Below are 55,725 nucleotides of genomic sequence, written 5' to 3' on the forward strand. Positions count from 1 at the left end.
GTTCCAAGGCATGGTGGTGACCCGGCAAGGCTGGCTTGCCGGAAAGTGTCAACCATGTCTCCGCACACCCGTCAGCTATGTCTCCGGTCCGTACAAACGATTGGAAAAGGGACTCGCCTGGGAAGGCGAAACAGAAAACACCCGCAAAACTCGATAACTGGCTTGGCACTTCGCCGGGGGCATCGGTGCGGCCCTGGGCTGAAGCCCAGGCTACGGGTGCTCCTGGCCGCACGCCCGTGATCGGCTTCAGCCCGGGGAGAGGTGGTTGAGCCGGCGCATCACTCGTCCTCGTCTTCCACCAGCAGTTCCCTGGGCACTTCGCTGCGCAGCATCAGCTGGCATTGCTGGCTGTCGGGGTCGAAGAGGATGACCGCCTGCTTCTTTTCCAGGGCCTTGCGCACGCGGGCGACGCGGGTGTCGAGCGGGGTCTCGTCGCCGTTGTCGGTGCCGTCGCGGGTGACGAAGTCCTCGATCAGCCGGGTCAGGGTCTCGGGTTCCAGCAGGTGGTGGGGGATGAGCATGGGCGGGCCTCGTGGAGCGGGGGCGCGATCGTAGCACCTGCGGGCGTTCAGCTCTCGTCTTCCACGCGCTGGCGCGCCAGGTGGCGGTCCAGGGTGGTGTAGAGCTGGTGGGCGTCGAGGGGCTTGCCGAGGAAGTCGTCCATGCCAGCGGCGGCGCCGGCTTCGCGGTGTTCGTCGAAGATGTGCGCGGTGAGGGCGACGATGGGCACCGGGGCCAGGTGGCGGTTGCGCTCCAGCACGCGGATGCGGCGGGTGGCCTCGAAGCCGTCCATCTCCGGCATTTCGCAGTCCATCAGGATCAGCGAGATGCCCTGCGGGTCGCGCTCGTACTCGGCCACGGCGGCCACGCCGTTGGCCACGGTGCGCACCCGGTAGCCCTGGCGCTTGAGGAAGCCCTGGACCACCAGCTGGTTCACCGGGTTGTCCTCGGCCACCATCACGCAGGGCGCGCGGTCCGCCTCGGGGTGCTGCGGTGCCGGTGCGGGCGCCGGCGTGGCCGGTTGTTCGCGGTACAGGTCGAGCAGGGCCTGGCGCAGCGGCAGCACCGCCAGCGGCTGGGCCATGGCCAGCAGGTGCAGGCCCTCACTGGGGGGCAGGTTCTGGCACTGTTCGGGCGGGCACAGCAGCAGCACGCGCTGTCCCTTGGCGAGGCTGGGTCGCAGGCTGTCGAGCCAATGGGTGACGCTGCCTGGCCAGGGCGCCATGAGCACCAGCAGCGGCGGCACGGCGAAGTCTTCCAGGTAGTCCCGCAGGCGCTCCGGGTCCTGGCAGCGCTCGGTGCGCATGCCCCAGCGGCCCAGCAGGCGGCCGAGGGTGTCGAGGCCGAGGCCGTCGAGGGAGGTGAGCAGGGCGGTGCGGCCGTTCAGCAGGGCCGGCAGCTCGTCGGTTTCCTCCACGGCCTGCAGGGGCAGGTCGAAGGAGAACCGGGTGCCCTGGCCGGGGGTGCTCTGCACTTCGATGCGGCCGCCCATCATCTCCACCAGTTCCTTGCTGATGGCCAGGCCCAGGCCGCTGCCGCCGTAGCGGCGGGTGGTGCTGGAGTCGCCCTGGGCGAAGGAGTCGAACAGCTGGGAAAGGGATTCGGTGCGGATGCCGATGCCGCTGTCGCTGATGGCGAACACCAGGCGCGGTTCGCCCAGGCTGTTGTTGCGGCGGCTGACGTTGAGGGCGACGTGGCCTTCGGCGGTGAACTTGAGGGCGTTGCTCAGCAGGTTCATGAGGATCTGCTTGAGCCGCGTGGGGTCGCCCTGGACCCGCCGGGGTACGCCGTTCTCCAGGCTGACGTAGAGGCGCAGGCGCTTGTCCAGGGCCTGGGCGGTGAACAGGCTGAGGGCGTCGGAGACCAGTTGCTCCAGGTCGAACTCGATGTGCTCCAGGGTCAGCTTGCCGGACTCGATGCGGGCGTAGTCGAGGATGTCGTTGATCACGGCCATGAGCGCGGTCCCCGAGCTGGAGATGGTGTCGACGTAGAAGCGCTGGGTACGGTCCAGCGAGGTTTCCTTCAGCAGGTGCAACATGCCCAGCACGCCGTTGAGCGGGGTGCGGATCTCGTGGCTCATCTTGGCCAGGAAGCGGCTCTTGGCGCGGCTCTCGACGTGGGCCTGCTCGGCGGCCTGGCGCGAGCGGTAGCCTTCTTCCTTGAGGGTGTTGATGCGGTCGGCGAGGCCGATGGAGAGGGTGATCAGTTCGATGGTGACGCCGATCTTCACCGCCGTGGCGCCGAAGATGCCCAGCACCTCCACGCCCAGGGAGCCGGTGGTGGCCTGGATGAAGGCGAACAGCATGATCCCCCAGGCCAGGGTGTAGTAGGAGCCGTAGCGCACACCGCGCCGCCAGACGTAGACGCCGGTGGCCAGCAGCAGCAGGGACACCGCCGAGACGGTGAGGCTGGCGAGGATGTTCCAGGCCGCCAGGCCCACCAGCGGGGCGGAGGCGAAGGCCAGCAGGGTGAACAGCATGGCGCCGCGCAGGCAGTTGTCCAGGCGCGGGAAGTAGGCGCGGGCGTGGAGGAAGTGGCGGCTGAACTGCACGGCCGTGAGGCAGTGCAGGTACATGAGGATGTAGATGCTCACCGACTGCAGCGCGACGTGTTCGGGCAGCAGCTTGAACAGCATGCCGTCGAAGCAGGCGGCGAGCAGGCCGACGTTGAGGTTGTAGGCCAGGTACCAGAGGTAGGCGGACTCGCGCAGCGAGAGGTAGAGGAACAGGTTGTAGAAGAACATGGCGAACAGCACGCCGTAGAAGGCGCCGTTGAACCCCATGAAGTTCTCCTGGGCGGCGGCGCTGGCGCCGTAGGTGCTGAAGAACAGCGGCAGGAACAGCGTGCTGGTGCTCTCCACCCGCAGCAGCACGGTGCTGACCCCCGGCTGCACCTCCAGGGGGAACCAGAAGTTGCGCACCTGCACCGGGCGCTGGGCGAAGGCGAAGCTGTCGCCGGTTTCCTGCTCGCTGACACGGCCGTCGGGGCCGTAGACGTAGAGGCGGATGTGGTCCAGCAGCGGGTAGTTGACTTCCAGGTAGCCGGCCACCGGGTGGGGGCGGCTGTTGACCAGGCGGACCTTGAACCACCACACCGAGGCGTTCTTGCCCAGGTTGGCGTGCTCGCCGTGGACGGGGGTGAAGGCCTCGTCGGGCAGCTGGCGCACCCGCTCGGCGCCGAGGCTGCCGTCGGGGTCTTCGACATAGGCGGCGAAGGGGCTCAGGGACAGGCGTAGTTCATCACGGTCGAGGGGGGCGCCCTGCAGCGCCCAGACCGGTCCGATGACGCACAGGAGCAGAAGCGCCAGACAGAGGCGAGGCATCCGTTGACCTCGTAGTTGTTATCGCCCGTGGCCTGGCACTTTGCCCGTATGCGCGATGGCCTTCAAGCGTCGTTTTCGCCCTTGCCGAGGAGGCTGCCGACCGTCGGTACGCGGGTGTCGTTCTCCATCTGCGCGCTGTGCTCCAGCTGGTGGCTGAACGGCTCCAGGGAGTGCTGCGCGGTGTTGGCGTCGCTGGCGAACACCGGCGGGCTCATGAGGTAGGCGCCGAGCAGGCGGGCCATGGCCTCCAGGCTGTCGATGTGGGTGCGCTCGTAGCCGTGGGTGGCGTCGCAGCCGAAGGCCAGGAGGGCGGCGCGGGTGTCGTGGCCGGCGGCGATCGCCGACTGCGCGTCGCTGTGGTAGTAGCGGAACAGGTCGCGACGAACTGCCACGGCGTTCTGCTCGGCCAGCTTCAGCAGGTGCCGGGAGAGGTGGTAGTCGTAGGGGCCGGAGGAGTCCTGCATGGCGACGCTGACGGCGTGTTCGCTGGAGTGCTGGCCGGGCGCGACGGGGGCGATGTCGATGCCGACGAATTCGCTGACGTCCCAGGGCAGGGCACCGGCGGACCCGGAGCCGATCTCCTCGGTGATGGTGAACAGCGGGTGGCAGTCGATGGGCGGCACCAGCCGCGCCTCGCGGATGCCCTTGAGGGCGGTGAGCAGGGCGGCGACGCCGGCCTTGTCGTCCAGGTGGCGGGCGCTGATGTGGCCGCTCTCGGTGAACTCCGGCAGTGGGTCGAAGGCGACGAAATCACCGATGGACACCCCCAGGGACTCGCAGTCGGCGCGGGTCGAGCTGTAGGCGTCCAGACGCAGCTCCACGTGGTCCCAACTGATGGGCATGCTGTCCACCTCGGTGTTGAAGGCGTGGCCGGAGGCCAGCAGCGGCAGCACGCTGCCGCGGATCACCCCGGTTTCGGTGAACACGCTGACCCGGCTGCCCTCGGCGAAGCGGCTGGACCAGCAGCCCACCGGGGCGAGGGCCAGGCGGCCGTTGTCCTTCACCTGGCGGACGATGGCGCCGATGGTGTCCAGGTGCGCGGCCACGGCGCGGTCGGGGCTGTTCTGGCGGCCGGCGAGGGTGGCGCGGATGGTGCCCCGGCGGGTCAGTTCGAAGGGGATGCCCAGCTCATCCAGGCGTTCGGCGACGTAGCGCACGATGGTGTCGGTGAAACCGGTGGGGCTGGGGATGGCGAGCATCTCCAGCAGCACCTTCTGCAGGTAGGCGAGGTCGGGATCGGGAAGGGTCTGGCTCATGGTGGCTCCTCTGTGGGGCATGCGGGCCGGGGCGCCGGTGGGGGCCTGCGCCCGGCACGATCAGGGGGTGCCCGGTTGGCGGCTGAGCGGGAACAGCAGGTCGACGAAGCGTTCGGCGGTGGGTTGCGGCTGGTGGTTGGCCAGGCCGACCCGTTCGTTGGCTTCGATGAAGACGTAGTCGGGCTGGTCGGCGGCGGGCACCAGCAGGTCCAGCCCCACCACGGGGATGTCCAGCGCGCGGGCGGCGCGCAGGGCGGCATCGGCCAGGGTCGGGTGGAGCACGCCGGTGACGTCCTCCAGGGTGCCGCCGGTGTGCAGGTTGGCGGTGCGGCGCACGGCCAGGCGCTGGCCGGCGGGCAGCACGTCGTCGTAGCCGTGCCCGGCGTCGCGCAGGGTGCGCTCGGTCTCCGCGTCCAGCGGGATGCGGCTCTCGCCGCCGGTGGCGGCCTGGCGTCGGCGGCTCTGGGCTTGGATCAGGGTGCGGATGCTGCGCTGGCCGTCGCCGACCACTTCGGCCGGGCGGCGCAGGGCGGCGGCCACCACCTCGAAGCCGATCACCACGATGCGCAGGTCCATCCCTTCGTGGCAGCTTTCCAACAGCACGCGGCTGTCGTAGCGACGGGCTTCGGCGATGGCGGCTTCGACGTCCTCGATGCGGCGCAGGCCGACGGCGACGCCCTGGCCCTGTTCGCCATCCACCGGCTTGACCACCAGGGTGCCGTGCTCGGCGAGGAACGCGGCGTTCTCCTCGCGGCTGCCGGCCAGGCGCTGGGCGGGGAGGTTGAGGCCGGCGCGGGCGAGGGCGCGGTGGGTGAGGGTCTTGTCCTGGCAGAGGGTCATGCTCACGGCGCTGGTCAGGTCCGACAGCGACTCGCGGCAACGCACGCTGCGGCCACCCTGGCTGAGGGTGAAGAGGCCGGCGGCGGCATCGTCCACGCGCACCTCGATGCCGCGCCGGTGGGCCTCGTCGACGATGATGCGGGCGTAGGGGTTGAGGGTCTGCTCCGGGCCGGGGCCGAGGAACAGCGGCTGGTTGATGCCGTTCTTGCGCTTGATGGCGAAGGTGGGCAGGTCACGGAAGCCGAGCTTGGCGTAGAGCGCCTTGGCCTGGCGGTTGTCGTGCAGCACCGAGAGATCCAGGTAGGCCAGGCCCCGGCTCATGAAGTGCTCCACCAGGTGCCGCACCAGCGCCTCGCCCACGCCGGGGCGGGCGCATTGCGGGTCCACGGCCAGGCACCAGAGGCTGGAGCCGCCTTCCGGGTCGTGGAAGGCCTTGCGGTGGTTGAGGCCCATCACGCTGCCCACCACCTGGCCGCTGGCGGAGTCCTCCGCCAGCCAGTAGACCGGACCGCCCAGGTGGCGCGGGGTGATGGCGGCCGGGTCCACGGGGAGCATGCCGCGGCTGCGGTAGAGCTGGTTGATGGCCTGCCAGTCCTCGTCGCTGTGGGCCCGGCGGATGCGGAAGCCACGGAAGGCGCGGCGCGCCGGGCGGTAGTCGGTGAACCACAGGCGCAGGGTGTCGGAGGGGTCGAGGAACAGCTGCTGCGGTGCCTGGGCCAGCACCTGCTGGGGCGCGGCGACGTAGAGGGCGATGTCGCGCTCGCCGGGGCTTTCCGCCAGCAGCTCCCGGGCCAGGCTGGCCGGGTCGGCATAGGTGTGGCCGAGCAGCAGGCGGCCCCAGCCGCAGTGCAGCATCTGCACCGGGTCTTCCGGGGGCGTCTGGTGTTCTTCCGCCAGGCGTGCCTGCAGGCGCTCGTAGGAGGGGGCCTGGCCGCGCATCAGGCGCTGGCTGTGCAGGTAGGGCTGGCCGGTGTGGGCTTTCATGTCGTTCAGATTCCCTGTTCGTTGAGCCAGAGGTTGAGGGCCGCCAGTTGCCACAGGCGCGAGCCGCGCAGCGGGGTGAGGTCCTCCTCGGGGTGGGCCAGCAGCCGTTCCAGGCTGGCGCGGTTGAACAGCCCGCGGTCGTTGCCGCCTTCCAGCAGCAGCTCGCGAACCCAGTCGCGGGTGCGGCCCTGCAGGTGCTTGAGGCCGGGCACCGGGAAGTAGCCCTTGGGCCGGTCGATCACGGCGTGGGGGATGACCTGGCGGGCCACCTCCTTGAGCACCTGCTTGCCGCCGTCGCCCAGCTTGAAGCGCGACGGGATGCGTGCCGACAGCTCGGCCACGCGGTAGTCGAGGAACGGCACGCGGGCTTCCAGGCCCCAGGCCATGGTCATGTTGTCGACCCGCTTCACCGGGTCGTCCACCAGCATCACGGTGCTGTCCAGGCGCAAGGCCTTGTCCACCGGGTCGTCGGCGCCGGGGCGGGCGAAGTGTTCGCGGACGAACTCGCCGGCCAGGTCGCCGGTCTGCCAGGCCGGCATCACCGTGTCGCGGTACTCGGCGTGGCTACGGTCGAAGAAGGCGTTGCGGTAGGTGGCGAACGGATCGCGGCTGTCCACCAGCGGCGGGTACCAGTGGTAGCCGCCGAACAGTTCATCCGCACCCTGGCCGCTCTGCACCACCTTGCAGTGCCGGGACACCTCGCGGGAAAGCAGGTAGAAGGCGATGCAGTCATGGCTGACCATCGGCTCGCTCATGGCGCGGAAGGCCGCCGGCAACTGCTCGATGATCTCGTGCTCGCCGATGCGCAACTGGTGGTGGCGGGTGCCGTAGTGGCGGGCGATGAGGTCGGAGTACTCGAACTCGTCGCCGCGCTCGCCCCCGGCGTCCTGGAAGCCGATGGAGAAGGTCAGCAGGTCCTTCACGCCGGCTTCGGCCAGCAGGCCCACCAGCAGGCTGGAATCCACCCCGCCCGAGAGCAGCACGCCGACGTCGCGGGCGGCGCGTTGGCGGATGGACACGGCCTCGCGCAGGCTCGCCAGCAGGCGGTCGCGCCAGTCCGCCAGTTCCAGCCCGGCCTCGTCGGCATCGTGGCCGTAGGCGAGGCTCCACCAGGTGGCCTGGTCGCGGTTGCCCTGGGCGTCGACCATCAGCCAGGTGGCGGGCGGCAGCTTCTCGATGCCCTTGACCAGGGTGCGCGGCGCCGGTACCACGGCGTGGAAGCTGAGGTAGTGGTTCAGCGCCTCGGGGTCGAGGCTGCCGTCGATGTCGCCGCCCTTGAGCAGGGCCGGGAGGCTGGAGGCGAAGCGCAGGCGCTCGCCGGTGCAGGATAGGTACAGCGGCTTGATGCCGAGGCGGTCGCGGGCGAGGAACAGGCGCTGGCTGCCGGGCTCCCAGATCGCCAGGGCGAACATGCCGTTGAGGCGCGGCAGCATGTCCTTGCCCCAGGCATGCCAGGCCTTGGCCAGCACCTCGGTGTCGCCGCTGGAGCGGAAGTGGTAGCCCTGCGCCTGCAGCTCTTCGCGCAGCTCGGGAAAGTTGTAGATCGCGCCGTTGAAGCTGATGGCCAGCCCCAGATCGGGCTCGACCATGGGTTGGGCGGAGCCGTCGGACAGGTCCATGATCTTCAGCCGACGGTGGCCGAGGGCGACCGGTCCCTGGCTGTGGAAGCCCCAGGCATCCGGCCCGCGCGGGGCCATGTGGTGGGTGATGCGTTCGACCGCAGCCAGGTCGGCGGGTCGGTTATCGAAACGTAGTTCTCCAGAAATGCCGCACATAGTTCCTTACCGGTGTGTCCGTTGGGGAGGGTGCACCGCGAGGGTGCATAGAGGTCCGACAGGGGTATGTGCGATCGGTTCAGATCGATTGGTTATAAACGGGCAGGCACGAACCCTCGCGCCGATGGCCGGGGCGGCGCATCGGGGCGAAGGCGGAACGGGACGGGCGGGAACGCGGGGGCGTCATTGCCCCCTGATCAACCGGCGCAGCAGGAAGCGGTTGGGGTGGCAGGCTTCGGCGACGTCGCGGGGGAGGGGCAGGGGTTCGTCGTCGAGCCAGGCGGCGAGCAGTTCGCCGGCCAGGGGGGCGGTGATCAGGCCGCGGGAGCCGTGGCCGCTGTTGAGGTAGAGCCCGTCGAGCCAGGGGGCGGGGGTGTCCGGCACCTGGCGGGCGTCGCGGGCGAGGACGGCGTAGGCCTCGGCGAAGGCGTCGGCGTCGCACAGGGGGCCCACCAGGGGCAGGTAGTCCGGGGTGGTGCAGCGGAAGGCGGCGCGGCCCTGGAGCTGCTCCGGGTCCAGTTGGTCGACGTGCAGGCGGGTGCCGAGGTCGGTGGAGATTTCCCGCAGCAGGTCGAGGTTGCCGGCGTGTTCGGCGGCGGTGGGGGCCAGGTCCTGGCTGTGGAAGTCGAAGCTGGCGCCGAGGGTGTGCTCGCCGTGGCGCACCGGGGCGACATAGCCCTCGGCGCAGACCACCGTGGCCAGCGCGGCGCTGGCGGGGGTGGCGGGCAGGCGGGTGATCTGCCCGCGGATGCGCTTGAGCGGCATGCCGGTGGTCTGCGGGAAGCGCAGCACTTCGGCAGCACCGGCCAGCACCACCACGGGCGCCTCGGCCAGCACGGCGTCTCCGGCGCGGGCCTGCCAGGTGCCGTCCTGGCGCACCAGCTCCAGGGCTTCCCGGTGCAGGGCGTGTTCGATGCCCGGTTGGGCGGCGAGCCAGCGGCACAGCGCTGGCGGGTGGACCCAGCCGGCCTCGGGGTAGAACAGGCCGCCAGCGGGGAGGGCGATGCCGGCCAGGGCTTGTGCCTCGGCCTGGTCCAGCGCGCGCAGCAGCCCGCTGGGGAAGGCCCGGGCGAGGGCAGCCTGGCGTTCGCGCTCCTTGTCTTCGAAGGCCAGCTGCAGCACGCCGCAGGCTTGCCAGTCCTCATTGGCCTGCAGGTGTTCGAGCAGGCGCCGGGTGTGCCCGAAACCGCTGACGATGAGCCGCGACAGGGCTGTGCCGTGGGCCGACAGCTTGAGGTAGAGCACGCCTTGGGGGTTGCCGGAGGCTTCCTCGGCCAGGCCGGCGTGGCGCTCCAGCAGGGTGACCTGCCAGCCGCGCGCGGCCAGGCTGGTCGCACTGGCGCAGCCGGCCAGCCCGCCGCCGATCACCAGCGCGCGGCGCGGTCCCTGGTGGGCCGGCGGGCGGGCGTACCAGGGGCGTTCGGCGGCGACCGGCGCGGCGTTGTAGCGGCCCCGGGTCATGTGCCACTTCTTTCCGAAGCCTGGGGTGCGCTTGATGTCGAAGCCCACCGCCTGGAGGCCGCGACGGACGAAGCCGGCGCTGGTGAAGGTGGCCAGTGTGGCGCCGGGTGCGCTGAGGCGGGCGAGCTGGGTGAACAGCTCGGGCGACCACATCTGCGGGTTCTTGGCCGGTGCGAAGCCGTCGAGGAACCAGGCGTCGATGCGCGCGTCCAGTTGCGGCAGGCATTCCAGGGCGTCGCCCACCAGCAGGGTCAGCACCACGCGGCCGCCGTCCAGCAGCAGGCGCTGGAAGCCGGGGTTGATGGCGCGGTACTGCTGCAGCAGTTCATCGCCGAGGGGGGCAAGGGACGGCCACAGCGCCAGGGCGCGTGCCAGGTCGGCATGGGCGAGGGGGAATTTCTCCACGCTGACGAAGTGCAGGCGGGCGCTGGCCGGGGCCTGCTCGCGGAACAGCTGCCAGGCGCAGAGGAAGTTCAGGCCGGTGCCGAAGCCGGTCTCGCCGATGACCAGGCGACCGCCCTCGGGCAGCGCGGCGAAGCGCTCCGGCAGCTGGTTGCCGTCGAGGAATACATGGCGGGTCTCGGCCATGCCGGATTCGGGGGAGAAGTAGACGTCGCCGAACTCGCGGGACAGTGGCTGACCCTGCTCGTCCCAGTCGAGCAGGGCGTGATGGAAGTCGGACATGGGGCGCCCCGGTTGTAACGAAGCGCGCATGGTAGCCGATCGCATCGGCGCGGTGCGCTGCGGCAGGTCGACGCCTGCCTCGACATCACTCCGGGGCGAACAGCTGCTGCACCACGGAGAAGTCCTGGCGGCCCTTGCCCTGCTTGAGCAGCAGGCGGTAGAGCTGCAGCGCCAGGGCGCCCATGGGGGTGCTGCTGGCGCTGCGGCCGGCGGCCTCCTGGGCCAGGCCGAGGTCCTTGGCCATCAGTTCGGCCATGAAGCCGCCCTGGTAGCCGTTGCTGGCGGGGGCGTTGGGCATCACACCCGGCCAGGGGTTGTAGCGCTCCAGCACCCAGTTGCCGCCGGAGCTCTGGCGCATGATCTCGGCCAGCACGGCGGGGTCGAGCTGGTTGGCGACGCCGAGGGCCATGGCTTCGGCGGTGGCGATCATCTGCACGGCGAGCACCTGGTTGTTGCACACCTTGGCCACCTGGCCGGCGCCGGCCGGGCCGGCGTGGAACAGGTTGCGCCCCATCAGCGCCAGCAGCGGGCGGGCCCGCTCCAGGGCCTCGGCCTCGCCGCCGATCATGAAGGTGAGGGTGCCGGCGGCGGCGCCGGCGGTGCCGCCGGAGACCGGCGCATCGAGCAGGGCGATTCCGCGTTCATGGGCGGCGGCATGCACGCGCCGGGCGGCCTCGGGGGCGATGGTGGAGCACTCCAGCACCAGGGTGCCGGCGGGCAGCCTGGCCAGCAGGCCGTCGTCGCCCAGGTAGAGGCCTTCGACGTGGTGGCTGGCGGGCAGCATGCTGACCACCACCTCGGCGCCCTGGACGGCATCCCGGGCATCCACGGCGGCCTTGGCCCCTTCGGTCACCAGTTGATCCATGGCGGCGCGGACCAGGTCGAAGACCTGCAGCGCATGGCCGCCCTTGATGAGGTTGCGGGCCATGGGCAGGCCCATGTTGCCGAGACCGATGAAGGCGATTGTTGTCATTGTCGTGCTCCTTGGGTCGCGTGGGAGGGGGTTAGAGGTCCGCCAGGGGGTGATCGCCCTCCCAGGTGGGCTCGAAGTGGGCTTCGATCACGTTGCGCGGCACGCTGTCCACGCTCGGCCAGTGCCAGCGCGGGGCGTTGTCCTTGTCGATCAGGCGGGCGCGCACGCCTTCGGGGAATTCCGGGTGGCGGCAGCAGTTCAGGCTCATGGCGTATTCCATGCGGAACACCTCGGCCAGGGAGCGGTGGCGGGCGCGGCGGATCTGCTCCCAGACCAGGTGCCCGGTGAGCGGGCAGCCGGCGACCAGGGTGCGGGCGGCGCGGGCCAGCAGGGCATCTTCGTCATGCTGCAGGGCGGCGATGGCGTGCCAGGCGGCGGGCAGTTCGGCCACGTCCAGCAGGTCATCGAGGCGGGCCCGGCGCGGCAGCCACTGGGCTTCGGGCAGCTGCGGGCGGGCGCCGGCTTCCAGGGCCCGCAGCAGGCTGGTGAGCTGGGCGCCGCTGTGTTCGCGCCAGTTGAGCTGGGCGAGGCCGTCCAGCAGGGCGTCCTGCTGGTCGTCCAGCAGGAAGCGGTCGGCCAGGCCCAGGTCCAGCGCGTCACGGGCGTTGATGCCGCTGGCGGTGAGGCCGAGGAACAGGCCCAGGCGCCCGGGCAGGCGGGCGAGGAACCAGCTGCCGCCGACGTCGGGGTAGAGGCCGATGTTCACCTCCGGCATGCCCAGCCGGCTGGAGGGGGTGACGATGCGGATCGCCGCGCCCTGCATCAGGCCCATGCCGCCGCCCAGCACGTGGCCGTGGGCCCAGCAGATGAGCGGCTTGGGGTAGGTGTGCAGGCGGTGGTCGAGGCGGTATTCGTCGGCGAAGAAGCGCGCCGCCAGCGGTGGCACTTCGCCGGGGTGCTCGCGGCAGGCTTCCGCCAGCCGGCGCACGTCGCCGCCGGCGCAGAAGGCCTTGGGCCCGCTGCCGCGCAGCAGCACGCAGACCAGGTCCGGGTCGTTGGCCCAGGCGTCGAGGCGGGATTCCAGCGCTTCGATCATCGGCAGGCTGAGGGCGTTGAGGCTGGCCTCGGCGTCCAGGGTGGCGATGCCGATGCGCGCGCCGTCGCGGCCGTGGCGCTCTTCGAATTTCACGTTCATGGCATCGCTCTCACTGGTTGCGCCACTTGGGTTCGCGCTTTTCGAGGAAGGCGTTGACGCCTTCGCGGGTGTCCTCGGCGTCGAACAGGTCGACGAAGCGCTCGCGCTCCTCGGGCAGCCAGGTGTTCGGGGCGCGTTCGCGGGCGCCCTGGATCAGCGGCTTGATGGTGCGCACCGCCACCGGGCTCTGGCGGGCGACCTTGGCCGCCAGCAGCAGGGCGGTGCCACGGGCTTCGCCGCTGTCCACCACCTGCTCCACCAGGCCGATGCGCTGGGCGGTGTCGGCGTCGATGCGCTCGCCGCAGAGGATCATGCGCTTGGCCCAGCCTTCGCCCACCAGCCAGGACAGTGCCTGGGTGCCGCCGGCGCAGGGCAGCAGGCCGACGGTGGCCTCGGGCAGGGCCATCTGCGCATGGCGCTCGGCGATGCGGATGTCGCAGGCCAGGGCGCACTCTAGGCCGCCGCCCATGGCGTAGCCGTTGATGGCGGCGATGGACACGCCACGGAAGTCGCGCAGGGCTTCGAAGGCTTCGCCGAAGCGCCGGGCCATTTCCCGGGCGCGGGCCTTGTCGCCGTCGGCGAACATGTTTAGGTCGGCGCCGGCGCTGAAGAACTTGGGCCCCTGACCGGTCACCACCAGGGCGTAGATGGCGTCGTCGCGGTTGAGGTGCTCCACCAGTTGCTTGAGGCCGATGAGGGATTCGCGGTCCCAGGTGTTGGCCGGCGGGTTGTTGATGGTGAGTAGGGCGGTGTGGCCGTGCTTCTCCACGGTGAGCTTGTGGGTGAGGTCGAAGACGCCGGTCTTGTAGGGTTCGACTGCGGTGCTCATGTGCATCTCCTTAACGCATTCGTCATAGCAGGCGGTCGAGTGTGCCGCCCTGTTCCAGTAAACGGCGCGCCGTGATGACGCGCATGATCTCGTTGGTGCCTTCGAGGATCTGGTGCACGCGGGTGTCGCGCACCCAGCGCTCCAGAGGGTAGTCGTTCAGATAGCCGTAGCCGCCATGAAGTTGCAGGGCCTGGTTGCACACCTCGAAGCACTGGTCGGTGGCGAAGCGCTTGGCCATGGCGCAGTAGAGGCTGGCCTCGGGGTGGCGCTGGTCCAGGCGGTGGGCGGCCAGGCGCACCATCTGCCGGCTGGCGGTGAGGTCGGTGAGCATATCGGCGAGCTTGAACTGCAGGGCCTGGAAGCTGGCCAGGGGCTTGCCGAACTGCCGGCGCTCCTCGACGTAGCGCAGGCTCTGTTCCAGCGCGGCCTGGGCGGCGCCGAGGGAGCAGCTGGCGATGTTCAGGCGGCCGCCGTCGAGGCCCTTCATGGCGTAGACGAACCCTTCGCCCTCGGGGCCGATGCGGTGGCTGGCGGGGATGCGCACGCCGTCGAAGGCGATGGTGCGGGTGGGCTGGGCGCGCCAGCCCATCTTGTCTTCGTTGCGGCCGTAGCGGATGCCTTCGGCGTCGGCCGGCACCAGGAAGCAGGAGATGCCCTTGGCGCCGTCTTCGCCGGTGCGCGCCATGACGATCAGCACCTGGGTGCTGCCGGCGCCGGAGATGAAGCACTTGCTGCCGTCCAGCACATAGTGCTCGCCGTCGCGCCGGGCGCGGGTGCGCAGGTGGGCGGCGTCGGAGCCGGTGTCGGGCTCGGTGAGGCAGTAGGAGGCCAGCAGCCGGCCGTCCAGCAGGCCCGGCAGCCACTGGGCCTTGAGCGCGGCGTCGCCGAAGGAGGCGAGCATCCAGGTGGCCATGTTGTGGATGGTGAGGTAGGCGGTGGTGGCCACGCAGCCGGCGGCCAGTTGCTCGAAGATCAGCGCGGCGGAGAGCCGCGAGAGCCCGAGGCCGCCGTCGTCCTCGGCGATGTACAGCCCCAGGTAGCCCTGTTCGGCGGCCCGGCGGATGACCTCCACCGGGAAGTGGTGCTCGCGGTCCCAGTCGGCGGCGTGGGGGGCCAGCTCCCGCGCGGCGAAGGCGCGGGCGCTGTCGGTCAGCAGGCGTTGTTCATCGCTGAGGTCGAAATCCATGGCGTCTCACTGCAGGGTCGGGGGTTTGCCGGCGGCCCGCCGTTCGGCCTGCCAGTCGGCTTCGCTGGGAAGCGCGGCGCTGGCGTCGAGGCGGTCGACGATCTCGAAGTAGTCCTGCTTGAGCGGGTCCTTGAACACCTCGTCGCGGTGCTTGACCCGGACGGCGTAGACCGTCTGCAGGTTCTGGTGGTCGAAGGCGCGCCACTGCTGCTCGCCCTTGAGCAGGCTGTAGCGGTGGCCTTCGAGGGCCTTGATCAGGGCTTCGCTGTCGAGGCTGTTGCTGCGGCGCGCGGCATCGGCCCATTGCTGGACGATGCTGTAGGCCGAGGCGGCGGAGCTGGAGGGGTACATGCCGTAGCGGGTCTTGAACGCTTCGACGAAGGCCTGGCCGCGTTCGGACTTCTCCAGGGCGGGGACGCGCCATGTCCAGGGTTCGGTGCCGATCACGCCCTGCATGAGGTCGGGGCCAGCCTGCTCGACGATGCTCTGGGTGAGGTTGGGCGCGACGATCTGCATGCGCTCGGTCAGGCCCAGGTCGCGGGCGATGCGCATGGCGCGCACCAGGTCTTCGCCGAACAGCACCAGGGCCAGCACCTGGGCGTCGCTGGCGGCGGCCTGGGCGAGGGCGTCGCGGTAGTCACTGAGGCGGGCGCCGGGGAAGGGCACGCGCACGCCGGGGTGGCCGGCGCTGTCCTGGCTGTTGGTGGCCTTGCGCAGCGAGGCTTCGGTGGTCTGCCCCCAGGTGTAGTCGGCGGTGACGTAGAAGTAGCGTTTGCCGGGCAGGGTCTTGCTCAGGTACTGGCCCAGCACGCCGGCGCTCATCCAGGCGTTGTTGCACTCGCGGAACAGGTAGCGGTGGCCGTTCTTGCCGGTGGTGTCGTTGGAGTAGGTGAGGGTGCCGAAGTACAGCAGGCCGCGCTCGCGGGCCCGTTCGCCGGAGGCGATGGCCACCGCGCTGGAGGCGCCGCCGAAGAGCATGGCGGCGCCTTCGTCGGCGAGCTTGTCGACGTTCTTCACGGCCTTTTCCGGGCGTGAGGCGGTGTCCTTGGCGGACAGCCGCAGGGTGCGGCCGAGCACGCCGCCCGCTGCGTTGATCTCGTCGATGGCCAGCAACGCGCCTCGCATCTGGGCCAGTCCCTCTTCCTTGTACGAGCCGGTGCGCGGGTAGTTGAGGCCGAGGGTGATGGGCTCGGCAGCCTGCGCACAGGCGGTGATCCCGGCCCAGAGGGCCAGGGTGGCAGTCAAACGGCGCATGGGGGTTCCTCCTTGTTGTTGTGGAGGAACCTTTTACGCCGGTCCCGGGTGGGTTGAGATTCTCTTTTCGTCTAACAGAGACCCGTCCGAGTCACTTTAGCTGGATGGTCATGTTCGGGCCGCTCACCGGGCTGTCGTCGAACCACCGGGTGGTGACGGTCTTGGTCTCGGTGTAGAAGCGCACCGCCTGCTTGCCGTAGGCGTGCAGGTCGCCGTAGAAGGAACCCTTCCAGCCGGTGAAGGAGAAGAACGGCAGCGGCACCGGGATGGGTACGTTGATGCCCACCTGGCCCACTTCCACGGCGTGCTGGAAGTGCCGCGCGGCGCCGCCGGAGCGGGTGAACAGGCTGGTGCCGTTGCCGTAGGGGCTGGCGTTGACCAGGGCGATGGCCTCGTCGAGGGTGTCCACCTCCACGCAGGCCAGCACCGGGCCGAAGATTTCCTCGCGGTACAGGCCCATGCGCGGGGTGACGCCGCGGAACAAGGTGGGGCCGAGCCAGTTGCCGTCGGGGTAGCCGGGCACTTCGCAGTGGGAGCCGTCGAGCAGGCATTCGGCGCCTTCGGCCTTGCCCTCGGCGATCAGCCGCAGCACGCGCTGGCGGGCCTGCTGGCTGATCAGCGGGCCGTAGGCGGCCTGGGGGTCGCTCCAGTGGCCGGGGCGCAGCTGGGCCATCTGCTCGGCCAGTTCGCCGATCCATTCCCGCGCCTGGCCGACGAAGACGGCGACGCTGATGGCCATGCAGCGCTGGCCGGCGGCGCCGCAGCTGGCGCCGATGAGGTTGCTCAGGGTCTGTTCCTTGTTGGCATCGGGGAGGATCACCATGTGGTTCTTGGCCCCGGCGAAGGCCTGCACGCGCTTCATGTGCGCGGTGCCGGTGCGGTACACGTGCTGGCCGACCGGCACCGAGCCGACGAAGGAGATGGCGCGCACCTCGGGGTGGGTGAGCAGGGCATCCACCTGTTCGCGGCCGCCGTGCAGCACCTGCAGCACGCCCTTGGGCGCGCCGGCTTCGAGGAACAGCTCGGCGAGGCGGTTGGGGGTCAGCGGGTCCTGCTCGGAGGGCTTGAGGATGAAGGTGTTGCCGCAGGCGATGGCCAGAGGAAACATCCACAGCGGGATCATCGCCGGGAAGTTGAAGGGGGTGATGCCGACGCACACGCCCAAAGGCTGGATCCAGCTGGCGGTGTCGATCTCGCGGGCAACGTTCTCCACCGTCTCGCCCATCATCAGGCTGGCCACGTTGGCGGCGTGCTCGGCCACCTCGATGCCGCGCCAGACGTCGCCCTTGGCGTCGGCGAAGGTCTTGCCGGTCTCGCTGGCCAGCAGCTCGGCCAGTTCGTCGTGGTGCTCCTTGAGCAGGTGCTGGTAGCGCAGCATCAGGCGGGCACGTTCCGGGACGGGGACTTCGCGCCAGGTGAGGAAGGCGTCGCGGGCGCTGGCCACGGCGGCTTCGATCTCCTCGGCGGTGGCGCGGGGCGCCAGTGCCAGCACGGCCTGGGTGGCGGGATCGGTGACTTCGATCAGCTCGCGGGCGCGGCTCTCGCGCCATTGGCCATCGATCAGCTGGGGAATCGTCCTGCTCATGCTTGCCTCCGCCCGTCCTCGGGCCCTTTGTTGTTCTGTGTGCCGTTTATAGCGGGGCGCCGGGCGCTTGTGGATTGACGATCTTGGCGCTGGGATGGACGATCTTGGCATTGCTGGCCACCACAAGAACAACCATGAGCCGCTCCGTGGAAACCTCCAACTGGCCGCTGCCGGCCGATGGCATCCGCCTGATCACGCCGCCCCGCCTGCGTCGCTTGCTGGCCCGCCACCCCTTGGCCGCCGGCTGCTACCCGCTGGCGCTGGGCTATTACCCGGACGCCGCGGGGCACCGCATGCTGCGCCTGGCCCCGGACGACCACCTGCTGATCTACTGCCGTGCCGGGCAAGGCTGGCTGGAGACCGGGGATGGACGATTCGACGTGGCAGGCGGGGACCTGCTGGTGCTGCCCAAGGGCCGCATGCACGCCTATGGCGCCGACCTGCAGCGCCCGTGGAGCATCTACTGGGTGCACTTCGAGGGGGAGCTGGCTGCGGATTTCCTGCGCTTTCTCGGCGAACCGGGCCTGCGTCGCATCGGTGCCCAGCCGCGCCTGCTGGCGGACTTCGACGGGCTGCTGGGGCTGCGCAAGCAGGGCCTGAACCCCAGGCACCATGTGCATGCGGCCCACCAGTTGCAGGCGCTGCTGACGTCGCTGGCGGTGCTGCCGGCGCGGGGTTTTCTCAAGTCCGGGCGGGTGCTGGACGTGGACGCGGTGCAGGCGGTGATGCGTGCGCACCTGCACGAGCAGCTGAACCTCGACCAGTTGGCGGCGCAGTTCAAGCTCTCGCGCTTCCACTTCGCCAAGACCTACCGTGCCCTGACCGGCCACGCGCCGATCCAGGATTTCATCCAGCTGAAGATGGCCCACGCCTGCCGCCTGCTGGACGAGGGCACCCTGGGGGTGCGGCAGATCGCCGAGCAGCTGGGCTACGAGGACGCCTATTACTTCTCCCGCCTGTTCCGCAAGGTGGTGGGCATGGCGCCCAGCCATTACCGGGCGCTGCACCTGGGGTGACGGGCCCTGGGTGTGGCCCGGTGCCTGAAACCGGGCAGGCGGCGCGGCATAATGCGCGCCCCGGCCCCGGACCCTTCCCATGCGCAAACCGCTTTCCCTCTATCACCCCTGGCTCTACGCGTTGCGCGTCTGGCAGCGGCGCCTGGCGCGTGGGCTCTACTGGCGCCTGTCGTCCCGGCGGTTGGGGCGGGTAGCGGATGCGCGCCTGCCGTACCGCTACATCCGCCACACGTCCAAGCTGATCCGCCGGCTGGGCGACAGCGACCTGGCGCTGCAGCACAACAAGGTGATCAACCTGCGCCTGGCGGTGGCGTGCATGGACGGGGTGGTGATCGGCCCGGGGGAGTATTTCTCCTTCTGCCAGTTGCTCGGCCGGCCCACGGCACGGCGCGGGTTCGTCGAGGGCATGGAGCTGTCGTTCGGCGAGGCGCGTTCCGGCATTGGCGGCGGGGTGTGCCAGTTGAGCAACCTGATCCACTGGATGGCGCTGCACTCGCCGCTGCGGGTGGTGGAGCGGGCCAACCACAGTTTCGACCCCTTCCCGGACGAGGGGCGGGTGCTGCCGTTCGGCTCCGGGGCGGCGATCTTCTACAACTACATCGACCTGGTGCTGCACAACCCCACCGACCAGGCCTTCCAGCTGTCGCTGAAGGTGGCCGAGCACCAACTGGAGGGGTTGCTGCTGTGCGCGGCGCCCCGGCCGTTCCGCTACCACGTCTACCAGCGCGGGCACCGCTTCATCCGCGAGGGGAGCGAGGTGCTGCGCCTCAACGAGATCTGGCGGGATGTGCGCGAGAAGGGCCAGGAGGGACGGCTGGTGGCCAGCGAGTGCCTCTATCGCAACCGCGTACGGGTGAAGTACGCGGTGGACGAGGCACTGCTGGAGCCCGGCTAGGGGCGGGCGCCCAGGGTTTCGGCGCGGCGCAGCCAGGCTTGGCGCTGCTCCTCGGTGGAGGTACGCACCGGGGCGAACTCCGCCAGGTGGCGGGTGCGGATGCCGCAGAAGCCGAGGATGGTGCGCTTCATCTGCCGGTGCCCGGGGGCGCCGTAGACCCAGCGGAAGTACCAGGGTGGCGTGTCGAGGGTCACCAGCAGGTCGGCGGTGCGGCCCTGCAGCAGCTTGTCCCAGCTGCGCGGGCCCCGGTAGCGGAAGGCGAAGCCGGGCAGCAGCACGCGGTCGAGGAAGCCCTTGAGCAGGGCCGGCACGCCGCCCCACCAGACCGGGTAGACGAACACCAGGTGCTGGGCCCAGTGGATCTGCCGCTGGGCTTCGAGCAGGTCCGGCTCCAGGGGCTGGTTCTGGTCGTAGCCCTGGCGCAGCACCGGGTCGAAGGCCATCTCGCTGAGCTTTAGCACCCGCACCACATGGCCTTCGCCACGGGCGCCCTGGGCATAGGCGTCGCCCAGGGCGCCGCACAGGCTGTTGTCCTTGGGCGAGCCGAGGATCATCAGGATGCGCTTGCCGTCGCCTTCCAGCGGGGTGGCACCGTGCTTGGCGGAGTCAACCATGCTGGCCGGCCTCCAGCATGGTTTCCGGGCGTACCCAGGCGTCGAAGTCGGCTTCGCTCACCAGCCCGAGGGCCAGCGCCGCTTCACGCAGGGTGGTGCCTTCGGCGTAGGCCTTCTTGGCGATCTGCGCGGCCTTGTCGTAGCCGATGTGGGGGTTGAGGGCGGTCACCAGCATCAGACCGCGCTCCAGGTGCTCGGCCATGCGCGCGGCGTCGGGCTCCATGCCGGCCACGCAGTGGCGCTGGAAGTTGCGTGAGCCATCGGCCAGCAGGCGGATGGACTGCAGGATGTTGTGGGCGATCACCGGCTTGAACACGTTGAGCTGCAGGTGCCCGTGGCTGGCGGCGAGGCTGATGGTGGTGTCGTTGCCGATCACCTGGCAGGCGAGCATGGAGAGCGCCTCGCACTGGGTCGGGTTGACCTTGCCGGGCATGATCGAGCTGCCCGGCTCGTTGGCCGGCAGCCTGACTTCCGCCAGGCCGCCCCGGGGGCCGGAACCCAGCAGGCGCAGGTCGTTGGCGATCTTCATCAGGGCCACGGCGAGGGTCTTGAGTGCGCCGGAGAGGGCCACCAGCGGCTCGTGCCCGGCGAGGGCAGCGAACTTGTTGGGCGCGGAGACGAAGGGCAGCCCGGCCAGTGCCGCCAGTTCCGCCGCCATGGCTTCGGCGAAACCGTGGGGGGCATTGAGCCCGGTGCCGACGGCGGTGCCGCCCTGGGCCAGTTGGTAGACCGCTGGCAGGGCATTGCGGATGGCGCGCTCGGCGTAGTCCAGCTGGGCGACGAAGGCGGATAGCTCCTGGCCGAAGGTGATGGGCGTGGCGTCCATCAGGTGGGTGCGCCCGGTCTTCACCAGGCGGGCATGACGCGCGGCCTGCTCGGCCAGGCCGCCGGTCAGCTCGGCCAGCGCCGGCAGCAGGTCGCGGTGGATGGCCTGGGCCACGGCGATGTGCATGGCGGTGGGGAAGCTGTCGTTGGAACTCTGGGCGTGGTTGACGTGGTCGTTGGGGTGCACCGGGCTCTTGCCGCCCCGTGGGCCGCCGGCCAGTTCGTTGGCGCGGCCGGCGATCACTTCGTTGACGTTCATGTTGCTCTGGGTGCCGCTGCCGGTCTGCCACACCACCAGGGGGAACTGGTCGTCGTGCTGGTGGGCGAGGACTTCGTCGGCGGCCTGTTCGATCAGGCGGGCGATGTCCGGGCTGATGCCGCCATTGCGGCCGTTGACCCGGGCGGCGGCCTTCTTCACCAGGGCCAGGGCATGCACCACGGGGAGGGGCATGCGTTCCTCGCCGATGGCGAAGTTTTCCAGCGAGCGCTGGGTCTGGGCGCCCCAGTAGGCGTCTTCGGCGACGCTGACGGGGCCCAGGCTGTCGGTTTCGGTTCGGCTCATTGCGCGGCTCCAGGTTCGGTTTTTCCGCAGTTTAGGCCGCGCCGGAGCCCTTGGGTTCAACGCCTGGGGGATGGATTACCAGCGCGCGCGGGTATGGCCTACCCAGCCCAGGGCGTTGTCCACGGGGACGCGCTCGCCCGTGGGGCTGAGCAGCACCCCGTCGAAGCGCCCGAACCACTGGCGTGTGTCGGCGTAGAGCGGGCCCAGGCGCGGGTTGGCCTGGTGCAGCTGGCGCGGGGTGAAGGTGAGGCGCACGCGCTCGCAGTCGCTGCTCAGCTGCCAGGGGGACAGGCCGTTCTCCGGGCCTTGCCGGAGGTGCACCGGACCGTTGAGGCGCGACAGTTCGCCACCGAACCACAGGGCGTTCTCCGTCTCGCCACTGGCGTCCGTCCAGCCCGCACCGAAGTTGCCGGCGATACCGCCGACGGTGGCGAAGGCGGCGCGGGTCCAGTGGCTGTTCAGCGGCCAGACGCCCCGGCCGAAGTCGAGGGCGGCGAAGCTCTGCCCCGGCATGCACGGGTACTGCCGGCGACCCAGGCGCAGGCTGCCGGTGACCGGCAGGCCGAGTTGGCGGGTGCTGGCGTGGAAGCCGCCGTTGGCGAAGGGGGCGACCAGGTTGACCGAGTCCAGGTGCGCCGGGCGCTGCACGTCGAGGGTCGCCTGCAGCGGCTGGCCGCCGATGTCCGGCACGGCGACGCTGATGCGGGCGCGGCCGGGGAGTTCGTCCACCTGCAGGTGCAGGCGCGGGTGCTCGAAGCCGTGGCTGGCCACCGGCACATCGGGCAGGTGGCAGCCGTGGGCGAGGGCGCGCAGCTGGGAGTGGGTCACGGCGCGGCCGGTTTCCAGGTCGAGGAAGTAGGCGGCGCAGTAGCCGATGTAGTCGAGGTCGGCGAGGGTGACGGAGAGCATCCAGCCGGGGGTGGTGATGCACCAGTGGTTCCAGCGCTTGCGCCGGCCGAAGTGCCCGGGGATGGCGCAATCCAGCTGTGGTCGCTCGGACCAGCCGATGGCCGATGGCTCCAGGCGGCCACGGGCGTCGCACAGGGGCTGTCGTTCGGCGGGGGCCGGGATGGGGCGGGTCATTCAGGGTCCCTGTGGGCAGCTGTCTTCCGTGGGGCGGGGAACATTACGCGCACACGGCGGCCCAAGCTGGGGTGCCGTTCACGGTGTTGTCATCGGTGGGGCGCAAGGATGCCCAGCGCACTGGCAGCCGGCAAGTGCCCGCGCCGGACCCTGGACGGACGGCACCCCCAACCCGCGTTTGGCCGTGATGCACGGCCGCATCCATGGCTTGAGCCCCCACCGGGCTTGAGCGCAGAATGGCCCGCCCACGGGCACGGCCCGTACCGCTCATACCAAGGAACCCCAATGACCAAGCTCCGTCTCGTTTGCTCCGCCATCGTGCTGGCCTGTGCCAGTGGCCAGGTGTTTGCCGATGCCGCCAGCCATGCCGCCAATGCCGAGCGCTTCCTCAAGCTCGCCCATGCCGACAAGCTGACCGTGCCGGTGTACGCCCAGGTGCAGCAGATGTTTGCCCAGAACTTCCAGAAGGCCAACGCGCCGGCCGACAAGAAGGCCACCCTGGAGCGCTACCAGGCCAAGGCCAATGCCGCCCTGGACAAGGCCGTGGGCTGGGACAAGCTGAAGCCGGAACTGGTGAAGATCTACACCACCAACTTCAGCGAATCCGAGCTGAAGGACCTGATCGCCTTCTACGAATCGCCCCTGGGCAAGAAGGTGCTGGAGAAGATGCCGTCCCTGACCGCGCAATCCGCCGAACTGACCCAGTCCCGCCTGGAATCCGCCGTGCCGGAAGTGAACAAGCTGCTGTCGGACATGAACGACGAGCTGGCACCCAAGGATCAGAAGAAGAAGTGATCGGAGCCCGCCATGAGCATGCGTGACCGTATCCTGGCCGCCTTCGCGGCCCTCGAGCCCCAGCACCTCGACGTGCTGGACGAGAGCCACATGCACAGCCGTGGCCAGGAAACCCACTACAAGGCGGTGATCGTCAGCCCGGTGTTCGCCGGGTTGAATGCGGTGCGCCGCCACCAGAAGGCCTACGCGGCCCTGGGCGAGCTGATGGGGCAGTTCCACGCCCTGGCCCTGCACACCTACACCCCCGAGGAGTGGGCGCAGCAGGGCGCGGCCCCGGATTCGCCGACCTGCCGTGGCGGCAGCAAGCACGACCACTGACGGTCGTCGCAACGAGGCCGGAGGTTTCCCGGAGCGATCCGCGGGGCTTCCGGCCTTTTCATTTGGGCGTCGCCCCGGCCCCTCAGGGGCGGTGCTTCAGGGCGCGGCGCCCTGGCTTCACTCGAAACAGGAGGCTTCATGGCCCGAATCCTCAGCAAGGACACCCGGCTGTGCATGTCGTTGTCCGGCCGCCCCGGCAACTTCGGCACGCGCTTCCACAACGCGCTCTACGACCTGCTGGAGCTGGACTACGTCTACAAGGCCTTCACCACCACGGACCTGCCGGCGGCCATCGGCGGTGTGCGGGCGCTGGGCATCCGGGGCTGTGCGGTGTCGATGCCCTTCAAGGAGGCCTGCATCCCTTATCTGGATGCCCTGGACCCATCGGCGGCGGTCATCGGCTCGGTGAACACCATCGTCAACGACGAGGGCCACCTGACGGGCTACAACACCGATTACCTGGCCGTAGTCAGCCTGGTGCGCAGCCATGCCGTGGACCCGACCTCGACGCTGCTGCTACGGGGCAGTGGTGGTATGGGCAAGGCCGTGGCCGTCGCCCTGCGCGACAGTGGTTTCGCCGGGGGCACCCTGGCAGCTCGCAACGCGTTGGCCGGGCAGGGACTGGCGCAGGCCTGTGGCTACGGCTGGGTGCCCTCGGCGGAGGGCCATGTGGCGCAGGTATTGGTGAACGTCACGCCGCTGGGCATGGACGGCGGCCCGGAGGCCGGCCAGTTGGCGTTCAGCGCCGAGCAGGTAGCGGCGGCCGAGGTGGTCTTTGATGTGGTGGCGATCCCGGTGGAGACGCCGCTGATCCGCCTTGCCCGTTCCCTGGGCAAGCGGGTGATCACCGGGGGCGAGGTCATCGTGCTGCAGGCGGTGGAGCAGTTCGTGCTCTACACCGGCGTGCGGCCCACGCCGGAGCAGATCCGCCAGGCGGAAGCGGTGGCCCGCGCTTGAGCGCGGGCCGTTGGGTCAGAAGGCGAGGGCTGCGGTGAGGCCGGCGCTGTTCCACTGCGCGTCGCTGCGCTGGGTGCGGCTGAAGCCGGCACCGAGGGTCAGGTCGCCCAGGTCGTAGCGCACGCCGAGGCGGGCTTCGAGGGTGTCGCGGCCCTGGCGGACGCCCGGGGTGGTGAAGGTTTCGCCACCCACCAGGAAGCGCGCCTGGGTATCGCTGCGGTCACCGATGCCGTCGTGCCAGGCCATCAGCGAGGCCTCCGGGGTGAGGCGGCCGCTGGCCAGGGGGAACAGGCCGGCCACCCGCAGGCCGGCGCCGACTTCGCCGCTTTCATAGCGGGAGCTTTCCACCTTCAGCGCGGCGGAGGAACCGCGCTCGCGGTAGCCGTCCAGCTCCACGCGGGTGTAGCGCATGCCGAGGCGGGGCTCCACCAGCAGGCTGTCCAGCTCCAGGCGGTAGCCGCCGATCAGGCTGGCGCCGTACTGCTGGCCGTCCTGGTCGCCGGAGGCGCGGGTGCCGGTGATGTAGCGACGGCTGTCGTGCTCGAACCAGCCCATGGACAGGCTGCCATCCACGAAGTAGGGGCCCCAGCCCTGGTGGGCGTAGAGGCTGACCAGGTGGCCCTTGGTGTCCAGCTTGTTACCGGTGTGGCTGTCGCTGTTGCCCTGGTAGTGGCTGTAGGCGATGCCTGCCAGGCCTTGGTCACCGAAGGCCTGTTCCAGGCCGAGGGCGATGCCCTGGGTGTCCTGGTCGAAGCCACGGGCACCGTCGCGCTCGCCGGTGTGCCCACGGTTGTCCAGCAGGCTGACCCAGGCGCGGGGGCCGCGTGCCGGGTCGCCGGCCGGTTCGTGGCGCTGCTGGGTGGCGCTCTCCAGAAGGCGCAGGCCGGCGATGGGGGCGAGGGCATTGGCACCGTTGGATTCAGGGGCCAGCTGCTCGGCGATCTCGGCGGTGCGGGCTGCATCGGCAGCGGCCAGGCTGAGGAACACTGGGTCATCGGCGGCCAGGGCCGGCATCTGCGCGGAGAAGCTCGCCAGGGCGCGCTGGGCGCGGCGCGAGGCGCCCTGGTTGGCTACCAGGCTGGCGGCGGCGCTGCCGCTGAGGGTTTCCACCTCGGCACTGAGCACCTGGCCATCGAAGCTGTGGCTGAGGACGCGCAGCAGGCCGGAAGTGCTTTGCGGGGCGTAGGGGGTATTGATCCAGGTGTTGGCGCTGATCAACTGGTAGGTGCGCGGGCCGCTCAGGCTGAAGTCGTTGGGTTTGGGGGTGATCAGGACTCGGCTGCCCTGGCTGTAATCGATTCCCACCAGTCCATTGACCCGGAAGAAGGGCGTGTTCGGGTCGGTGGCATTGCTGAGTACAAGGTTGAGGTCGGCGCTGGCCGTTTCGAAGTCACCGTTCAGGACGGTGCCTGGGTGCAGCAGGGTGAGGGTGCCGCTCTCCACGTCCAGGTAGCGCGAGTTGATGAGGGCACTGTCCAGGGTGACGCCGGCTCCTCCGACTTCTATCAGGCGCATGCCGGTGATATCGCCACGGATCTCGCCCCCCTCCAGCCACATGTAGTTGTCGCCTTGGCCCTTGACCGCCACCACGCCGCTGGTGAGGCCGCTCATCTGGGCATAGGTGCTCTCGCGCACGGTGCTGATATCCACGGCCACATCATCCGAGAGCACGCTGCCGTAGTTGGTCAGCCAGCGGTCATCGATGATGCGCGCGGCGGTTGCGCCGGTACCCCGTGCTTCGAGGGTGCCGTGGTTGAGCAGGTTGCGTTGACCGAGGGTCACGCCGGTGCTGATCGACAGCGCGGTTGCATTGGTGCCTTGGACGAAGATCGTGCCCTGGTTGTCCACCTGGCGTACGGTGCTGTATTCCAGTTCAAGGGCGATCGCGTTACTGCCAGTGGCGCGCAGGGTGCCTGCGTTGATCAGATCGCCGGAGATCACGGCGTTGTGGACCGCGAGATTGGCGGAGTCGGAGTAGCGGTTATCGTTGCTCTCGATCAGGCCATTGTTGATAAAGCTGCCGCCAATGGGGCCTGCCAGGTAGACATTGACGTCGGTAACGTCGCGGCTGATCAATTTGCCGTTGTTGACCATGTTTCCACTTACCCGACCGCCTTGCTCCAGATAGAGGGCGCCCTCGACATTGGGTATCGACGATCCGTCAATGGTCATGTCCGCGTTATTGACCAGGTCGCCATTGACTTGGCCAGTAATGAAGATCAGCGACTCCCGATTGGCATTGACACTGCCGGTCAGGGTCAGTCCGTTGTAGGTGCCTGAGAGGGTGGCTGGTGCTGTGTTGGTGATGTCGAAGGTATCGGCCTTTGCCGCCTGAGCCAGGGTGGCAAGGGTGATGGCAAGTGCGAGGTGATGGCGACGGGCAAGCGGGTGCATCATGTCAGGCATCCTTGTCTGGGTGGTCATTTGAAGGGCGGCGAGCCTAAGGGGACCTGCCGAAAGGGTCAAGAACCGTGAAGGCACAGTGATAGCGTTTCGTGCGTGGGGTCGCAAAAGCGCTTGGCCCCGGCCCGCTGGGTGCCGAGGTCGTTGCTTTCAACGTGACTCTTCGCCGTTCGCTCTGCAGCGGTTATCGACTGGGTACTTGTGCGGAACCGGCGCCTTCATCCAGGCGGCAGGATCGGACATCCCTGAGCGAGCCCGCCGCATGAAGACACCGCTGGACAGGGCTCGTTCAGCTTCGTTCAGGCAGGCTGTCGGGCCTTTCACCTGACCCGAGGTCCTGAACGTCATGATCCGTCGCGGACTCCTGTCTTCGCTCTGCCTGTCGCTGCTGCTGGCCCTGCCGGTGGCGGCCGAGGAGGCCTGGTACCTGCAGACCAGCGTCTACACCCGGCACTTCCATCCGGACCCCGAACACAACAACCACCAGAACCTCATCGGCCTGGAATACCAGGCCGATGACGGTGTGGTGGCGGGTGGGGCGACCTTCCGTAACTCGTTTCGCCAGCGCAGCCAGTACGCCTACGTGGGCAAGCGTTTCGACAGTGACGTGGCGCCGGTCTACCTGAAGGTGACCGGCGGGCTGCTGCAGGGTTACCGCGGCGAGTACCGCGACAAGATCCCGCTCAACCGCTTCGGCGTGGCGCCGGTGCTGATCCCGTCCCTCGGGGCCCGCCTGGGCCCGGTGGGTGGGGAGCTGGTGCTGCTGGGCAACTCGGCGATGATGGTGAACCTCGGGGTCTACCTCTAGCGGCTCAGGTGCCACTGTCGAGGAATTTCTCCAGGTACAGCCGGGTCTGGCCCAGTGCGTTGGACTCCAGCCAAGTCTTGACCGCGTCGACCATAGGCGGTGGCCCGCACACATAGAGGTCGCAGGCCTGTTCCCGCAGCGCATCGGCGTCCAGGTGTTCGGGCACGTAGCCCCGCGCGCCGCTCCAGTCGGCATCGCCGGGTTCGCTGACCACCGGGGTGAAGCGAAAGCCCGGCAGCCGCTCGGCATACCCTTCGATCCGCGCCTGTTCGCAGAGATCCGCCGCCTGGCGGACGCCGTGCAGCAGGTGGATGGGCTGCTGGCAGCCCTGTTCGGCCAGGGTGTCGAGCATGCCGAGGAAGGCCGATAGCCCCGTCCCACCAGCGGCCATGACTATCGGACGCTCCACCTGGCGCAGGTAGAAAGCCCCCAGCGGCGCTTCCAGTTGCAGGGTGTCGCCCACCTGGCAGCGTTCGCGCAGGTAGTCGCTCATCACCCCCTGGGGCAGCAGGCGGATGAGGAACTGCAGGCGATTGCCCGGGTTGGGGCGGTTGGCGAAGGAGTAGGCCCGGTGAGCCTCGGTGCCGGGCACCTGGAGCCGGGCGTACTGCCCGGGGAGGTAGTCCAGCGGGGCACCGTCCGCCTCGACTTCCAGGATCGCCGCTGCGGACGAGACCTGCTGCAGGGCGGTGACCCGGGCGTTGCGGTGCACCAGCGGTGCGGCGTTGCACAGGCTGGAGTCGAAATCGAAGCGGAAGGTGGCGTCGGACTGCACCCGCGTCTGGCAGGCCAGGATGTAGCGGCGGGCCACTTCGTCCGCCGACAGCGCTTCCTCATCGGCGTAGTCGAGGCTGTACTGGCCAGATTCGCATTGGCCCCTGCAGGTGCCGCAGACGCCTTCGCGGCAGTCGAGAGGGATGTTGAGGCCGTGGCGCAGGGCGGCGTCCAGCAGGCGCTCGTTGCCCTGCACGGTGAGGAACTGGGTTGTGCCGTCGGCGAAGCTGAGGGCGACCTTGTGATCCATGGGCGTGGGTCCGGTTCAGAGGTGATAGAAGTCGAGCACGGCATTGATCCGGTCGTTCAGCAACAGGATGTGCTTGCGGGTGATCAGCCAGCTGTCGCCATGGGGCTTGAGCCGGTAGGTGACGTGGCCGAAGAACTGCCCGCTCTCGCCCAGGCGATGGAACAGGGTGTGCCAGTTGGCGCGCACCTCCAGTTGGCCATCGGCCTGCTCGGCAATGCGCACGTTGGTGATGCTGTGCAGGGTGCGGGGCATGGGCACGGTGGATGCGGCCTTGCCGGTGCGGATGCGGAACACCCGGTCTTCCAGGCCGGCGCGGCTGGCGTAGTAGATCAGCGACATCTCGCGCTTGGGGTCGCGGGTGTAGACGTGCTCCGAGTCCCATTGCGGCAGGTGGAACTCGCACTGCTCGTCGAACAGCGCGAGGTAGGCGTCCCAGTCCTGGGCGTCGCACAACTCGCAGGTGCGGTAGAGGAATTGCTCGATCCGGTGCTGCAGCGGCGCGTTCATTCGGTCACCTCCTTGGGTTGCAGGGCCTTGCGTTCCAGCCCGTCGAGGAGGAAGCGCTGCCAGTGGCGGTGCTGGTTGACGTAGAGGCCTTCGTGGGTGCACTCCACACCGGTCATCAGCGGGGCGATGCCGAGGATCTCGCTGTTGCGGGTGGCGCCGGTGGCCCAGCGCGGGTGCCCGCGGGAGATGTCGCTCCAGCGTTCCAGGCGCCCCTGGAAACCACGCTGCTGTTCGCGGAACTCCACCAGGTCGTCGGGGGTGCCCATGCCGGAGACGTTGAAGAAGTCTTCGAACTGTCGGATGCGGCTCTCGCGGTCGGCGTCCGACTCGCCCTTGACGCCGATGCACTGGCTGATGATCTCGGTCTTGTTCCAGGCCAGCGGCCGCACGATGCGCAACTGGGAGCTGATCTGGTCCATGAAGAACAGGCTGGGGTAGATGTTCAGGTTGCGCAGGCGGTGCATCATCCACTCGGCCTTGGCCTGGCCGTAGGCCTCCACCAGGCGTGGCATCACGCTGGCGTAGCCGGGGCGCACGCTGGGGTTGGGCATGTCGCTGAACAGCACGCTGTGGCCGTTGTGGAAGGAGAACCAGCCGTCGTCGGTCTCGGCGTCGCCGGCGCCGAGCTTGCTGTAGTCGAGGGTGGCGCTGGCGGTCCCTTGTGCGGCGTCCACCTGCTGGCGGTGCTGCACGGTGGCCACGTAGTTGTAGTGCACGGTGCTCACGTGGTAGCCGTCGAGGCCGTTCTCGTTCTGCAGCTTCCAATTGCCGTCGAAGGTGTAGCTGGAACGGCCGGGCAGCACCTCCAGTTCACCGGTGGGGGACTGGGCCACCATCATGTCGAAGAACACCCGCGCATCGCCGAGGAAGTCCTCCAGGCGGTCGCTGCCGTGGATGTCGAGGCTGACGAAGACGAAGCCCTTGTAGCTCTCGATACGGGCCTTGCGCAGGCCGCGGGTGGCCTTGTCGAAGCATTCGGAATATTCGCCGGGGGCCTTCACCTTCAGCAGCCGGCCGTCGTTCTTGTAGCACCAGGCGTGGAAGGGGCAGGTGAAGGCGGACTGGTTGCCCTTGCCGACACGGGTGAGGGTGGCGCCGCGGTGCTGGCAGGCGTTGACCAGGGCGTGCAGCTGCCCGCTGGCGTCGCGGGTGACGATCAGTGGCTGGCGGCCGGCCTGCAGGGTGATGAAGTCGTTGGCGTTGGCGATCTCGCTCTCGTGGCAGGCGTAGATCCAGTTGCGCTCGAAGATCAGCTCCATCTCCAGTTCGAACAGCGCCGGCTCGGTGAACATGTCCCGGGCGATGCGGAATACGCCGTCGTGCGGGCGGAAGTCCAGGCAGCCGGTGATGTAGGCCTTCCAGTCGTCGAGGCTTCTTGTCGTGGTGGGCATGGGGGACTCCAGGCGGTGATTCGGTGGAGCGCATTAGGGGGCGCGGGTGGGGCGGGGGTCTATCCGCTTAGTGGGCGAACACTCGCCGGAAAATCCGTACTTCGGCGGGGCGTGGGGTAACGCTCGGGAGCCTCGGGGTAACGCTTCATGCGGTGGGGTAGGGTGCCCGTCCGTTTTGTCTATCCGGAAAGTTGAAGAAGCCTGTCCCAAAGATTCGATTCCGGCCTGTGGGACGGCCGTGGCATGGTGCTTGCCTTGATCCTGGCAATGCGCCGCCAGAGCGCGCTTCCATAAACCCTCATGGGTGCCGCGTGATGAACCTGAACGAATCCCCTCGTTGCCGGGGCCTGCTCGCCGATCGTTTCGACCTGGCGGGCGCCCGTGCCTGGATGGCGGCCATCTGCGGGCCGCACCGACTGGACGCCGCGCGCCCGGAGCGCATCCGCTTCCACCACAGTGGCAATGTCCTGCCCACCAGCGCCATCACCCTGGGCCATGTGGAGTACGGCACCGACGTCACCATCGGTGTCGGCGAGGAGGCCACCCTCGACTGCTACAGCCTCAGCCTGCCCCTGGGCGGCGAGCAGGAGCTGGACCTCGCCGGCCGTCGCCTGCGCTCCGACCCCGGGCTGGGCCTGGTGCTGTCGCCCGACCAGAGCCAGCGGCTGACCATCGCCGGCAACTGCCGCAAGCTGCAGGTGGCCATCCCGCGACGGGCGCTGGTGGAGGTGCTGGAGGCGTTGCTGGAGCGCAACGTCGTCCAGCCCCTGCACTTCGAACCGCAGATGGACGCGGTCGACGGGGCGACGGGTGCCTGGTGGCGCATGGCCCGCCATCTCACTGATGAGCTGGCACGGGGTGCGGCCCTCTACGGCCAGGGGCTGTTCTCCCGGGACCTGGAGAGCGCCTTCATCAAGGGGCTGCTGCTGGCCCAGCCGAACAGCTACAGCGACGAGCTGCAGGCGCGCCAGGCCCCGCAGCTGCCGCATTACCTGGTCCGGGCGCGGGACTTCATGCGCACCCACGCCCGGGAGAACCTCTGCCTGGAAGACATCGAGCGCGCTGCCGGCGTATCGCGCTTCAAGCTGTTCGAGGGGTTCCGCCGGCACTTCGGGGTGTCACCCATGGCCTTTCTCAAGCGCCATCGGCTGCTGGCGGTGCGCCAGGCGCTGCTGGACGACCACAGCCCGCGCAACGTCTCGGCCATCGCCATGGCCTGGGGCTTCACCCACCTGGGGCGTTTCTCCTGCGAGTACCGCAAGCTCTTCGGCGAGCCGCCCAGCGCCACCCTCCAGCGCCTGGCGGCGCAGCGGGACGCTTCCTGCTGAGCGAGCGGCCGTCCGTCCGCTTAATTCGAGTCGTCACCCGGTCGTCATCAACCTGTCACGGGCGGCGGACGACCATGGCCCGGACGCTGCCACCATTAGGACCCGTCCCATGGCGACAGACGGCGAAAGGCTTGATCCTTGGCCCTCGTCAACGTTGAAAGGAAAGATCAGGAAACAAACCCGGGCCCCCGGGCCTAGCCAAGCTTCGGAGCATGCCGTATGATCCGCCGCCTAGTACCTAGCTGTAAGTCAGTCCGGTCAGCTGTACTCCGCGACGTCCCCGCGCACCACGGCACCGGTCTCCTTGATGGTCACCTGAACGCAACTTCCCGCCCAATGGCGTTCCCGCGTTCCTGGCCAGCCATCCAGAAGTCTGATCAGGACAGCCGCCGGCCCAGAACCTTGCCGCGGCTACAACCTGGCACCCGAAGTACTTCGTCGGCTCACCTATCGTGGGTGGAACCAAATGCCGACTCATTCACTCCGATAAGGATCATCCGTTGCGCCCATTTGGGCGGCGGATTCGGAGTTTTATTACGCGGCCATGCCGCTTGTATGCAGGACATAACAACATGACCATTCATCATCAGGCCAAAGACGCCATCACCACCCTGACCCGCGCATTCGCTCCGCTGCAGTGCCAGATCACCGCCCCGTCCCGCAAGGGCGGCTTCAGCTTCACCATCGTCAGCGAGTACGGTGTTGCCTGCCACAGCCAGCGCCTCTACCCGGAGCACTACCGTGACTCCAGCCAGCTGCAGCAGGTGATCGACCGCGCCCAGCGTGCGCTGACCGCCTGAGGCGAGTCGGCGTTACCCAAAGCCCCGCACAAGCGGGGCTTTTTCATGCCCGTTGAAATGTGGAGACGAAGCAGGGCGGGCTTTTCGCCAGACGAAAAAAAGCAGCCCGGGGGGCGGGCTGCATGGATGGCCAAGGGGGATGGCCATGGGAGGAGCTAGGAGCAATACACGATCGGTTCGCGACCGCCACCAGCAGGGGCGGGTGGCAGCAGGGCTGCCGGCGAGTCGATGGGTGGCAGGATAGTCACCGGCTCCCGTGGCGGGAAATCACCTTAGGTAATAGTGACTATCGGCTGCGCTTATCGCCGTCCCCTCAGCGGTTGACGTCCACCACCACACGCCCGCGTACCTGGCCGTCCAGCAGCTCGCGGGCGACCGGCAGGGCTTCCTCCAGGCTGATCTCGCGGGTGATCGCGTCCAGCAGCGCCAGGTCCAGGTCACGGGCCAGGCGCTCCCAGGCCTCGATACGATCGGCCTTCGGGCGCATCACGCTGTCGATGCCGGCCAGGGTCACTCCACGCAGGATGAAGGGCGCGACGCTGGCGGGAAAATCCATGCCCTGGGCCAGGCCGCAGGCCGCGACCGCGCCGCCATAGCGGATGCCGGCGCAGACGTTGGCCAGGGTGTGGCTGCCGACCGAGTCGATGGCGCCGGCCCAGCGCTCCTTGCCCAGCGGGCGACCGGGTTCGGCGAGGCTGGCGCGGTCGATGATCTCGCTGGCACCCAGGCGCTTGAGGTAGTCCGCTTCCTGTGGTCGGCCGGTGGAGGCCGCCACCTGGTAGCCGAGGCGGGCGAGCAGGGCGATGGCGAAGCTGCCGACGCCCCCGTTGGCGCCGGTCACCAGCACCTGGCCCTTGTCCGGGGTCACGCCGTTGCGCTCCAGGGCCAGCACCGAGAGCATCGCGGTGTAGCCGGCGGTGCCGATGGCCATCGCCTGGCGCGGGGTGAAGCCGGCCGGCAGCGGGATCAGCCAGTCGGCCTTGAGGCGCGCCTTCTGAGCCAGGCCGCCCCAGTGCGTTTCGCCCACGCCCCAGCCATTGAGCAACACCTTGTCACCGGCCTTGAAAACGGGGCTGTCGCTGGCCTCCACGGTGCCGGCCAGGTCGATGCCGGCGACCATGGGGAAGCTGCGCACCACCGGGCTTTTGCCGGTGATGGCCAGGCCGTCCTTGTAGTTCAGGGTGCTGTAGTCGACCTTCACGGTGACCTCGCCCGCAGGCAGTTGCGCCTCGTCCAGCTCCGCCAGCGTGGCGCGGTAGCCGGTATCGTCCTTGTCGATCAGGATGCCTTTGAACATCGGGTGTCTCCTCGTGCGGAACCTAGGGAAAGGGACGGGCTAGCGCGGCAGCCCGGCGAGAAATCCTTGGATGAAGCAGTCCAGCGGCGCATTGCCGCGCACCAGCCGGGCGCGCAGCACGGCGCCTTCCCAGCCGATCCAGAAGAACGCGGCCCAGTGCGCGCAATCCGCCTCCGGAGCCAGCTCGCCTTCGGCCTTGGCGGCCTCCAGGCACAGCGCCAGGCGCTGCTGCCAGCTGAGCAGGATGGCCTCCAGGGATTCGCGGAAGGCCTCCGGCAGCTGGGTCACCTCCTGGCCCAGGTTGCCCACCAGGCAGCCCCGGCGGTAATCGAAGCGTTGCATGCCGGCCTTGGCGTCCTCGACGAAGGCGGCGATGCGCGCCAGCGGTGGGCGCGACGCGTCCAGCAGGCAGCGGTCCAGCTTGCGCGCGAAGTAGTCGGCATAGTTCGCTAGCACCGCGTGGCCGAAGTCTTCCTTGCTCTGGAAGTAGTGGTAGAACGAGCCCTTGGGCACGCCGACGCGGCTCAGCACCGCATCGATGCCGGTGCTGAGGAAGCCCTGCTCGGTGAGGATTTCGGTGCCGCAACGCACCAGGGCGTCGCGGGTGTCGGGGTTGTCGCGATTGACCTTGGGTGGTCGGCCGCGACGGGGCGTGGGTGTGGAATCGGTCATGGCGGGGGATATTAGACCGACTGTCTAGAAAATCAATGGCGGGTGCGCCGCATCGCCCGCACCCGCCTCGCGCCGCACCCCTTATCCGGCAGCGACGAGCTGGCGGATCGCCTGCTCGAAATACTCCGCCGGCTGGCCACCGCTGATCAGGTGGCGGCCGTTGAGGATCACCGACGGCACCGAGCGGATGCCGTGGCTCGTGTAGAAGTGTTCCTCCTCGCGCACCTCCTCGGCGAAGCGGCCGGACTCCAGCACCTCCCGTGCCGCCCCGGCATCCAGCCCGGCGGCTGCGGCCACCTCCACCAGCACCGCGCGGTCGCTGGGATTGCGCCCCTCGCTGAAGTAGGCGGCCAGCAGGCCCTGCTTGAGCGCCAGCTGGCGGCCTTCCAGCCCGGCCCAGTGCAGCAGGCGGTGGGCGTCGAAGGTGTTGTAGATGCGCCCGCGCGCCTGCATGTCGAAGCGGAAGCCCACCTCGGCGCCGCGCTGGCGGATGTGCTCGCGGTTGGCCGCCACCTGCTCCGGCGTGCTGCCGTACTTCTGCTGGATGTGTTCGACGATGTCCTGGCCTTCCGGCGGCATGTCGGGGTTCAGCTCGAAGGGCTTGAAGGCGAGCGTGACCGCCACCTCGTCGCCAAGGTTGGCGATGGCCTGCTGCAGCGCGCCCAGCCCCACCGCGCACCAGGGGCAGACCACGTCGGATACGAAGTCGATGTGGATGGCCTTGCTCATGGGCATGCTCCGTGAAAGATGAAAGGCGCCCAGTCTATGCCTCGAAAGCCCGTACCGCGACGTATCGCACGGCTGTCATCGGCAGGCAGTAAAAAAACAGCGGGCGGGTGCCGCTTGGCGGCTTGCGTCGGCGGCATCTTCAACCATGCTTGCTAATCCATCCCGGCTGCTTCGCCGCTCGCGTCCTCGAGCGGCCGTGCCGTTCCCGTCCCGAACCCATCCCGACCATCACGAGGTGAGCCATGGCCCGCGCCACATCCATCGACCGTTACCGCAACATCGGCATCGTGGCCCATGTGGATGCCGGCAAGACCACCACCACCGAGCGGATCCTGTTCTACACCGGGGTCAACCACAAGATGGGCGAGGTGCACGACGGCGCCGCCACCATGGACTGGATGGTGCAGGAGCAGGAGCGCGGCATCACCATCACATCCGCCGCCACCACCGCCTTCTGGTCCGGCTCGGCCAAGCAGTACGACAAGCACCGCTTCAACATCATCGACACCCCCGGCCACGTCGACTTCACCATCGAAGTCGAACGCTCCTTGCGGGTGCTGGACGGCGCCGTGGTGGTGTTCAGCGGCGCCGACGGCGTCGAGCCGCAATCCGAGACGGTCTGGCGCCAGGCCAACAAGTACGGCGTGCCGCGCATCGCCTACGTCAACAAGATGGACCGCGCCGGCGCCAACTTCCTCTGGGTGGTCGGGCAGATCCGCCAGCGCCTCGGCCACACCCCGGTGCCCATTCAGCTGCCCATCGGTGCCGAGGAGAACTTCGAGGGCCAGATCGACCTGCTGAAGATGAAGGCCATCTACTGGAACGACGCCGACCAGGGCACCAGCTTCCGCGAGGAGGCGATCCCCGAGGCCCTGCTCGCCGAGGCCGAGTCCTGGCGGGAGAAGCTGGTGGAGGCTGCTGCCGAAGCCAACGAGACGCTGATGAACAAGTACCTCGAAGGCGAAGCCCTGAGCCTGGAGGAGATCAAGGCCGGCCTGCGCCAGCGCACCATCGCCTGCGAGATCGTCCCCGCCGTGCTGGGCTCCTCCTTCAAGAACAAGGGCGTGCCGCTGGTGCTCGATGCGGTCATCGACTACCTGCCGGCACCCACCGAGATCCCGGCCATCAAGGGCACCCACCCGGACGACGAGAACCACCACGACGAGCGCCACGCCACCGACGACGAACCGTTCTCCGCCCTGGCCTTCAAGATCGCCACCGACCCCTTCGTCGGCACCCTGACCTTCACCCGCGTCTACTCCGGCGTGCTCAGCTCCGGCGACTCGGTGCTCAACTCGGTCAAGGGCAAGAAGGAGCGGGTCGGCCGCATGGTGCAGATGCACGCCAACACCCGCGAAGAGATCAAGGAGTGCCGGGCCGGCGACATCGCCGCGCTGATCGGCATGAAGGACGTCACCACCGGCGACACCCTGTGCGACATCGACAAGCCGATCATCCTCGAACGCATGGACTTCCCCGAGCCGGTGATCTCAGTCGCCGTCGAGCCCAAGACCAAGGCCGACCAGGAGAAGATGGGCATCGCCCTCGGCAAGCTCGCCCAGGAGGACCCGTCCTTCCGCGTGCGCTCGGACGAGGAGTCGGGGCAGACCATCATCTCCGGCATGGGCGAGCTGCACCTGGACATCCTCATCGACCGCATGAAGCGCGAGTTCAACGTCGAGGCCAACATCGGCAAGCCCCAGGTCGCCTACCGCGAGAAGATCCGCAACCGCTGCGAGATCGAAGGCAAGTTCGTCCGCCAGTCCGGCGGGCGCGGCCAGTTCGGCCATTGCTGGGTGCGCTTCGAGCCGGGCGAGGAGGGCAAGGACACCCTCGAATTCCACAACGAAGTGGTCGGCGGCGTGATCCCCCGCGAATACATCCCGGCCATCCAGAAGGGCATCGAGGAGCAGATGAAGAACGGCGTGCTGGCCGGCTACCCGCTGCTCGGCCTCAAGGCCACCGTGTTCGATGGCTCCTACCACGACGTCGACTCCAACGAGATGGCGTTCAAGATCGCCGCCTCCATGGCCACCAAGCAGCTGGCGCAGCACGGCGGCGCGGTGCTGCTGGAGCCGATCATGAAGGTCGAGGTGGTCACCCCCGAGGACTACATGGGCGACATCATGGGCGACCTCAACCGCCGGCGCGGCCTCATCCAGGGCATGGACGAAGTGCCGGCGGGGCGGGTGATCCGCGCCGAGGTGCCGTTGGGCGAGATGTTCGGCTACGCCACCGTGGTGCGTTCCATGTCCCAGGGGCGGGCCAGCTACTCCATGGAGTTCTCCCGCTATGCCGAGGCGCCGGCCAACATCGCCGACGCCATCATCAAGGGGCATGCCTGAGCCGGTCCGGCGGGCCCCAGCGGGCCCGCCGTGTCAGGCGGAGCGGCGGGCGAGGCTGGCCATCTCCAGCGCCACGTCGCGGATCAGCGCGTGCATGCGGCGTTTGCAGAACACCGCCTCGCCGTCGAAGGCGCGGGTCAGCTCCAGCCGGTCGTTGCGGCACATCGACAGCAGCCACTTGCCGTCGGGGCGCGGAGTGACGGCCACGCTGTGGTCGGGAAAGGCGTCGTAGATGTCCTTGATGGCGGTGAACATGGTCCTTCCTCGTGGTGTGTTTGGACCTGACCGCCAATGCAGGGCCCGTGCCAGCGTCCCGACGGGCGGCAACGCCCGTGCGGCCGGCCTTGCCGCAGGCGCGCCGCCCCAGGTTTCGTGCAGCCTGCACGATGCGGCCTGCGAAGGCCGGGCAACCTGCATGACGGCATGGCGCGGAAGCCCGGCTGCTGGCTATGCTGCTGCCCCATGAACGACGCCTTCCCCCTGCGCGCCCCCTGCCCACCGGGCACCTGCGACTGCGACCGTGACCGCCTGCTGGAAACGCCGGGGGCCGACCTGCGTGCCCTGCGCCTCACCCGCATGGAAGAGAAGCGCCTGCTGGAGCGCCTGGAGCAGCTGCGGGACCTGGACGACCTCCACCACATGCAGCAGCGCCTGTTCGACCTGCTGGGCGTACGCCTGCACCTGGGCCCGGGCCACAACGAGGTGCGCAGCATGCGTGGCCTCGACATCCGCCTGGAGCCCATGCCGGGCCTGTGCCGCAAGGTGCGCCAGTCCGTGCCGGCGGCCATTCGCCGGGCCCTGGAGCAGCGCCCCGAGATCGCCTGGCGCCTGCTGGACGCCCACGACCTGCTGCGTGACGCCTGAGCGTCATGTCCGACGTGCAGACTGCCCCCATAGACCCGCCGAGCCGCACCATGCCCGACACCCCTGCCGAGCCCCTGACCCCCGTCGCACCCACCGCCGTCAGCCTGCGCGAGGCGTTGCCGTTCTGGCTGCGGCTCGGCTTCATCAGCTTCGGCGGGCCGGCCGGGCAGATCGCGATCATGCACCAGGAGCTGGTGGAGCGGCGGCGCTGGCTCTCCGAGCGGCGCTTCCTGCATGCCCTCAACTACTGCATGGTCCTGCCCGGGCCGGAGGCCCAGCAGCTGGCCACCTACCTGGGCTGGCTGATGCACCGCACCCTCGGCGGCGTGCTGGCAGGCGTGCTGTTCGTGCTGCCTTCCCTGGTGCTGCTGATCGGCCTGGCCTGGGCCTACCTGGTGTATGGCGAGCAGCCCCTGGTGGCCGGGGTGTTCCGGGGCATCAAACCGGCCGTCACCGCGCTGGTGCTGCACGCCGCCTGGCGCATCGGCTCGCGCACCCTGCATGACCCGGGCCTCAAGCTGCTGGCCGTGGTCGCCTTCCTCGCCGTGTTCGCCCTGGATGCGCCGTTCCCCCTGGTGGTGCTGGGTGCCGGCCTGGCCGGCTGGATCGGCGGGCGCCTGGCGCCCTCGCGCTTCCAGCCGCGCGGCCACGCCGGCAGCGTGGCCCACCACGGGCCGGCCCTGATCGACGACGACACGCCTCCACCACCCCACGCGCGTTTCAACCCGCGTCGGCTGGCGGTCCTGCTGCTGGTGGGCGGGGTGTTGTGGGCGCTGCCCATGGGGCTGCTGCTGGCGGCCTTCGGCCCCGAAGGCACCTTCACCCAGATGGGCTGGTTCTTCACCAAGGCCGCGCTGCTGACGTTCGGCGGCGCCTACGCGGTGCTGCCCTATGTGTTCCAGGGCGCGGTCGAGCACTACGGCTGGGTCAGCGCCACCCAGATGATCGACGGCCTGGCCCTCGGCGAGAGCACGCCGGGCCCGCTGATCATGGTGGTGGCCTTCGTCGCCTTCATCGGCGGCTATGCGCAGCAGGTGTTCGGCCCCGAGCAGGCCTTCCTCGCCGGCGCCGCCGCCGCCGTGCTGGTCACCTGGTTCACCTTCCTGCCGTCGTTCCTGTTCATCCTCGCCGGCGGGCCGCTGGTGGAGTCCACCCATGGCGAGCTGCGCTTCACCGCGCCGCTGACGGCCATCAGCGCGGCCCTGGTGGGGGTGATCCTCGACCTCGCGCTGTTCTTCGGCTATCACGTGTTCTGGCCCTCGGGGTTCGGCGGGCACTTCGACTGGGCCTCGGCCGTGCTGGCCGGGCTCGCCGCCCTGGCGCTGCTGCGCTGGCAGCGTGGGGTGATCGAAGTGCTCGCCTGCGCCGGTGGGCTCGGGCTGTTGCTGCAGTGGGCGGGGATCTGATCCGTCCAGGCTGCGGCCATCTGTAGCTTTTCCGACAGCGGGCCCGGCAGTAGGCTCGCTGCCGTTTCGCAAGCCCGGCTTGCTCCCATTGGCTCGGCAAAGGACTCCGACATGAACCTGCCCCTCCCGCCCCAGGCCCTCCGCTTCATTGGCGACGCCCCCCTCGAACGTGACGAAGTGGGGGAATCGCCCTGTCCCGTCTACGCCTTCGAGCAGCGCGGCGAGCTCTTCTTCCTCAAGCTGTCACCGGCCATCTACGCCCCCACCACCTACAGCGTGGTGCGCGAGGCCGCCGTGCTCGACTGGCTGACCGGGCGCCTCCCGGTGCCGGAACTGGTGCTGGTGGAGGAGAGCGAGGAGCACGCCTGCATGATCACTCGCGCCGTGCCCGGCGTGCCCCTGTACGACCTGGTGGACGACGGCCAGCACGAGCGCGTGCTGGCGGCCTTCCAGGAAGCGTTGCGGCAATTGCAGGGTGTGCCCGTGGACGGCTGCCCGCTGCGCGCCGGCATCGCCGAGCGCCTGCGGGAGCTGGACCACCTGTTGGCCAACCGGCTGCTGGCCGACGACGTCGACCTCACCCAGTGGCCCGGCCTGGAAACCACCGGTGACCTGCTGGCGCTGCTGCACAAGGGCCTGCCCGACGAGGGCCGGGTGTTCGCCCACGGCGACCTGGGGGACAGCAACCTGTTCATCGACAAGCGCGACCGCCTGTACTTCATCGACCTGGGACGCGGCGGCGTGGCCGACCCCTGGATGGACATCGCCTTCGCCCACCGCAACCTGAGCGAGGAGATCTCCCCGGCCTTCGCCGACCGCCTGCTGGCGGAGCTGCCCTACCCGGACCAGCCGGAGCGGCGGCGTTACTTCCAGCAGCTCGACGAACTCTTCTAGACGCCCGCCCTCGGCCCCAGTTGCGCGGCGTAGCGCCAGCAGGCGAACGCCGCCAGGGCCAGGCCGGCAAGCGCCAGGCTGCCGCCAACCACCCCCACCTGGGCCAGCCCGACATGGCTGCTGACCAGGCTGCCCAGCAGCGCACCGCCGCCGATGCCGACGTTGTAGAGGCCGGAGAACAGCGCCATGGCCACGTCCGTGGCGTCGTGGGCCTGGCGCAGCACCGCCGACTGCTGGGACAGGCTGAAGGCCAGGATCGCCACCCCCCAGAACAGGCTCAGGCCGGCCAGGGCGAGCCGGCTCGAAGCCAGCGGCAGCAGCAGGAACAGGCACACCGCCAGCAGCAGGGTGGAGGCCAGCAGGAAGGCCCGTGGGCGGCCCTCGCTGTAGCGGCTGAACAGCACCGAACCGAACAGCCCCGCGCCGCCGAACAGCAGCAGGAGCAGGGTGGTCATGCGCCCCTCCAGCCCGGCCACCTGGCGGCTGAAGGGCTCGATGTAGGTGTAGGCGGTGAACTGCGCGGTGATCACGATCACCGTCAGCGCATAGAGCGCCAGCAGCGCCGGGCGCTTGAGCAGCACCGGCAGGCTGCGCAGGGAACCGGAGTTCTGGCTCGGCAGGCGCGGCAGCGTGCGTGCCAGGAAGGCCAGGGTCAGTAGCGACAGCCCGGCGATGGCGAGGAAGGTGGTGCGCCAGCCCATGGCCTCGCCCAGCACCCGCCCCAGGGGGATGCCCAGCACCATCGCCAGGATGGTGCCGGTGGCCAGCAGCCCCAGCGCTTTGGCCTGTCGCCCCGGCGGGGCCACGCGCACCGCCAAAGACGCCGTGATGGACCAGAACACCGCATGGGCCAGGGCGATGCCGATGCGGCTGGCCATCAGCGTGGCGAAGCTGGTGGCCAGGCCCGAGGCCACGTGGCTGGCGGCGAACAGCAGGAACACCCCCACCAGCAGGCGGCGCCGCTCGATGTTGCGGGTCACCAGCATCATCGGCAGGGAGGCCAGGGACACCACCCAGGCGTAGACGGTGAGCATCAGGCCCACCTGGTCGGGGCTCATGTCGAAGCTGTGGCCGATGTCGCTGAGCAGCCCCACGGGCACGAACTCGGTGGTGTTGAAGATGAAGGCGGCCAGCGCCAGGGCCATCACGGCCAGCCAGCTGCCCTGGCGGGCGTCCTCGGAAGGGGTGTCCATCGGTGGGGTCGTCTCGTTCAGGTGGGTTCACGCACCCCGGCGGCAGGACCCGGCGACGGCTTCGCCACCCGGTGCGGATGGCCAGGGAGGGGAGCGGCGGGCTTGTTGTAGGTATGGAGGGGGATACGACGCGTGGCGGATTCTACGCCGCCCGCCCGGGCACTGCACTCCGGGCGGGCGTCGTCGGTCAGGCGTGGCGCGGCACCACGCGGTAGCACGGCTCGTAGGCGGCACCGCCGGGCAGCTTCATGCGGTGCTGCTCGACGAAGGCCTGCAGCAGCCGGTCCAGCGGGTCCATGATCGCGGGGTCGCCGTGGATCTCGTACGGGCCGTGCTCCTCGATCAGGCGGATGCCGGTGGCCTTGACGTTGCCGGCGACGATGCCGGAAAACGCGCGCCGCAGGTTGGCGGCCAGCTCGTGGGGCGGCAGGTCGCGGCTCAGGTCCAGCGCTGCCATGTTGGCGTGGGTGGGGTCGAACGGGTGCTGGTAGCGCTCGTCGATCTTCAGCAGCCAGTTGAAGTGGAAGGCATCGTTGCGCTCGCGGCGGAACTGCTTCACCTCCTTCAGCCCGGCCGAGAGGGTGCGGGCCACCTCGGCAGGGTCGTTGATGATGATGCGGTAGCGCGCCTGGGCCTCGGCCCCGAGGGTGGCGCCGACGAAGGCGTGCAGCTGCTCCAGGTAGGCGGCGGCGCTCTTCGGCCCGGTGAGCACCACCGGGAAGGGCAGCTCGCGGTTGTCCGGGTGCATGAGGATGCCCAGCAGGTAGAGGAACTCCTCCGCCGTGCCCACGCCACCGGGGAAGATGATGATGCCGTGGCCGACACGGACGAAGGCCTCCAGGCGCTTCTCGATGTCCGGCAGGATCACCAGCTCGTTGACGATGGGGTTCGGCGCCTCGGCGGCGATGATGCCCGGCTCGGTCAGGCCCAGGTAGCGACCGCCGACCACCCGCTGCTTGGCGTGGCCGATGGTGGCGCCCTTCATCGGGCCCTTCATCACGCCGGGGCCGCAGCCGGTGCAGATGTCCAGGTTGCGCAGGCCCAGCTCGTGGCCGACGCGCTTGGTGTACTTGTATTCCTCGGTGCTGATGGAGTGGCCGCCCCAGCACACGACGATGCGCGGCTCCACGCCCGGGCGCAGGGTGCGGGCGTTGCGCAGCAGGTGGAAGACGTAGTCGGTGATGCCCTGGGAGCTCTCCACATCGATGCGCAGGCTGTCCAGCTCGCTGGCGGCATAGACGATGTCGCGCAGGGCGCTGAACAGCATCTCGCGGGTGCTGGCGATCATCTCGCCGTCGACGAAGGCGTCGGCCGGGGCGTTCAGCAGTTCCAGGCGCACGCCCCGGTCCTGCTGGTGGATGCGCACCTCGAAGTCCTTGTAGGCATCGAGGATGGTCTTGGCGTTGTCGATGTGGGCGCCGGTATTGAGGATGGCCAGGGCGCACTGGCGGAAGAGGGTGTAGACGCTGCCGGAGCCGGCCTGGCTCAGCTGTTGCACTTCACGTTGGGAGAGGGTCTCGAGGCTGCCCTTGGGGCTCACCGAGGCATTGATCACGTGTCTTTGCGGCATTTCAGATTCCATGGCTGGGATGCGAGGGCATCCGGGGGTGAAAGTCGCCGGGCGCTTTCCTGCGCTGGCGCAGTCGGCCGCTGCTCGCTGCCGGGCGAGGACGGGCCGGGAGGGGGATTCTACGCATCCTGTGCGGTGCCCGCGCAACGGGCATCCCCTGTGACAAGCCTGGACAGGCTTTGGTTGCAGGGCGATGAAGGCCGATGCACGGTCGCACCGCCCGTCCGTGCTGCCTGCGCGACAGTGGACAGCCGCTGCGCTGCGATTATTCTGGCGTCATTCCTCCGACCCTTGCGGACGCTTCCCCATGACCCTCACACCCGACGACATCGCGCGGTTGTTCGAGCTCTACCTGCCCGACCACGCCTGCGGCGTGACCCGCCAGGAGGACGGCGCCTTCACCCTGCAGTTCACCCACCGCAGCCGCCACGACGTGCTCACCGTCCCTGGCCTGGCGGCCAGCCAGTTGGCCTCGGCCGGGCTCATCAAGCGCCTCAGCCTCGGCCTGGCCGAGGAATTCGCCGCCGCCGCCCGCAGCCACCTGGCCTTTCGCCTCGCCTGAAGGCAAGCCGGTCCCGGCCCTGTAGAATCACCGCCCTGATCGCAACGAGGGTGGATGGTGGAGCTGCAACAGGGGTTCGTGCTGACCCGACACTGGCGCGACACGCCGTCCGGCACCGAAGTGGAGTTCTGGCTGGCCACCGACGCCGGCCCGCGCCGCGTGCGCGTGGCACCCCAGGTATCGGTGGCCTTCATCCCCGCCGAGCAGCGCCCCGCCGCCGAAGCCCTGCTGCGCGAGGAGCGGGGCGTCGAGCTGCGCCCCCTGGCCCTGCGTGACTTCCATCGGCGCCCGGTGCTGGGCCTCTACTGCACCCAGCACCGCCAGCTGATCGCCCTGGACAAGGCCCTGCGCCAGGCCGGCGTCGACGTCTACGAAGCCGACATCCGCCCCCCGGAGCGCTACCTGATGGAGCGCTTCATCACCGCCCCGGTGCTGTTCGGCGGCCGCGACGACGGCCAGGGCCTGCTGCTGGACGCCCAGCTCAAGCCCGCTCCCGACTACCGCCCGCGCCTGTGCCTGGTGTCCCTGGACATCGAGACCACCGAGTACGGCGAGCTGTACTCCATCGCCCTGGAAGGCTGCGGGCAGCGCCAGGTGTACATGCTCGGCCCGCCCAACGGCGACGCCAGTGGCGTGGACTTCGACCTCGCCTGGTGCGACAGCCGCGCCGAGCTGCTGGAGTGCCTCAACCGCTGGCTGGCCGAGCACGACCCGGACGCCATCATCGGCTGGAACCTGGTGCAGTTCGACCTGCGTGTGCTCAACGACCACGCGCGCCGGCTCAAGGTGCCGCTGCGCCTCGGGCGCGGCGGCGACGTCATGGGCTGGCGTGAGCACGGCACCCGCAGCAACCACTACTTCGCCGACGCCGCCGGGCGGTTGATCATCGACGGCATCGAGGCCCTGCGTTCGGCCACCTGGAACTTCGCCTCCTTCAGCCTGGAGAACGTCGCCCAGGAGCTGCTGGGGGAGGGCAAGGCCATCGACGACCCCTACCACCGCATGGCCGAGATCAACCGCATGTTCGCCGAGGACAAGCCGGCCCTGGCCCGCTACAACCTCAAGGACTGCGAGCTGGTCACACGCATCTTCGAGCACACCCGGCTGCTGGACTTCCTGCTGGAGCGGGCCAGCGTCACCGGCCTGCCGGCCGACCGCAGCGGCGGCTCGGTGGCGGCCTTCACCCACCTGTACCTGCCGCCCATGCACCGCCAGGGCTTCGTCGCGCCGAACCTGGGGGAGAAGCAGCCCGAGGCCAGCCCCGGCGGCTTCGTCATGGACTCCCGCCCGGGCCTCTACGACTCGGTGCTGGTGCTGGACTACAAGAGCCTCTACCCCTCGATCATCCGCACCTTCCTGATCGACCCGATCGGCCTGGTGGAAGGGCTGCACGACCCCCGTGACGAAGCCTCGGTGGAGGGCTTTCGCGGCGCCCGCTTCTCCCGCACCCAGCATTGCCTGCCGGCCATCGTCGAGCGCGTCTGGCAGGGGCGCGAGGCGGCCAAGCGCGAGGGCAACGCGCCGCTGTCCCAGGCGCTGAAGATCATCATGAACGCCTTCTACGGCGTGCTCGGCTCCAGCGGCTGCCGCTTCTTCGACACTCGCCTGGCCTCGTCCATCACCCTGCGTGGCCACGCGATCATGCGCCGCACCCGCGAGCTGATCGAAGCCCAGGGACACCAGGTGATCTACGGCGACACCGACTCCACCTTCGTCTGGCTCGGCCGTGCCCATGAGGAGGCCGAGGCGGTGGCCATCGGCAAGGCCCTGGTGGCCGGGGTGAACCAGTGGTGGCGCGAGCACCTGGCCCGCGAGTTCGGGCTCACCAGCGCCCTGGAGCTGCAGTTCGAAACCCACTACCAGCGCTTCCTCATGCCGCGCATCCGGGGCGCGGAGGAGGGCAGCAAGAAGCGCTACGCCGGCCTTGTGCGCCGTGATGGCCGCGAGGACATGGTGTTCAAGGGCCTGGAGACGGTGCGTACCGACTGGTCCCCCCTGGCCCAGCGCTTCCAGCAGGAGCTGTACCTGCGGGTGTTCCGTGGCGAGCCCTGGCAGGCCTGGGTGCGCGACTACGTGCAGCGCACCCTCGCCAGCGAACTGGACGACCTGCTGGTGTACCGCAAGCGACTGCGCCGCCGGCTCTCCGACTACCAGCGCAACGTCCCACCCCATGTGCGCGCCGCGCGCCTGGCGGACGAGCACAACCAGGCCCTGGGGCGTCCCCGGCAGTACCAGAGCGGCGGCTGGATCAGCTACGTGATCGCCCTCGCCGGACCCGAGCCGCTGGAGGCCCGGCGCACGCCCATCGACTACGAGCACTACGTCAGCCGCCAGCTCAAGCCGGTGGCGGACGCCATCCTGCCCTTCGTCGGCGGGGACTTCGACAAGCTGCTGGACGGCCAGCTGGAGCTGTTCTGAGGGCAAACGGGACGCACCTCGCGACCCGTGCAAGCCGCCTATGGCGGCGCTTACGGGCCTCGCGTACTCTGGCGGGCATTTGCACTCAAGGAGCCAGAGCATGTACCAGGAAACCGTCACCCTGACCGTCAGCGCGGAACACCGGGGCCGCGAAACCGAGGCGGTGGACAACACCGGCGTCGACATCGGCCTGGAGTCCATTTCCCCCGGGCTGATGCGCGTTCACTTCAACGGCCAGCTGGACGCCCCCGACGAGCCCACCCACGTCTGCATCACCCTGGGCAACGGGCTGACCTACTACGGCCCCATCGCCGGCGGCGAAGCCAACGCCGAGGGCGGCTGGCTCACCTTCGAATGCGACATGATCGACCCTTCCCAGCTGGGTTGAGCCTCACTCCTCGTTGCGCCGGAGGCTGAGCAGTTCGCTGTAGGGCCCGACCGGCGCCTGCCCCGGGCGCTGCCGCAGCAGGCGGATGTCGGTGATGACGTAGCCCAGTTCCTCCAGCCACCCCTCGATGCGGTCGATCGGGCGGGAAGGTGCGGGTAGGCCGGGTTGTTCCAGGGAAAGTATCGAGAAGGCGATGGCCTTGATATTGGGCAGGCCTCGCGTGTTCATGCGCATGTACCGGGTTTCACCCCGGTAGCGGTAGGTCACCAGCCATTCCATCCGTTCGCGTTTCCATACAACGGGCCGCGCCCTGACCAAAGGCGGGAACCGTATCAGAACGCCGTGGTCGCGCAATGCTGGCGCCCTGATGACAGGGCGCCGTCAGGGCGCGGGGCGCTCAACGAGTTGCGGCTGCAACAGCTCGCCCAGGCGCCGCTTCAGGTCCTCCACCGGTTCCAGGTCGTGGGCGCGGCGCAGGCGTTGCACCGCCTCCGCCGGCCAGTCTTCACGGCTCCAGGCTTCCAGTACATTGAGCGCCATGTTGCGGTTGCGCACCACGGGGCTGGCCAGGGCCGTGTCCAGCAGGTCCCAGCCCTGGCCGGGAAAGGCGCCCAGGCGCTGGATGATGAAGTCCAGGTCACCGTGAGCCTGGTACGCCAGGCCCAGCCCCAGGGCCGTGCCCGGCCCGCTGGCGATGGCCGCCAGGTCCAGGCGTTCGCGGGCCAGGTCCAGCACCTGGGCGATGCGGGCCGTGTCGTCGCTCTGCATCAGGTGGTACCAGGCGCTGGAGCGGCCTTCGCGCTGGCGGGTCAGCCAGCGTTCCCAGCAGTCGATGCCAAGGAGGCCGGCAGCCTGGGCCGCCTCGTGGAAGCGCACGTCATCGGCTGCGTCCAGGCCCTGGTTCACCAGGGCCTCCCAGCGTTCCGGCAGGCACAGCTCCCGCGCCCGCCGGAGGATTTCCTCGCGCAGCGCCTCGCTCCAGCCGTGCTCATGCAGCGCGTTCCAGTCGGTGTAGGGGCTCTCGATGAAGTCGGCGACCTGGGCGGCAACGATCAGGTGGGCCAGGGTCCGTGGCGGGCGGCGGGCCAGGTGGTCGAGCAGCAGCAGGACCACTTCGGCGCCGTCGGCGTAGTCATGAATGTCCCGCGCTGGGCCGCCTGCCAGCAGGGCACCCACCAGTTCGTTGGCGGCATCCAGCAGGCCGTCGTCGACGTCCTGGCCGCTGAGCGCCGCCAGCAGGTTGCCACCCACCGCACAGGGGTAGGCGAGGTATTCCACCATCACCGCGTTGCGGTAGCCCTCGCGCAGCAGCCAGTCCTGCACCTCGGGCGAGGGGGTCACGGCCAGGCGTTCCACCAGGTGGATGCGGCCCCAGCCATGGACCTTGCGCGCCAGGCTCCACCAGGCACGTTCGCGTTCCGGTGGCGCCAGGCTGCAGCCCAGGGCCACGGCGGCGTACAGGGTGAACTCCTCGTGCAGGCCGAAGGTGAGGAACAGCGCCCGCTGGCTGCCGCTGTCCAGCGCGCCGAGCAGGGCCAGGGCGAACTTCACGGCGCCGCGATCCGGGCTGCTGCGCGCCAGCCACAGGGCCAGCGCGTGCAGCCGTGCGCGGGGCAGGCCGGGGCGAGCCAGCAGGCGTTCGATGAGCGGGTCGATGAAGGCCAGCACGCTGCCATCGGCCACCTGCTGGTAGAGCCGGGGCAGGTTCGGGGTCGGGTCGTCGAGGGTGGCCAGCAGCAGGTCGTGGATGGCCTGGGCGGCCTGCAGGTCATCGCCAGCGGCGTGGTGGCCGAGCACGCCGTCCAGCGCGCCGGGTGCCCAGCTCAGCCCATCGCCGTCCCCGGCGTCCTCGTCGGGCAGTTCGAGGCCGCCGGCGGGCAGGCCTTCGGCGGCCTCGGCATAGGGCTGGAGGACGCTGTACAGGCTGGGCCGGGCAGGGTCCCAGGGGATGGGGTAGCCCTGGGTCTGGCCCTTGTCGTCGCGGACGATGCGGAAGAAGGAGGCGATCCAGTTTTTCATCGGGAAGGGGCGTGGCGGCAAACCACTCCTCTTACCTGAAGCCCCCGGCGCGGGCAATCGCCACGTGCCGGGAGCCCGACGCAGTCCGCAACCCGGCCGACGAGCGTCAGGCGGTGCGCTGGCGAACCTGCTCCAGCAAGGCCTGCAGCACCCCGCGCAGGGCGTCCAGGGCCGCTGGCCGGTGCTCGTCCTCGGCACGGCGCAGGCCCTCGCAGGCCTTCATCAGGGCCGGCGAATCGATGGTGCAGGCCAGCCCGCCGAGGCGGTGGGCGGTCTGCGCCACGTAGCGCTCGGTGCTGGTGCCGTCGGGGACCTGGCCCAGGCGTTCCAGTTCGTCCCCCAGGTTGCGTTGCAGTTCCTCCATCAGGGTCGCCAGCAGGGTCGGGTCGGCACCGCGGATGCCTTCCAGGTGGCCGAGGTCGAACAGCGCGCCGGGCTGCTCCGTCGGGGCCTCGCCGTCGGGTTCGGCCTGGGCCTGGCAGGCCAGGGCTTCGGCCAGGCGGCCGAGGGTCACCGGCTTGACCATCAGGTCGTCCATGCCGGCCTCGTGGCAGCGCTGGGCCTCGTCGGCCAGGGCGCTGGCGGTGTAGCCGACGATGCGCAGCCGGGGGCGCTGGCCCTCGGCTTCGCGGTCGCGCACCGCGCCGGTCAGGGCGTAGCCGTCCATGTCCGGCATGTTGCAGTCGGTGATCAGCAGGTCGAAGGCTTCTTCCTCCAGGGCTGCCAGGGCGCTGTCGCCGTCGCCGACGAAGCGCGCCTGGTGGCCCAGGGCTTCCAGCTGCTGCACCAGCACCAGCCCGTTGATCGACAGGTCGTCCACCACCAGGGCGCGCAGCACGCGGGTGGCGCCGGTGGCCTCCACCACCGGGGCCTCCAGCGGCTCGGCAGCGGCTTCCCAGGCGGCGGGCAGCTCCACGCCCACTTCGCAGCCCTGGCCGGGCTCGCTTTCCAGCCACAGGCGGCCGCCCATCAGGCCCACCAGGTGGTGGCAGATGCTCAGCCCCAGCCCGGAGCCGCCGTAGTGGCGGGCGGTCTGTGCGCCGCCCTGCTGGTAGGGCTCAAGGATGCGGTCCTGCATGTGGCGGGGAATGCCGATGCCGGTGTCGCTGACCATCAGCACCAGGCGCGACTGGCCCGGCGCGGTGTCCTCGACCCGGGCCACCAGGCGCACCCGGCCATGGGCGGTGAACTTCACCGCATTGCCCAGCAGGTTGAACAGCACCTGGCGCAGGCGCAGCGGGTCGAGCCGGTAACGGCGGTCGGCCGGCAGCTTGCAGTCCAGTTCCAGCTCCAGGCCCTTGCTGCGCGCCTGGGCGCCGAACAGGTCGAGCGCGCCACGCAGCAGCGGCAGCGGCGCCACCGGTTCGAGGGCCAGTTGCATGCGGCCGTTCTCGATGCGGTCCAGGTCGAGGATGTTGCCGATCAGGGCGATCATCGAGGTGGCCGATTGCTGGGCGATGCGCAGGTTCTCGGAGGGGGCGGCCTGGGCGCGGGCCTCCAGCTCCAGCAGGCCCACCAGGGCGTTGAGCGGGGTGCGCAGTTCGTGGCTCATGGTGGCGAGGAAGCGCCCCTTGGCGGCGCTGGCCTGCAGCGCGTCGCGGCGGGCCTCGCGCAGCTCGGTCTCCAGGGCCTTGCGGTCGCTGATGTCGATCCAGCCGCCGAGCAGGCCCTGCAACTGGCCGCCGGCGCTGTAGAAGGGCACCACCCACTGGTAGAGGTCGTGCTCGCGGCCGTCGATCTCGATGCGACCGTCGAAGAAGCGCGGCTGGCGGTTCTGTTGCAGCAACTGGTACTCGGCCTCCATGGCCTGGGCCAGGCTCGCCGGGGCGATGCCCTGCTGGCGCACGGTGGTGCCGCGCAGCTGCTCCAGGTCGCAGCCGAAGAACTGCTCGTAGGCGCGGTTGCAGGTGCTCAGCCGGCCCTGCAGGTCCCGCACGTAGAGCGGTGTCGGCAGGCCGTTGAGCAGGGAGAACTGGAAGGCCAGCTGGTCGCTGAGTTGCTCCTGTGCCTCGCGGCGCTGGCGGATCTCCCGGCGCAGGCGCCAGTTCCACAGCAGCGACAGGGCCACCACCACCAGGGCCAGGATCGACAGGTGCCAGAAGTCTTCCGGCAGGCGCTCCAGCCAGCCGTTGGCGGGGGCAGCGAGCAACTTGATGCCATCACCGAATTCGCCGCTCTGGGCCAGTGAGCCGAGCAGCTTGTCGAGGATGCCGCGCAGCTCCGGCACCTGGCCGCTGACCGCCAGCATCTGCGCTGGCGATGCGGCCTCGACGCGCTGGCCCAGGCGCAGGCCCTGGCGCTCCAGCCACTGCAGGTGGCTGGGGCTGCCGCCGAGGTTGTCCAGGCTGGCGTCCACCTCGCCCAGGCGCACCCGCTCCATGGCCTGGGGCGCGTTCTCGGTACGCACCAGGGTGATGGCGGGGTAGCGCTTCTCCAGGTAGTCGATCAGCGGGTGGTGCCGGGGCAGGGCCAGGCGGCGGCCGGTCATGGCCTCCAGGGAGCTGGGGGAGCTGGCGTCCTGGCGGACCACGAAGGCCCAGCCGCGGGCGCCGAAGGGCTCGGTATAGAACACGCCGGGGCTGGCGCTGCCGTCGAGGGTGCTGGCCAGGTCGGCCTCGCCCCGCGCCAGGCGCTGGCGGTCGCGGGCTGCACCTTCGCTGTCGAGCAGTTCCAGCTTGAGCTGGTAGGTGTCGCCGAGCTGCTTCAGCAGCTCCAGGCCCAGGCCCGACCATTTGCCCCGGGCGTCACGGAAGAAGTAGGGCGGCGCCTCGGCGAGGATCAGGCGCAGGCGGGGCTGCTGGTCCAGCCAGCGTTCCTGGGCGCTGTCGAGGGCGAAGGCGCCGGTGGGCGAGAACAGACGCGGCGCTGCGGTCCAGTGGGCGAGGATGATTTCGCGCTGGTGTTCGTCGAGGGTGCCGAGCACGTAGTCCACCAGGGTCAGCAGGCGGGTGTCGTCGGCGCGGCTGGCGAAGCTGAAGCCGCCGCTGGAGAGGTTGGCGGCGAACTTGTTCTGCAGGGCTGCGCCGGGTCGGGCGCGCATGTGGTGGTCCACCCGCAGCTTGTCGCCGATGAAGGCATCGGCTTCGCCGCTGAGCACCTGATCGAAGCCCTCGGCGGTGCTGCGCACCGTCTCCAGGTGGGCGGCGGGGTAGGCGTTGCGCACCTGTTCAGGGTCCAGGTACTGGGCCAGCACCAGCACGCGCTTGTCGGCCAGGTCCGGCGGCAGGCAGGGGTCGTCGCGGCGGCCGACGATGATCGGGGTGTCGTCCAGGTAGGGGCTGCTGTAGGCCAGCCCGGGTTCGCGCCGTTCGTAGCCGGTGACCCGGGTCAGCAGGTCGACTTCGCCGGCCTTGAGGCCCCGGATGGCGGCCTCGACGCTGGGAAAGGGGACTTCCTCGATGCTGCGCCCGACGAAGGCGCCGACCCGCGCCAGGTAGTCGTGGGTGATGCCGCGCAGCATGGCGCTGCCGGGGTACTGCGGCCACTGGCTGATGGGCCGCACCACTGCCACGCGCACCGGGTGCTCGGGCAGGCCGGCGCCCAGTTCGGCGAGCTGGGCCAGGTCCAGCGGTGGCGTGGCGCCGGCGGGGGCGTGCCAACCCGGGCCTGCCAGCAACGCCAGCAGGGCGAGCAGCGCCAGCGCGCGCCGCTTCAGCACAGCCCGGCTTCCTGGATGTAGTGGAACAGCCCGGCGTTGGTGTCGATGCCCAGCTTGCGCATGGCGCTGCTCTTCTGCGCGCTGATGGTCTGCTTGCTGCGGTTCAGGTGCAGGGCGATCTCGCCGATGGCCATGCCGCTGCCGTACAGGCGCAGCACTTCCGCTTCACGCGGGGAAAGCTCTTCGGCGCTGGCCAGGGGCTTGCCGTGCTCGGCTTCGCTTTCGCCCAGCTGGCGGCGGATGGACTCGGAAAGGAACGGGCGGCGCAGGCTGGCGCGCAGCGCGCGGGGCAGGTCGGCCAGCAGGCCGCGCTTGCTCACCAGGCCCTGGATGCCCAGGCGCAGCAGGGAACTGGCCAGGGCCGCGTTGCCGAGCATGGTGACGACGATGATGGCCATCTGCGGATAGCGGTTGCGCAGGTGTTGCACCAGGCGCAGGCCGTCGGCCTGGCGGCTGTCCGGCATCATCAGGTCGGTGATCAGCAGGTCGCAGGCCTGCCGGTCCAGGAGTTGGTAGAGGCCGTCGACGTCATGGGCCTCGCCAACGATGGCGAGGTCGGGTTCGTCGGCCAGAAGGGCGCGCAGGCCGATCAGGGTGATCGGGTGGTCATCGACTATGACGGTTCTCAGAGTCATGCATGGCCTCGGCTCGGATGGGGGCGGGGCGCATGTTAGTGACTCGTGGCGTTCAGAAAAGGGGCGGAGCCCGTCATTGGGCCGGATTAAGTAATACCCTTCTATGTCGTAGGAAAAACCCTACATTTACAGGCTTAATCGGAAAAATCTCGTTGCGTTCGGGGTGGCTGCCGGGCGGGCATTCCACCCCGCCCGTCACTCCGGCTGCCCACCCGGGTTGGCCACGATGGCGCTGTCCAGCGCGGCGATCATCGATTCCACCAGGCCCGGCTGCTGCTGTTCGCTGGCATTGCGTACCGGAGCCAGGCTGGCCACCCGGGCCGGTGCTTCGGGGTGACCGTGGTCGGCGGCCACGGCGAACCAGGCGTAGGCCTCCAGCTCGGGTTGCAGGGACGGGTAGGTGCCGTCGAGCAGGCGCTGGCCGTAGTCGTACATCGCCTGCGGGTCACCGGCGAGGGCCTGGCGCTTGGTGGCTTCCGCCTCGGCTTCGCGGGTGACCGGTTCCGCGTCGAGGGCGATGGCGGTGGCGTCGCGTTCGGCAGGGGCCACGGGGTCGCTGGCCAGGCAGGGCAGCCCCGGTTGCTCGGCGCTGGCCGGCAGCGGTTGGCCGGCGTCCTGCTGCTGGGCCATCTGGTACAGCGAGGCGGCGATGCGGTCGCCCGCGGCGCTGGCCACCTTCAACTGGGCCAACCCGCGCTCGCGGTCGGCCAGGTCGGGCTGGCAGGTGCCGAGGTAGAGCAGGCTCAGCTCGCGCAGGGCGCGGTCGTTGGTGCGCGCGGATTTCTCCAGCAGGCGCTTGCCGTAGTCCAGGTCCTGCGGCACGCCGGTGCCGCGCAGGTAGTTCCAGGCCAGCACGCGGCTGGCTTCGGCGTTGCCCAGGGCATCGGCCTGGCTCAGGTGGTTGAGGGCCTGGGCCGGGTCTGCGGGTACGCCATCACCCATCAGGTAGTGATGGGCCAGCTCGTAATGGGCACGGCCGTTGCCGGCGTCGGCGGCTTGCTGCAGCAGTTGCAGGGCGGTTTCCTTGTCGCCTTGCTGGTCGGCGAGCACGGCCTGGGCCAGGGTCTCGGCGGCCGGCTCGACACGGGGCTTTACCAGGCGGGTACGGCCCTTGATCTCGGTGGCGGGGGCCTCCACCACCCACACCAGCGGTGCCTCATAGCTGGGCACGCCGTAGGCCGGGTTTTCCGGTGGCAGGGGGCGGTTGCCGCTGAGAACGGCAGGTTTGGAGTGCAGGGGTTGGAAACCGGAGCTGCAGCCAGCGATGAGCAGGGCGGCGAACAGCAGGGAAAGGCGCGGATTCATGGCGTGACAGAAGGGGATACGGCTCGAAAGGCGCATAGCATTCCAGACTGTGGCGCGCCTTCCAAGGCGTCTGTGCCGCCTGTTCGCATTCCGTTCGCGGGGGAGCCGTCGTCATCCCCCGGTGGCCGGGGGCGTCAGCCGTTGATCAGGTTGCGCAGGCGGATGTCCTGGAAGCTGAGGGGGATCGACTCCGGCTCCTTCTCTTCCTTCTGCTGTTGTTGCTGCAGGGCGTTCAGCTCGGTCATGCGCTGGGCGATCATCTTCTCCACCTGCTCGCGCTTCTCCGGTGGCATTTTCTCCAGATCCTCCTCGGTCAGCCCCATCTGCTTGAGGATCTTGTCGCGGATCTTCTCCGAGTCGGTCTTCTCCATGTAGGCATGGAACTCCTGGGAGGCCTTGCTGGCGACGGGTTTCTCGACGCTGGCCGCGGCGCTCTCGGCGTCGGGGTAGACGTCGTCGCGGACGCGCTCGCCGTTGTTCTGCAGGTCCACCTTGAGACGGGCGAAGGCTTCGTCGTAGGCCGCGTCGCGCCGGGCGGCACCGGTGTCGGGGGCGGGGCTGTTCTGGCGCAGGGCACTGGCCGCCTGCCTGGAGGGCGCTTCGCTCGCGGTGGGTGCGGCGGCATTGCCCCGGCTGGTGAGCCGGGCGCTGGCGGTGACGTCCCGTGAGCGGGTGGGGTCGACGGAGAACAGGCTCATGGTGAGTTCCCTCTTGGAAAAATCCTTGTGCCACCCCGGGAGCAAGGGCTGTGCCAGCTTCTGAAACGCCCGTGCCAGAGCCTTCGGCGGTTTTCACCGGGGCAACGGGCGGCAAGTGCCTGCCGCAGGCGACCGTGGCCTTGCCGCTCGGGTAGACTGCGCCGCGATTCCACAGAGGGAGCTCTACATGGACGCGCTGTCGCCGCTGGCGGCCTACGAAGACGCACTGGCCCGCCAGGGCTTTGCCGAGGACCCGGCGCAACGCCGCGCCGCCACGCTGCTGGAGGTTTGCCAGCAGGCCCTGCAGGCCGGCGAGCCGAGGGTGCGGGGCGTGTACCTGTGGGGGCCGGTGGGGCGCGGCAAGACCTGGCTGATGGACCGCTTCCACGCCAGCCTGTCGGTGCCCGCCCGGCGCCAGCACTTCCACCACTTCATGCGTTGGGTGCACCAGCGGCTGTTCGC

General features: G+C 69.5%; 47 protein-coding genes (1 of these 47 only partly in view). 16 read left to right on the plus strand and 31 right to left on the minus strand.

The window, feature by feature from the left end; translation table 11 throughout:
- Positions 1 to 278 precede the first annotated feature (278 nt).
- The 12 genes from BM198_RS15125 to BM198_RS15180 form a co-directional block, all read right to left on the minus strand.
- Complete coding sequence (locus tag BM198_RS15125) at positions 279 to 521, minus strand: YheU family protein (RefSeq protein ID WP_044406564.1); 243 nt, start codon at positions 519 to 521, stop codon at positions 279 to 281.
- 47 nt (positions 522 to 568) lie between these two features.
- On the minus strand, positions 569 to 3,322 hold the full coding sequence (locus BM198_RS15130; protein ID WP_074971005.1) for a hybrid sensor histidine kinase/response regulator: 2,754 nt from the start codon (positions 3,320 to 3,322) through the stop codon (positions 569 to 571).
- Between the two features lie 62 nt (positions 3,323 to 3,384).
- Positions 3,385 to 4,578 (minus strand): osmoprotectant NAGGN system M42 family peptidase, encoded by a 1,194-nt coding sequence (locus BM198_RS15135; RefSeq protein WP_044406570.1) that lies wholly within the window; start codon positions 4,576 to 4,578, stop codon positions 3,385 to 3,387.
- Positions 4,579 to 4,638: 60 nt separating this feature from the next.
- Positions 4,639 to 6,402, minus strand: coding sequence for an N-acetylglutaminylglutamine synthetase (gene ngg, locus BM198_RS15140; RefSeq protein ID WP_074971007.1), 1,764 nt, complete (start codon positions 6,400 to 6,402; stop codon positions 4,639 to 4,641).
- 5 nt (positions 6,403 to 6,407) lie between these two features.
- The gene (locus BM198_RS15145) at positions 6,408 to 8,177 is read right to left on the minus strand and encodes an N-acetylglutaminylglutamine amidotransferase (protein WP_074971009.1); all 1,770 of its coding nucleotides are present in this window, start codon (positions 8,175 to 8,177) and stop codon (positions 6,408 to 6,410) included.
- A gap of 183 nt (positions 8,178 to 8,360) precedes the next feature.
- The gene (mnmC, locus tag BM198_RS15150; RefSeq protein WP_074971011.1) at positions 8,361 to 10,322 is read right to left on the minus strand and encodes a bifunctional tRNA (5-methylaminomethyl-2-thiouridine)(34)-methyltransferase MnmC2/FAD-dependent 5-carboxymethylaminomethyl-2-thiouridine(34) oxidoreductase MnmC1; all 1,962 of its coding nucleotides are present in this window, start codon (positions 10,320 to 10,322) and stop codon (positions 8,361 to 8,363) included.
- Positions 10,323 to 10,407: 85 nt separating this feature from the next.
- The gene (gene mmsB, locus BM198_RS15155; protein ID WP_074971014.1) at positions 10,408 to 11,295 is read right to left on the minus strand and encodes a 3-hydroxyisobutyrate dehydrogenase; all 888 of its coding nucleotides are present in this window, start codon (positions 11,293 to 11,295) and stop codon (positions 10,408 to 10,410) included.
- A 31-nt stretch (positions 11,296 to 11,326) separates the two neighbouring features.
- Positions 11,327 to 12,430 carry an enoyl-CoA hydratase/isomerase family protein gene (locus BM198_RS15160; RefSeq protein WP_074971016.1) on the minus strand — a complete coding sequence of 368 codons (1,104 nt, stop codon included), beginning with the start codon at positions 12,428 to 12,430 and terminating at the stop codon, positions 11,327 to 11,329.
- A 10-nt stretch (positions 12,431 to 12,440) separates the two neighbouring features.
- Positions 12,441 to 13,259 carry an enoyl-CoA hydratase gene (locus BM198_RS15165; protein WP_044406587.1) on the minus strand — a complete coding sequence of 273 codons (819 nt, stop codon included), beginning with the start codon at positions 13,257 to 13,259 and terminating at the stop codon, positions 12,441 to 12,443.
- A gap of 22 nt (positions 13,260 to 13,281) precedes the next feature.
- Positions 13,282 to 14,445, minus strand: coding sequence for an isobutyryl-CoA dehydrogenase (locus BM198_RS15170; RefSeq protein WP_074971018.1), 1,164 nt, complete (start codon positions 14,443 to 14,445; stop codon positions 13,282 to 13,284).
- A 6-nt stretch (positions 14,446 to 14,451) separates the two neighbouring features.
- Positions 14,452 to 15,699 (minus strand): ABC transporter substrate-binding protein, encoded by a 1,248-nt coding sequence (locus tag BM198_RS15175; RefSeq protein ID WP_074971020.1) that lies wholly within the window; start codon positions 15,697 to 15,699, stop codon positions 14,452 to 14,454.
- Positions 15,700 to 15,790: 91 nt separating this feature from the next.
- On the minus strand, positions 15,791 to 17,284 hold the full coding sequence (locus tag BM198_RS15180) for a CoA-acylating methylmalonate-semialdehyde dehydrogenase (protein WP_044406594.1): 1,494 nt from the start codon (positions 17,282 to 17,284) through the stop codon (positions 15,791 to 15,793).
- A 134-nt stretch (positions 17,285 to 17,418) separates the two neighbouring features.
- Between BM198_RS15180 and BM198_RS15185 the strand changes: the two genes are divergently transcribed.
- Entirely contained in the window at positions 17,419 to 18,300 is an 882-nt protein-coding gene (locus BM198_RS15185) for an AraC family transcriptional regulator (protein WP_074971022.1), read from the plus strand.
- 79 nt (positions 18,301 to 18,379) lie between these two features.
- A complete protein-coding gene (locus BM198_RS15190) occupies positions 18,380 to 19,195 on the plus strand; it encodes a VanW family protein (RefSeq protein ID WP_074971024.1) in 816 nt (271 codons plus the stop codon).
- Here the strand turns inward: BM198_RS15190 and BM198_RS15195 are convergent.
- The 3 genes from BM198_RS15195 to BM198_RS15205 form a co-directional block, all read right to left on the minus strand.
- Positions 19,192 to 19,809, minus strand: a complete 618-nt coding sequence (locus BM198_RS15195; RefSeq protein WP_044406603.1) for an NAD(P)H-dependent oxidoreductase — start codon at positions 19,807 to 19,809, stop codon at positions 19,192 to 19,194. The two genes, BM198_RS15190 and BM198_RS15195, sit on opposite strands and share 4 nt — an antisense overlap.
- The gene (locus tag BM198_RS15200) at positions 19,802 to 21,196 is read right to left on the minus strand and encodes a class II fumarate hydratase (protein WP_044406606.1); all 1,395 of its coding nucleotides are present in this window, start codon (positions 21,194 to 21,196) and stop codon (positions 19,802 to 19,804) included. Before BM198_RS15200 ends, BM198_RS15195 begins: the two co-directional genes overlap by 8 nt.
- 75 nt (positions 21,197 to 21,271) lie before the next feature.
- Positions 21,272 to 22,279 (minus strand): DUF2804 domain-containing protein, encoded by a 1,008-nt coding sequence (locus BM198_RS15205; protein WP_074971026.1) that lies wholly within the window; start codon positions 22,277 to 22,279, stop codon positions 21,272 to 21,274.
- Positions 22,280 to 22,564: 285 nt separating this feature from the next.
- On the opposite strand from BM198_RS15205, the gene BM198_RS15210 reads away from it, so the two are divergent.
- The 3 genes from BM198_RS15210 (at position 22,565) to BM198_RS15220 (ending at position 24,349) form a co-directional block, all read left to right on the plus strand.
- Positions 22,565 to 23,074 (plus strand): DUF2059 domain-containing protein, encoded by a 510-nt coding sequence (locus tag BM198_RS15210; protein WP_044406612.1) that lies wholly within the window; start codon positions 22,565 to 22,567, stop codon positions 23,072 to 23,074.
- Between the two features lie 12 nt (positions 23,075 to 23,086).
- Positions 23,087 to 23,392 (plus strand): BolA family protein, encoded by a 306-nt coding sequence (locus BM198_RS15215; RefSeq protein WP_044406615.1) that lies wholly within the window; start codon positions 23,087 to 23,089, stop codon positions 23,390 to 23,392.
- A gap of 138 nt (positions 23,393 to 23,530) precedes the next feature.
- A complete protein-coding gene (locus BM198_RS15220) occupies positions 23,531 to 24,349 on the plus strand; it encodes a shikimate 5-dehydrogenase (protein ID WP_074971028.1) in 819 nt (272 codons plus the stop codon).
- A 15-nt stretch (positions 24,350 to 24,364) separates the two neighbouring features.
- Here the strand turns inward: BM198_RS15220 and BM198_RS15225 are convergent, their stop codons facing one another.
- Positions 24,365 to 26,746 carry an autotransporter family protein gene (locus tag BM198_RS15225; protein ID WP_074971030.1) on the minus strand — a complete coding sequence of 794 codons (2,382 nt, stop codon included), beginning with the start codon at positions 26,744 to 26,746 and terminating at the stop codon, positions 24,365 to 24,367.
- 370 nt (positions 26,747 to 27,116) lie between these two features.
- On the opposite strand from BM198_RS15225, the gene BM198_RS15230 reads away from it, so the two are divergent.
- Positions 27,117 to 27,560 (plus strand): sn-glycerol-3-phosphate transporter, encoded by a 444-nt coding sequence (locus BM198_RS15230; RefSeq protein WP_074971329.1) that lies wholly within the window; start codon positions 27,117 to 27,119, stop codon positions 27,558 to 27,560.
- Between the two features lie 4 nt (positions 27,561 to 27,564).
- Here BM198_RS15230 and antC read toward each other — a convergent pair whose 3' ends face one another.
- From antC to antA, 3 genes are read right to left on the minus strand one after another with little or no spacing between them, the layout of a single operon-like run.
- Positions 27,565 to 28,584 carry an anthranilate 1,2-dioxygenase electron transfer component AntC gene (gene antC, locus BM198_RS15235; RefSeq protein ID WP_074971032.1) on the minus strand — a complete coding sequence of 340 codons (1,020 nt, stop codon included), beginning with the start codon at positions 28,582 to 28,584 and terminating at the stop codon, positions 27,565 to 27,567.
- A gap of 15 nt (positions 28,585 to 28,599) precedes the next feature.
- On the minus strand, positions 28,600 to 29,091 hold the full coding sequence (antB, locus tag BM198_RS15240) for an anthranilate 1,2-dioxygenase small subunit (protein WP_074971034.1): 492 nt from the start codon (positions 29,089 to 29,091) through the stop codon (positions 28,600 to 28,602).
- Entirely contained in the window at positions 29,088 to 30,482 is a 1,395-nt protein-coding gene (gene antA, locus BM198_RS15245) for an anthranilate 1,2-dioxygenase large subunit (RefSeq protein WP_074971036.1), read from the minus strand. The genes antB and antA overlap by 4 nt, the downstream gene beginning before the upstream one ends.
- Before the next feature lie 314 nt (positions 30,483 to 30,796).
- Between antA and BM198_RS15250 the strand changes: the two genes are divergently transcribed.
- Together BM198_RS15250 and BM198_RS15255 are read left to right on the plus strand one after the other, a co-directional pair.
- Positions 30,797 to 31,810, plus strand: coding sequence for an AraC family transcriptional regulator (locus tag BM198_RS15250; RefSeq protein WP_074971038.1), 1,014 nt, complete (start codon positions 30,797 to 30,799; stop codon positions 31,808 to 31,810).
- Positions 31,811 to 32,382: 572 nt separating this feature from the next.
- Positions 32,383 to 32,610 carry a hypothetical protein gene (locus tag BM198_RS15255; protein WP_044404113.1) on the plus strand — a complete coding sequence of 76 codons (228 nt, stop codon included), beginning with the start codon at positions 32,383 to 32,385 and terminating at the stop codon, positions 32,608 to 32,610.
- Between the two features lie 313 nt (positions 32,611 to 32,923).
- Here the strand turns inward: BM198_RS15255 and acuI are convergent, their stop codons facing one another.
- From acuI to BM198_RS15270, 3 genes are all read right to left on the minus strand, one after another.
- A complete protein-coding gene (gene acuI / locus BM198_RS15260) occupies positions 32,924 to 33,907 on the minus strand; it encodes an acrylyl-CoA reductase (NADPH) (RefSeq protein WP_074971040.1) in 984 nt (327 codons plus the stop codon).
- A 39-nt stretch (positions 33,908 to 33,946) separates the two neighbouring features.
- On the minus strand, positions 33,947 to 34,579 hold the full coding sequence (acuR, locus tag BM198_RS15265; protein WP_074971042.1) for an acrylate utilization transcriptional regulator AcuR: 633 nt from the start codon (positions 34,577 to 34,579) through the stop codon (positions 33,947 to 33,949).
- 81 nt (positions 34,580 to 34,660) lie between these two features.
- Complete coding sequence (locus tag BM198_RS15270; protein WP_074971044.1) at positions 34,661 to 35,308, minus strand: DsbA family oxidoreductase; 648 nt, start codon at positions 35,306 to 35,308, stop codon at positions 34,661 to 34,663.
- A 242-nt stretch (positions 35,309 to 35,550) separates the two neighbouring features.
- Between BM198_RS15270 and fusA the strand changes: the two genes are divergently transcribed.
- Positions 35,551 to 37,653 carry an elongation factor G gene (fusA, locus tag BM198_RS15275; RefSeq protein ID WP_074971046.1) on the plus strand — a complete coding sequence of 701 codons (2,103 nt, stop codon included), beginning with the start codon at positions 35,551 to 35,553 and terminating at the stop codon, positions 37,651 to 37,653.
- A gap of 33 nt (positions 37,654 to 37,686) precedes the next feature.
- Here the strand turns inward: fusA and BM198_RS15280 are convergent, their stop codons facing one another.
- A complete protein-coding gene (locus BM198_RS15280; protein WP_044404098.1) occupies positions 37,687 to 37,908 on the minus strand; it encodes a hypothetical protein in 222 nt (73 codons plus the stop codon).
- Between the two features lie 207 nt (positions 37,909 to 38,115).
- Between BM198_RS15280 and BM198_RS15285 the strand changes: the two genes are divergently transcribed.
- The 3 genes from BM198_RS15285 to BM198_RS15295 all read left to right on the plus strand — a co-directional run bounded on the left by BM198_RS15285 (position 38,116) and on the right by BM198_RS15295 (position 40,817).
- Complete coding sequence (locus BM198_RS15285; protein ID WP_044404095.1) at positions 38,116 to 38,517, plus strand: hypothetical protein; 402 nt, start codon at positions 38,116 to 38,118, stop codon at positions 38,515 to 38,517.
- 50 nt (positions 38,518 to 38,567) lie between these two features.
- Positions 38,568 to 39,923, plus strand: coding sequence for a chromate efflux transporter (chrA, locus tag BM198_RS15290; RefSeq protein WP_074971330.1), 1,356 nt, complete (start codon positions 38,568 to 38,570; stop codon positions 39,921 to 39,923).
- Positions 39,924 to 40,034: 111 nt separating this feature from the next.
- The gene (locus BM198_RS15295; protein WP_074971048.1) at positions 40,035 to 40,817 is read left to right on the plus strand and encodes an APH(3') family aminoglycoside O-phosphotransferase; all 783 of its coding nucleotides are present in this window, start codon (positions 40,035 to 40,037) and stop codon (positions 40,815 to 40,817) included.
- Here BM198_RS15295 and BM198_RS15300 read toward each other — a convergent pair.
- Positions 40,814 to 42,010, minus strand: a complete 1,197-nt coding sequence (locus BM198_RS15300) for a sugar transporter (RefSeq protein WP_074971050.1) — start codon at positions 42,008 to 42,010, stop codon at positions 40,814 to 40,816. The genes BM198_RS15295 and BM198_RS15300 overlap by 4 nt on opposite strands.
- Before the next feature lie 187 nt (positions 42,011 to 42,197).
- Positions 42,198 to 43,580, minus strand: a complete 1,383-nt coding sequence (gene ppnN, locus BM198_RS15305; protein ID WP_044404085.1) for a nucleotide 5'-monophosphate nucleosidase PpnN — start codon at positions 43,578 to 43,580, stop codon at positions 42,198 to 42,200.
- Positions 43,581 to 43,887: 307 nt separating this feature from the next.
- Here ppnN and BM198_RS15310 point away from each other — a divergent pair, with 307 nt between their 5' ends.
- The 3 genes from BM198_RS15310 to BM198_RS15320 all read left to right on the plus strand — a co-directional run bounded on the left by BM198_RS15310 (position 43,888) and on the right by BM198_RS15320 (position 46,948).
- Positions 43,888 to 44,142, plus strand: a complete 255-nt coding sequence (locus BM198_RS15310; protein ID WP_074971052.1) for a hypothetical protein — start codon at positions 43,888 to 43,890, stop codon at positions 44,140 to 44,142.
- Positions 44,143 to 44,199: 57 nt separating this feature from the next.
- The gene (locus tag BM198_RS15315; RefSeq protein WP_139233636.1) at positions 44,200 to 46,560 is read left to right on the plus strand and encodes a DNA polymerase II; all 2,361 of its coding nucleotides are present in this window, start codon (positions 44,200 to 44,202) and stop codon (positions 46,558 to 46,560) included.
- Between the two features lie 100 nt (positions 46,561 to 46,660).
- Positions 46,661 to 46,948 (plus strand): hypothetical protein, encoded by a 288-nt coding sequence (locus tag BM198_RS15320; protein ID WP_044404077.1) that lies wholly within the window; start codon positions 46,661 to 46,663, stop codon positions 46,946 to 46,948.
- A 3-nt stretch (positions 46,949 to 46,951) separates the two neighbouring features.
- On the opposite strand, the gene BM198_RS15325 is transcribed toward BM198_RS15320, so the two are convergent.
- The 6 genes from BM198_RS15325 to BM198_RS15350 form a co-directional block, all read right to left on the minus strand.
- Positions 46,952 to 47,227: a hypothetical protein gene (locus tag BM198_RS15325; protein ID WP_074971056.1), complete on the minus strand. Its 276-nt coding sequence runs from the start codon at positions 47,225 to 47,227 to the stop codon at positions 46,952 to 46,954.
- Between the two features lie 102 nt (positions 47,228 to 47,329).
- Positions 47,330 to 48,967 carry a hypothetical protein gene (locus tag BM198_RS15330; protein ID WP_074971058.1) on the minus strand — a complete coding sequence of 546 codons (1,638 nt, stop codon included), beginning with the start codon at positions 48,965 to 48,967 and terminating at the stop codon, positions 47,330 to 47,332.
- A 106-nt stretch (positions 48,968 to 49,073) separates the two neighbouring features.
- Positions 49,074 to 52,625 carry an ATP-binding protein gene (locus BM198_RS15335; RefSeq protein ID WP_083422389.1) on the minus strand — a complete coding sequence of 1,184 codons (3,552 nt, stop codon included), beginning with the start codon at positions 52,623 to 52,625 and terminating at the stop codon, positions 49,074 to 49,076.
- Complete coding sequence (locus BM198_RS15340) at positions 52,619 to 53,260, minus strand: response regulator (RefSeq protein WP_044404070.1); 642 nt, start codon at positions 53,258 to 53,260, stop codon at positions 52,619 to 52,621. Before BM198_RS15340 ends, BM198_RS15335 begins: the two co-directional genes overlap by 7 nt.
- A 195-nt stretch (positions 53,261 to 53,455) precedes the next feature.
- On the minus strand, positions 53,456 to 54,565 hold the full coding sequence (locus BM198_RS15345; RefSeq protein WP_167368469.1) for a tetratricopeptide repeat protein: 1,110 nt from the start codon (positions 54,563 to 54,565) through the stop codon (positions 53,456 to 53,458).
- Between the two features lie 134 nt (positions 54,566 to 54,699).
- A complete protein-coding gene (locus BM198_RS15350) occupies positions 54,700 to 55,263 on the minus strand; it encodes a hypothetical protein (RefSeq protein WP_052807558.1) in 564 nt (187 codons plus the stop codon).
- 187 nt (positions 55,264 to 55,450) lie between these two features.
- Between BM198_RS15350 and zapE the strand changes: the two genes are divergently transcribed.
- On the plus strand, positions 55,451 to 55,725 hold the 5' end (the start) of the coding sequence (zapE, locus tag BM198_RS15355; protein WP_074971062.1) for a cell division protein ZapE. The gene runs 829 nt beyond the window's last position; 275 of the gene's 1,104 nt are visible here — the first part of the coding sequence; the start codon lies at positions 55,451 to 55,453; its stop codon lies beyond the right edge, outside the window.

Source organism: Metapseudomonas otitidis, assembly GCF_900111835.1.
GTDB classification, from domain to species: Bacteria; Pseudomonadota; Gammaproteobacteria; order Pseudomonadales; family Pseudomonadaceae; genus Metapseudomonas; species Metapseudomonas otitidis.

What these genes read in the sequence shown, in the direction of transcription:
- BM198_RS15175 (WP_074971020.1), bottom strand. Translation starts at nt 15,699, where the DNA reads ATGCGCCGTTTGACTGCCACCCTGGCCCTCTGGGCCGGGATCACCGCC.
- BM198_RS15195 (WP_044406603.1), bottom strand. Translation starts at nt 19,809, where the DNA reads ATGGTTGACTCCGCCAAGCACGGTGCCACCCCGCTGGAAGGCGACGGC.
- chrA (WP_074971330.1), top strand. Translation starts at nt 38,568, where the DNA reads ATGCCCGACACCCCTGCCGAGCCCCTGACCCCCGTCGCACCCACCGCC.
- BM198_RS15185 (WP_074971022.1), top strand. Translation starts at nt 17,419, where the DNA reads ATGAGCCGCTCCGTGGAAACCTCCAACTGGCCGCTGCCGGCCGATGGC.
- BM198_RS15350 (WP_052807558.1), bottom strand. Translation starts at nt 55,263, where the DNA reads ATGAGCCTGTTCTCCGTCGACCCCACCCGCTCACGGGACGTCACCGCC.
- BM198_RS15200 (WP_044406606.1), bottom strand. Translation starts at nt 21,196, where the DNA reads ATGAGCCGAACCGAAACCGACAGCCTGGGCCCCGTCAGCGTCGCCGAA.
- BM198_RS15255 (WP_044404113.1), top strand. Translation starts at nt 32,383, where the DNA reads ATGACCATTCATCATCAGGCCAAAGACGCCATCACCACCCTGACCCGC.
- BM198_RS15135 (WP_044406570.1), bottom strand. Translation starts at nt 4,578, where the DNA reads ATGAGCCAGACCCTTCCCGATCCCGACCTCGCCTACCTGCAGAAGGTG.
- BM198_RS15340 (WP_044404070.1), bottom strand. Translation starts at nt 53,260, where the DNA reads ATGACTCTGAGAACCGTCATAGTCGATGACCACCCGATCACCCTGATC.
- antB (WP_074971034.1), bottom strand. Translation starts at nt 29,091, where the DNA reads ATGAACGCGCCGCTGCAGCACCGGATCGAGCAATTCCTCTACCGCACC.
- BM198_RS15210 (WP_044406612.1), top strand. Translation starts at nt 22,565, where the DNA reads ATGACCAAGCTCCGTCTCGTTTGCTCCGCCATCGTGCTGGCCTGTGCC.
- acuI (WP_074971040.1), bottom strand. Translation starts at nt 33,907, where the DNA reads ATGTTCAAAGGCATCCTGATCGACAAGGACGATACCGGCTACCGCGCC.
- BM198_RS15345 (WP_167368469.1), bottom strand. Translation starts at nt 54,565, where the DNA reads ATGAATCCGCGCCTTTCCCTGCTGTTCGCCGCCCTGCTCATCGCTGGC.
- BM198_RS15130 (WP_074971005.1), bottom strand. Translation starts at nt 3,322, where the DNA reads ATGCCTCGCCTCTGTCTGGCGCTTCTGCTCCTGTGCGTCATCGGACCG.
- BM198_RS15325 (WP_074971056.1), bottom strand. Translation starts at nt 47,227, where the DNA reads ATGGAATGGCTGGTGACCTACCGCTACCGGGGTGAAACCCGGTACATG.
- ngg (WP_074971007.1), bottom strand. Translation starts at nt 6,402, where the DNA reads ATGAAAGCCCACACCGGCCAGCCCTACCTGCACAGCCAGCGCCTGATG.
- ppnN (WP_044404085.1), bottom strand. Translation starts at nt 43,580, where the DNA reads ATGCCGCAAAGACACGTGATCAATGCCTCGGTGAGCCCCAAGGGCAGC.
- antA (WP_074971036.1), bottom strand. Translation starts at nt 30,482, where the DNA reads ATGCCCACCACGACAAGAAGCCTCGACGACTGGAAGGCCTACATCACC.
- BM198_RS15225 (WP_074971030.1), bottom strand. Translation starts at nt 26,746, where the DNA reads ATGATGCACCCGCTTGCCCGTCGCCATCACCTCGCACTTGCCATCACC.
- BM198_RS15190 (WP_074971024.1), top strand. Translation starts at nt 18,380, where the DNA reads ATGCGCAAACCGCTTTCCCTCTATCACCCCTGGCTCTACGCGTTGCGC.
- BM198_RS15300 (WP_074971050.1), bottom strand. Translation starts at nt 42,010, where the DNA reads ATGGACACCCCTTCCGAGGACGCCCGCCAGGGCAGCTGGCTGGCCGTG.
- BM198_RS15270 (WP_074971044.1), bottom strand. Translation starts at nt 35,308, where the DNA reads ATGAGCAAGGCCATCCACATCGACTTCGTATCCGACGTGGTCTGCCCC.
- acuR (WP_074971042.1), bottom strand. Translation starts at nt 34,579, where the DNA reads ATGACCGATTCCACACCCACGCCCCGTCGCGGCCGACCACCCAAGGTC.
- BM198_RS15215 (WP_044406615.1), top strand. Translation starts at nt 23,087, where the DNA reads ATGAGCATGCGTGACCGTATCCTGGCCGCCTTCGCGGCCCTCGAGCCC.
- BM198_RS15250 (WP_074971038.1), top strand. Translation starts at nt 30,797, where the DNA reads ATGAACCTGAACGAATCCCCTCGTTGCCGGGGCCTGCTCGCCGATCGT.
- BM198_RS15295 (WP_074971048.1), top strand. Translation starts at nt 40,035, where the DNA reads ATGAACCTGCCCCTCCCGCCCCAGGCCCTCCGCTTCATTGGCGACGCC.
- BM198_RS15165 (WP_044406587.1), bottom strand. Translation starts at nt 13,259, where the DNA reads ATGAGCACCGCAGTCGAACCCTACAAGACCGGCGTCTTCGACCTCACC.
- BM198_RS15170 (WP_074971018.1), bottom strand. Translation starts at nt 14,445, where the DNA reads ATGGATTTCGACCTCAGCGATGAACAACGCCTGCTGACCGACAGCGCC.
- BM198_RS15180 (WP_044406594.1), bottom strand. Translation starts at nt 17,284, where the DNA reads ATGAGCAGGACGATTCCCCAGCTGATCGATGGCCAATGGCGCGAGAGC.
- antC (WP_074971032.1), bottom strand. Translation starts at nt 28,584, where the DNA reads ATGGATCACAAGGTCGCCCTCAGCTTCGCCGACGGCACAACCCAGTTC.
- BM198_RS15125 (WP_044406564.1), bottom strand. Translation starts at nt 521, where the DNA reads ATGCTCATCCCCCACCACCTGCTGGAACCCGAGACCCTGACCCGGCTG.
- BM198_RS15145 (WP_074971009.1), bottom strand. Translation starts at nt 8,177, where the DNA reads ATGTGCGGCATTTCTGGAGAACTACGTTTCGATAACCGACCCGCCGAC.
- BM198_RS15285 (WP_044404095.1), top strand. Translation starts at nt 38,116, where the DNA reads ATGAACGACGCCTTCCCCCTGCGCGCCCCCTGCCCACCGGGCACCTGC.
- mmsB (WP_074971014.1), bottom strand. Translation starts at nt 11,295, where the DNA reads ATGACAACAATCGCCTTCATCGGTCTCGGCAACATGGGCCTGCCCATG.
- BM198_RS15160 (WP_074971016.1), bottom strand. Translation starts at nt 12,430, where the DNA reads ATGAACGTGAAATTCGAAGAGCGCCACGGCCGCGACGGCGCGCGCATC.
- BM198_RS15330 (WP_074971058.1), bottom strand. Translation starts at nt 48,967, where the DNA reads ATGAAAAACTGGATCGCCTCCTTCTTCCGCATCGTCCGCGACGACAAG.
- BM198_RS15310 (WP_074971052.1), top strand. Translation starts at nt 43,888, where the DNA reads ATGACCCTCACACCCGACGACATCGCGCGGTTGTTCGAGCTCTACCTG.
- BM198_RS15320 (WP_044404077.1), top strand. Translation starts at nt 46,661, where the DNA reads ATGTACCAGGAAACCGTCACCCTGACCGTCAGCGCGGAACACCGGGGC.
- fusA (WP_074971046.1), top strand. Translation starts at nt 35,551, where the DNA reads ATGGCCCGCGCCACATCCATCGACCGTTACCGCAACATCGGCATCGTG.
- BM198_RS15280 (WP_044404098.1), bottom strand. Translation starts at nt 37,908, where the DNA reads ATGTTCACCGCCATCAAGGACATCTACGACGCCTTTCCCGACCACAGC.
- mnmC (WP_074971011.1), bottom strand. Translation starts at nt 10,322, where the DNA reads ATGTCCGACTTCCATCACGCCCTGCTCGACTGGGACGAGCAGGGTCAG.
- BM198_RS15220 (WP_074971028.1), top strand. Translation starts at nt 23,531, where the DNA reads ATGGCCCGAATCCTCAGCAAGGACACCCGGCTGTGCATGTCGTTGTCC.
- BM198_RS15205 (WP_074971026.1), bottom strand. Translation starts at nt 22,279, where the DNA reads ATGACCCGCCCCATCCCGGCCCCCGCCGAACGACAGCCCCTGTGCGAC.